This window comes from Bacillus sp. 22475, from assembly GCF_052044835.1.
In the GTDB taxonomy this organism is placed as follows: domain Bacteria; phylum Bacillota; class Bacilli; order Bacillales; family Bacillaceae_G; genus Bacillus_A; species Bacillus_A cereus.
On sequence record NZ_JBQENW010000015.1, the window covers coordinates 57,101 to 114,771 of the forward strand.

Below are 57,671 nucleotides of genomic sequence, written 5' to 3' on the forward strand. Positions count from 1 at the left end.
ATTAGTTTCGGGCTTCCGGCAGGTGTTGCTTCTATCATCGGTTTAATTATATTAACGTACCGCCGCGTAACTGTAAAACGTATCATTGCAACGAGCACAAAGGGAGATTATATTGCGCTTATTTTATTACTTATCGTAATGTTAGCAGGACTTTCTTCAACATTTTTAAATATCGATTCAAAAGGATTTGATTATCGTACAACAATTGGCCCTTGGTTCCGAAGTCTCTTTATTTTCCAACCGAAAGTTGAATATATGACGGAAGTACCAGTATGGTTTAAAATTCATATTCTTGCAGGGATGGGTTTATTCGCAGTGTGGCCATTTACAAGACTAGTACATGTATTTAGTGCCCCAATTAAATATGTAAGCCGTAGTTATGTAATTTACAGAAGACGTATTCCTAATGAGTTGAAAAAATAATACTGCTGTAAACGGATAGGAGTTAGCAGCTAAAACGAAACGAGGTCTCATATGGCAGGCCTCGTTTTTGTTTACATAGGAAATAATCGTTAATAAGTAGTTTAAATTGAAAAAAGATTAGCATCTAAATAAGATGCTAATCAATGCTACAAACAGAAGCAGAGCAATCTTCACAAGCAATTTCACATTTTAAAAATTGTAAATCGTGGATTGTAATCTTTCCTTTATGAATCGAAATTGTACCTTGCTTTTTTAATTCATTTAACATTCGATTTACACTTTCACGTGAAGTTGCACAGAAATTAGCAAGTTCTTGATTTGTTAATGGTAAATCGATGAGAATCCCATTTTCTTTTAATACACCGTAACTATTTGTCATTCGTATAAGAGTAGAGTACAGGGCACCTTTTTTGCCGTGTAATACTAAATCTCGGAACTTCGTTTGCATTCTTCTTAAATGTTCACTAATCCATTTCATAAATTCAAATACAAGTGCTGGTTTTTGGAGTAATGCTTTTTCTAACGCTTCACGTTTTATAACTCCTACTTCAACATCTTCAAGGCATTTTGAATTTAATAAGTATTTCGCATTGTCCGTGAATAATGTTAGTTCTCCAATAATGTCATATTCCGAACAAATTCGAAGTGTCAATTCTTGTCCGTCAGCACTTAATTTACTAATTTGTACTTTTCCTGAGTGGATGATATAGAGCTCTGTTGCCTCCATACCTTCTTGAAAAATAAAACTACCTTTTTTAATTTGCATTTTATATTCAACAGATGCAAGTAATTCTTTTAAATCTTGAGATAATGTCATACTGTTTGCCACAGTGATCACCTTTCTTCTTATAAGCAATACATTTCCTATTTTGAGTGTAAGTATGATGAAAATGCAAGAGCTATTTTAAAAATAAATTGAAATTTCAATGACCGTAAGGGGAAGAAATCTTCAGTTTTTAGTTTGAAAAATTCAATAGACAAAGTGGATGAGATTAAAGATGTGAACAAAATTCGAACGGATTTGTGAAGAATTTTTGAATGGGGAAAGTAATGTGAGAAAAGTCACATTGAATATGTAGCTTCTTTTTTATAATGAAGGCAAATAAAAAAATTGAAAGCTTACTAAGGATTGCAGCAGAAAAGAAGGGATATAGATGCATGAGAACATGAAAGATTCTTTAGAACGGCCACTTCAAGATTTACGTATTTCAGTTATTGATTGTTGTAATTTTAGGTGTACATACTGTATGCCTGCTGAAGTGTTCGGACCTGATTACGCTTTTTTAAAGGAAGAGCTTTTATTAACGTTCGATGAAATAGAAAGATTAGCGAGATTATTTATAAGTATGGGAGTCAATAAAATTAGGCTTACTGGCGGTGAACCTTTATTGCGTAAAGACTTACCGACGTTAATTGCAAGACTTGCAAAGCTAGAAGGCTTAAAAGATATTGGACTCACAACAAACGGTATTCATTTAGCAAAACAAGCAAAGGCGTTAAAAGAAGCGGGATTAAAACGTGTAAATATTAGTTTAGATGCGATAGAGGATTATGTCTTCAAAAAAATTAATGGACGAAATGTAAGCGCAAAACCTGTATTAAAAGGAATTGAAGAAGCGAAGAACGCAGGGTTAGAAGTAAAGGTAAATATGGTCGTAAAAAAAGGAATGAATGATAGTCAAATTCTTCATATGGCTCGTTACTTTAAAGAACAAGAAATTCAGCTCCGTTTTATAGAGTTTATGGATGTGGGCAGTACAAACGGCTGGAACTTTGAACAAGTTATTACGAAGGAACAATTAATAGAGAAGATTAATCGTGTATATCCGATTAAGCCTGTTAAACCTCGTTACTTTGGAGAGGTTGCGAAAATGTATCGATATGTAGGGAGCGATGCAGAAGTTGGATTTATTACTTCTGTTTCTGAGTCATTTTGTTCTTCTTGTACGAGAGCCCGTATTTCGGCAGACGGTAAGTTTTTTACATGTTTATTTGGAACAAAAGGAACGGATTTGCGAACGCTTCTTCGAGAAAATATTTCTGACGCCTCATTATTAAAAATTTTACAACATACATGGCGATATAGAACAGATCGATATTCAGATGAAAGAACAGTTGAAAGTACAAGTAAACGTCCAAAAGTTGAAATGTCTTACATTGGTGGATAGTGAAAGGCGGAGTTCTTATGCAAGAGCGTTATGCAAGACAAGTATTGTTTTCTAGAATTGGTGAAATGGGACTAAGAAAAATAAGAGAAAAGCATGTGCTCCTAATCGGTGCGGGTGCACTAGGAGCTGCAAATGCAGAAGCTCTTGTTAGAATGGGAATTGGGAAATTGACAATTGCTGACCGTGACTACGTCGAATGGAGTAATTTACAACGGCAACAGTTATATACAGAAGAAGATGCACAGCAGTGCAAACCGAAAGCAATTGCAGCGGCAGAGCATTTAAGAAAGATTAATTCTGAAGTGGAAATTGTACCAGTTGTATCGGATGTCACACTGCAAGAAATAAAAGAGTTAACAAAAGAAGTGGATCTCATATTAGATGCGACTGACAATTTTGATACGCGCTTACTTATAAATGACATTTCACAAAAAGAAAATATACCTTGGATATACGGTGGATGTATTGGAAGTTACGGTGTAACGTATACAATTCTTCCAGGGAAAACACCATGTTTTCGCTGCTTAATGGATCATCCTATGGGCGGTGCAACATGCGATACAGCAGGAATCATTCAACCAGCTGTACAAATGGTCGTTGCTCATCAAGTAACAGAGGCGATGAAAATATTGGTGGATGATTTCGAGGCGCTAAGAGGAACAATGTTATCATTTGATATTTGGAACAATCAATATCTCTCATTAAAAGTAAATAGACAGAAGAAAAATACATGTCCCTCTTGTGGAAATACACGCACGTACCCAAGTTTAACATTTGAAGCACAGATGAAAACGGAAGTGCTATGCGGGCGGAATACGGTTCAAATCCGTTCAGGGATAAAACGTGTTCTTCATTTAGAGGAAGTTCAAAAACGATTACAAAAAAGTGTACTTGTCCAAAAAACGCCTTACTTACTATCATTTCTAATTGATGAATATCGTTTCGTTTTATTTACAGACGGTAGGGCATTTATTCATGGAACAAATGATGTGAAAATAGCAAAACGATTATACGCAAAATATATAGGATGAACAGAAAGAGAGTTGTCCCTTATTAAAACGAGGTGAAAAAGAATGTTAGAAAAACGTATACCAATTCCAGTGGCAGAAGCAGTTGCACGTGTAATGGAATATGCTTACCAAGGTGAAATAGAAAAGGTTTCTCTTATAGAAAGCTACGGTAGAACACTTGGAGAAGATGTTATTGCAGATCATGATGTCCCGCATTTCAATCGTTCTCCATATGACGGATTTGCGATTCGAGCAGAAGACACAAAAGAAGCAAGTAGCAGTAATCCCATTCTGTTTGAAGTGATTGGTGAAATTGGAGCAGGTTTTGTTTTTACAGAAGATGTGAAAGCATTTCAAGCTGTCCGTATTATGACAGGTGCGGCAATTCCTGCGGGGTGTAATACAGTAGTTATGTTAGAGCTAACGGAAGGATTTGAAGAAAACGAAAAGACTTATATGAAATTGAAACGCTCCTTTGTTGCTGGTGATAACATTTCTTTTAAAGGAGAAGATGTAAAACAAAATAGCATCCTTGTGGAAAAAGGGACTGTTATTAATCCGGGAGTTGCAGTGCTTCTTGCTACGTTTGGTTATAGTACGGTATATGTTGTAAAACAGCCAGTCATTGGAATTGTAACGACAGGAAGTGAACTGCTCGAAGTACATGAACAATTAAAGCCAGGGAAGATTCGAAATAGTAACTCCTATATGATAGCTGCTCAAATTGAACGAGCAGGGGGGATTGTACAGTATTATGGGCAATTCGCTGACGATTTTGAGACGTGTTATAACACTGTAAAAAAAGCGATAAAAGAAGTTGATATATTAATTACAACTGGTGGCGTTTCAGTAGGAGACTATGATTATTTACCGGCTATTTATGAGAAATTACAAGCAAATGTACTTTTCAACAAAATAGCGATGCGACCAGGAAGTGTGACAACTGTAGCTGAGTTAGAGGGAAAACTATTATTTGGTCTATCTGGTAATCCTTCTGCTTGTTATGTCGGATGTGAATTGTATGTTCGGCCTGTCATTGGAACATACTTGCATAGGAAAGATCCGCACATATATCGTGCAGAGGCAATTTTACAGAAAGACATTTCGAAAGCAAATCCGTTTACTCGTTTTGTAAGAGGGAGAGTAGAAATTGTAGATGGGCAATTGCAAGTTACACCAGTCGGTTTAGATAAATCTAGCGCAATTTCTTCACTTGCAGAAGCGAATGCATTTCTCGTTCTGCCGGGAGGAACGAGAGGATTTGAAACAGGAATAACCGTTTCGGTACTGTTATTAGAATCGAACGTCGGAAGTGAGTGGCCGTGGGAAGAGCCGCTTCGATCATACAAGTAATAGAAAAAGAGATTGCTAACTTATATAAGGATCAGAGGTGCAAGATGACACATACGTATTATGAAGTAATTGATACACCTATTTCAATTGAAGAAGTTACAAACAAAGTAATTCGTCGTGAGTGTGGTGCGGTTACTACTTTTATTGGTATTGTTAGAGAATTTACGAAAGGTCGACGTACACTTTGTTTAGAGTATGTAGCTTATAAGACAATGGCGGAGAAACAGCTTGAGAGAATTGGCACTGAAGTAGGAGAGAAGTGGCCAGGGACATATGTCGCTATTACACATCGCATTGGTACATTACAAATTTCTGATCTTGCTGTTGTTGTCGCTGTTTCTACACCACACCGGAAAGCTGCATATGAGGCGAACGAATATATTATGGAGCGTATTAAACAAATTGTTCCAATTTGGAAGAAAGAGTTTTGGGAAGATGGTGAGTCATGGATAGGTGATCAGTTAGAGAAGGTAACATATGCAAATGGTGAGCCTGGAAAGGAGAGGAGTATATGATTGAAGTACTATTATTTGCACATTTACAAGAAGAAGTAAGTAAGCCAGCATTACACATAGATTGTGAAAATATTACAGTTGCGAAGCTGAAGGAAGTTCTGATTAAGGAATATAATGTAGCAATTTCAAACGAGATTATGGTCGCGATAAATGAAGAGTATGCAAATGAGGATGACATCATTCAAGTTGGCGATGTCGTAGCAATGATTCCGCCAGTAAGTGGTGGTTGATTCTTCTCAGCCTAATCATGTTAGGACGTGATTAGGCTGGAGAGAATAAATATAACTATGCATACATAGGAGGGAACAGGATGAAAAGTCCTAATTTTCAATTAAGTTTACAAACTTCTAATCTAGTTATCGGTTTTATGGTATGGGTCATTTTATCATCATTAATGCCTTATATTAAAGCGGATATTCCATTAACTGCGGGACAAATTTCTATGGTAACAGCAGTACCGGTTATTTTAGGTTCTGTTCTTCGCATTCCAATTGGTTATTGGACAAATCGTTTCGGAGCAAGAAAATTATTCTTTATTAGTTTTATTTTATTATTATTTCCTGTCTTTTATATTAGTGTTGCCAATTCTATGATGGATTTAATTATTGGTGGATTATTTGTCGGAATCGGTGGTGCTGTATTCTCTGTAGGGGTAACTTCTTTACCAAAATACTTTCCGAAAGAGAGTCACGGTTTTGTAAATGGTATTTACGGTGTAGGTAATGCCGGAACAGCAATTACTTCATTTTTAGCGCCTGTTATCGCAACTTCAGTTGGCTGGAGAGCGACAGTACAATGTTATTTGGTTTTACTTGCAGCATTTGCACTTATGAATTTTTTATTAGGCGATCGTAAAGAGAAAAAGGTGAATACACCATTAATGGAACAAATAAAAGGTGTATATAAAAATGAAAAACTTTGGTTTTTATGTATCTTTTACTTTTTAACATTCGGATCATTTGTCGCATTTACCGTATACTTACCAAACTTTTTAGTATCTCACTTCGGATTAGAGAAAGTAGATGCAGGTATGCGGACAGCTGGATTCATCGTACTCGCAACAATTATGCGCCCAATTGGTGGTTGGCTCGGTGATAAGTTTAATCCATTTAAAATATTAATCTTTGTATTTATCGGTTTAACACTTTCAGGTATTATTTTATCATTTATGCCTAGCATGAACGTGTATACATTTGGTTGCCTACTAGTCGCATTTTGTGCAGGTATAGGTAATGGTACAATCTTTAAACTCGTTCCAATGTATTTCTCAGAACAAGCTGGTATTGTAAATGGTCTCGTATCAGCTTTAGGTGGACTAGGAGGATTCTTCCCACCGCTAATTTTAACGTTACTATTCCAATTAACAGGTCATTATGCAATTGGATTTATGGCGTTATCAGAAGTCGCACTTGCTTGTTTAATCATTACAGTATGGATGTATAGCCAAGAGAAATTGTTAGTGATGTTAAAGAATCATTAATAAGGAAAAAGAACTGTCCCAAAGTATTTTGGGATGGTTCTTTTTGTAATAGGCTTCAACATGTTTTTATTGCTATCTCAACAAACGCTCGTTTTCAAAAAGAATGTGTTTTTAAAATGAAAAACAGAAGGTTTATGGAATTTTATTTTAAAATATAGAAGTCAAAAGTTATTCAATTAAAGGGTAGATTAGTGAAGGAAATCTTAAATCTATTCTAAAGATCGAACTCATTTTTAGAATGCAAATATTTAATTGAATCGGGATGTTTAGATGAAAAAAATATAAGTCCACTCAAGATAAACAAGTATCAGGTATGTTAGGTGTTTTAAGCGACAAGTATGGAATTGATGTAAGTATTCTTCGCATAGTAACTGCAGTATCAGATTTTTCTAGGGCCAGATTTTTTGGTAAGGCTAATGGATATTGTGAAAAAGAATACTTAAAATAAAAAATACCGTTTAGGTTGATAAGATAAAATTATGAATTTGTATAAACAATCCATAATTTTCTTTATGAGTTATATTTGATATGTTAAAGAAAAGAGAGGGGAGGGAAATGAAATAAGAATTTTTGATGAGCATTTTCATATTATTGATTTCAGTTTTCTGATTATTAAGAATTGAGGGTGTTTTCCGATGAATTAAATGTGGTCCATATTTAGTAAAGAGTTTAATCCAACTATAATATATTTGGAATGAGGTTTTACATGTTTGTTTTTATTATATTAGACTTGATATTACCAATATTAATATTGATGCTAATTGGTGCAATCTTACAAAGAAAGTTTCAATTTAACTTAAAGCAGCTATCTACACTTATTACTTATTGCTTGATGCCAGCGGCTGTATTTGTGAATATATATGATATTCGTATAGAAACAGGTTTGTTGCTCCAGATAATATACTATTTAATGCTTTATAGTCTGAGTCTGATCATAGTAAGTCATTTCATTTCAAAAATATTAAAGTTAGAAAAAGGAGAAAGTGCAGCTCTAAAAAATAGCATTTCGTTAATGAATTCCGGTAATTATGGGTTACCAGTAAGTCAATTGATTTTCAGTCACAATCCAGTGGGGGTTTCCATTCAAATTTTTATTGTTATTTTCCAGAATCTTTTAACTTATTCATATGGGATATATAACTTACTATCAGCAACAAAAACAATCGGAGGTATTATTCAATCATTTCTAAGACTGCCTGTATTTCATGCACTCGTATTAGGGGTTTTCTTTCAATCTTTTACAATTCAAATACCTAATTCTATCTTTATTCCTCTTAATCAGCTTGCGAATGGTTTTGTTGCAATAGCACTCATATTGCTAGGGGCACAATTATCCAACATTAAGCTTAATTTTTTCCATCGAGTCATAACATGGGCTTTAATTGGAAGGTTACTGATGGGACCATTATTAGCACTTGCTATGATATATCTACTAAACATGGATGGTATTGTTGCACAATCATTATTTATTGCAAGTTCTTTTCCTACTTCAAGAAATACATCAACCATTGCTATGGAGTATCAAATAGAACCTGAATTACATGCACAAATCGTTTTATTTTCAACACTTTTCAGCATTATTACAGTAACTGTCGTTATTTATTTGTCATATATTTTGTTTTGAATGTACGTGCAAAAACGAATAGATTTGAGGCGGTAAATGATGGACGGAAATCCCATCGATATGAGAAGAAAACAGTCTTAAATATATTGAGTGTCGTTTACAATTGTACTATGTCTGATAATCAAGTGGCTTAATTCAAAAAAAGGAAACTCATTAGGGGTTATTTCGTATGTAAATCTTTAAAGCATCTACATATAGATTTGCGAAAAAAGACATAATCTTGCTTATAATTGACGTTACATGAGCTTAGGTTGATAGTGATGGGGGAGCGTCAAGTAAGAATTTTATCTTTATTGATTCCATGTAGTTTTTCCGTATTATTGTAAATAAGGGGGATGATTCCAAGTTGAGTAAACAGAATATCAGCACAACAGTTTCAGGAGATATAATTGTTACCCATCTAGTTGGTAATATAAAAACAGATGATGTGTATGAATGGTTTAATGGTTTCGAGCAGGTTTGTCAGCAATTCATTTCCGAAGGGCGGAAATACAAATTGTTGGTGGATAGAAAAGGATACACGCCAAATCATTTTTCTGTTCAAAAAGTATGGAAAGAGAAGTTTTTCAATGAAACCATTTTGAATCACAGTAAGGCAATTGCATTTCTCCTTGAAGAGGGGGAGATAATGGATTATTTACAACAATCTAATACGAAAGAATCTGTGAGATTTTTTGATGAGTATGAATATGCGCTAATTTGGTTGAATGAATATCCAATATAAAACCTGTATTGAAGCAGTTGCTCTCAAGCAACTGTTTTTTATGTCCGTAATTGTTGTCGTTATTTTTCTTCACAGATTCTTGTCCAATTGCTTGTCTGAGCCTAAAAAACGAAACTAAAGCAAAAAGAACAAACGCCTCTAAAAACGTTTGTTCAAAGTTAATTACTATTTTAGCTGAGTGATAGATTACAATTTGCGAGTATGAGAAAGTTTTTTTATAAGTTTAGGAAGTATAGATGTTAATTCTTGCTTCATGCGCTTCGTAAACGATGGGTCCTTACCGGAAGTTGAAATAGTGACAACATATTCATCATTTCGAATGACACCAGGTGTGTGAAAAGATGATGCTGTACTACCACTTACAACGTTAACCCACTGGAAATCATGAGCGGCCTGTTTGACCATCATATTTACAGCATGTTGATTTGTAGCTGCATAAATAAGATGAGCATCTTTAATATCATCATTACTAAAAGTTTTTTGCTTCCAAGTAATATAAGAAAGTTCCTTCATTTCCTCGCAAATTTCTGGGCTGACAACAGTGACGAAAGCACCTGTATTTTTTAATCCAGACGCTTTTCGATATGCAATTTTACCTCCACCAATGATAACGACCACTTTATTTTGTAGATTAAACATAAGAGGGTACATGTTATACATATATGCATTCCTCCATTCGTTCTAATAATGTTAACTTCATGTATGTATCAAACTGAAGACAGTTACAAGTCGTAACGTGATCATATTTTTTTGTATGCAATTTAATTTTTTGAAGTAATAATCCGGTAAAGAGAAGGTACGGCATGACATATACGTGGGACGCAGTCGATGTTATAGCCTTGAGCTCGGCAGTAAAAGAGGGAGTTCCTTTCGTTAAAAAGGAACAGGATACTGGCATACCGAGTTTGCGTTCGACAGCTGCTCCGATTTGTTGTAATTCATGTATCGGTTGTGGATCACTGCTGCCTCGTCCTACGAGTAAAATACTACTATTTTGCATTGGCATAGCTTCACGTATTCTTTTCACTACAAGTTCCACCATATGTGGATGTGTACTAAAAGGAGGTACAACTGAAAATGTTATTTGTGGATATTTCTTTTGTAGTTGCTCTATTTCAAAAGGAATATCACGTTTATAGTGAGCTGCTGCAAATAATAAAACAGGTACAATCATTATTTCAGTTACTCCCTCTATTATCGTTTCTGTAACTGCATCCGAAATAGTAGGTGTCGTTAGTTCTAGAAAAGCTATTTTTTGAATTCTTTCGTTTCGCTCTTTCATAACAGATTGAATAAATTGAATGAATTGTTCATTACCTTCTTGTAGCCGGCTCCCATGTCCAACATATACAATTCCTTTCATTGTCTCACCATGTCTTTCTTCATAAGAGTTTCTTGTAATTGATGATCTACGTTATGAAACCCAACTTTATTTGCATAGTATAAAGTTGGAACGTCGGTATACGAGAATGGGAGAGTAAGAATATTGATAAAGTCAAGGCGTTTTATTTCTGCTAGAAACGTATCAATAGAAGCACGGCCTTCAAATACAATGCTATCCCATGAGAATTCAGAAAGCATACGTGAATGAATTTCATCGAAGCGATGATCAATTGTGTATTCATGAGTCATCATATAGGAACCAGCACCAATTTTTTCTTGAATAACAGCAATTCGGTTAATGTTTCGTCCTAAATAAATCGTTGAATTCGAAGAAAATTGCGCAGGTTTACTTAACAATCCATATTGCATGAGCTTTTCTTGAATAGAAAGGTTCATATACTGAAGTTCTGCCTGTAAGGAACGAATATCTTTATGATATTTACTGCATGATTGCATTAAGATGTCTACACTGTCAGCGGAACAAAATACAAGACGATCAACGCTAAAAATCATATTGATTTGTTCAGAGGTTAATGTGTATTCTTTCTTTTTGAAAGTTGGAATTTGATATATTTCTGCACCGGACTCTTGTAACATTTGCTTTATTGCGCTTTTTTTATTTGTTGCAGATGCAAATAAAACTTTCTTGCCGTGTAATGGCTTGCGTTCTTTCCAAGAGATTTGATTACGTAAGGAAACGACATCACCAACAATTGTCATAGAAGGATTAGAAATATTTTCGTTTTTGACAATAGAAACAATGGTAGACAGTGTCCCTGTGACAACGCGCTGTTTACCAGTTGTACCCCATTCAATGACTGCTACTGGCGTATCTTCTTTTTTTCCTGCTTGTAGTAAGTTTTCACAAATTGTAGGTAAGTTTTTTATACCCATGTAGTAGGCAATCGTGTCGCTATTGTAAGATGAATTATATTTTCCATGATCGGTTAAAGGACCTTTTGCATGTCCGGTTAATAAAGTGACACTATTACTGTAGTCACGGTGGGTGAGGGGAATACCTGCATAGATACTAGCGGCGATGCTAGATGTAATACCTGGTACAATTTCATATGGAATATTTGCTGATGCTAAAGTTTCTGCTTCTTCACCAACACGGCCAAAAATAGATGGATCTCCGCCTTTTAAGCGGACTATGATTTTTCCTTCTTTCGCAAATTGAAGGAGGTGTGAGTTAATCATTTCTTGACGCATAGTATGATTCTTTGGCATTTTTCCGCAATAAATAAGTTCACATGTTTCTTTTGTATAATTAAGAAAGGAAGGGTTTAATAAGCGGTCATATAAGACGATATCTGCACGATTTAAGCACTCTATCGCTTTTTTTGTAATAAGCTCTTCATCACCTGGTCCTGCACCAACTAAATATACATATCCGTTCATATTCGCACCTCGTCTATTTTTATTTAAAAGGAAGCCAGGGGAGGCTTCCTTTTTTAAATTACATGTATATATAAATATCCCCGTCAATAACTTCTACTTCATACGTTTGAATACAACCGTCATCAGGCTTTTGAACTTCACCTGTTAGTAGTGAAATTTTCCAATCATGTAATGGACAAAAGACGAATTCTCCAGATACAATACCTTCCGCTAATGGCCCGTTTTTATGAGGACAACGATTTTCTACAGCTCGAATATCGCCATTTGAAAGGCGGAATAGGGCGAAAGACATACCTTTCATTTGCACCTCTTTACCGATTTGAATAGGAAGGTCTTCTGCACGCATAACTTTTATTTTTTCTTTTGTTTGTATCATATAGGTCACAGCTCCTTATTTCACAGTTTCTACTTCATACATCGCTTTTAATGATTTCGTTTCTAGTGCTTGTCCCCATGCTTCTTTATATGTGCCACGAGCTTTTTGGAAACGTTCATTTAACTTAGTGACCATATTTGCATCTTGCAGTATTTCTTTTATGTGATTGAAGCCTAAACGTTCTGTCCAGTAGGCAGTACGCTCTCCGTAAATACCAGTTTCACGATAATATTGCATGTAAGCTGTAGCGATGCGAAGGACATCATCTTCAGTAGGGACAATCATTACAAAATCAGCTTCACGTACTTCTGTACCACCATTTCCGCCAATATAAAGTTGATATCCATTTTCGACACAAACAACGCCAAAATCTTTCGTCAGTACTTCCGCACAGTTACGCGGACAACCGGTTACACCCATTTTCATTTTATGAGGTGTATCTACCATTTCTAATGATTGTTCAAGCAACATACCAAGTCCTAATGAATCTTTCGTACCGAAACGGCAAAAACGAGAGCCAACACATGATTTTACATTACGAAGAGATTTTGAATATGCATATCCAGAAGTCATATTTAAGTCAGCCCATACGTTAGGTAAATCTTGTTTCTTGACACCGTATAAGCCAATTCGGCTTGCACCGGTAATTTTCACAAGTGGAACATCATACTTCTTCGCAACTTCAGCAATTTTCATTAAATCGTCTGCTGTTGTAACGCCTCCGTACATACGCGGAATAACAGAGAATGTACCATCGTGCTGGATGTTACCATTCATTCTTTCATTAACGAAACGGGACGATTTATCATCTTCATATTCTTCTGGAATCGCCATACGTAAATAGTAGTTTAAAGCAGGGCGGCATTTCGAACAGCCGTCTTCATGTGCAAAACCAAGAACATTTCGTACTTCTTTTGGAGATTTTAAGCCTTTCTCGTGAATGGCCGCTACGACTTCATCACGGGATAAAGGTGTACATCCACACATACCGGCAGATTGCGCTGAGGCATCAAAAGCATCTCCAAGTGTATGAGATAAAACTTGTTCCACAAGCGGACGACATTTACCACAAGACCCTGCGGCTTTCGTACAGCCTTTAACTTCTTCAAAAGTCGTTAACTCTTGTTCTAAAATGGCGTGAACGATTGTACCTTTCGTAACACCATTACATCCGCAAATCGTGTCATCAGCACTCATAGTAGCAACGTTAAGTTCACTTTCTTCACCAGCTTTGTGAAGAAGAGAAGCGGCTATATATTCTTGTATATCTTCTTCTTTCTTTAACATGCTAAAGAGGCGTGTTCCGTCAGCTGTGTCACCATATAAAACGATACCGATGACTTTATTGTCACGAATTAATACTTTTTTATAGGAACGTTTACATTCATCAAAGATTGATATTGCTTTCGTTTGAGCATCTTCATAAATTTGACCAGCAGAGAATAAATCACAACCTGCAACTTTTAATTGCGTACCGACGATACTGCCCGAATATCCATCAGTTTGTAAATTTGTTATATGTTTTGCTAATATCGCACCTTGTTCATAAAGAGGAGCAACAAGTCCATATGCGATACCGTCATGCTCTGCACATTCTCCAACTGCATAAATGGACTCATCATTTGTTAGCATATAGTCATTGACTACAATACCGCGATTTACAATTAAACCAGAATCTTTTGCTATTTGCGTATTTGGGCGTATTCCGACAGCCATTACGACTAAATCACAATCTACAACTTCACCATCTTCAAATTGAATGCCCTCAACATGGTCTGTACCAAGAATTTTTACAGTTTTCTTTTCCATTAGAAATTTCATGCCTTGCGCTTCCAAATCTTCGCGTAATAGAGAAGCTGCTTTCGTATCTAGTTGCTGCTCCATTAAGTTTGGCATTAAATGAACAACATGTACGTCCATCCCTAAGTCAATAAGACCTCTTGCGGCTTCTAAACCAAGTAACCCACCACCAATAACAACGGCCTTTTTCTTTTCTTTAGCGGTGTCTATCATAAATTGTGTATCTTCAATTGTTCGAAATCCTGTTACACCAGGAAGAGTAGAACCTTCAACAGGTAAAATAAAAGCACTAGAACCTGTTGCGATAATGAGTTTGTCATATGTAAGAGTACGATTTTTTTCTGTGATAATGATTTTTGCTTCTCGGTTAATAATTTGAACTCTTTCGTTTGTATATAAAGTTATTTCGTTTTCTTCATACCAAATGTATTCATTCATAATGATATCTTGCATATTTGTTTTGCCTTGTAAAACGTGAGAGAGCATAATGCGATTGTAGTTTGGATGCGGTTCATCTCCCAAAATAGTAATCTCATATGAATCACTATTATGTTTTAATATTTCTTCCATACAGCGTATTCCAGCCATACCATTTCCGATCATAACTAAACGTTTTTTCATTTTCGTTTCCCCTTTTTCTGTGAAATGTTGAACAAAGGATTATATTTCTATTATAGAAAATCCAAAAAAGGGGAGATGTGATATTTATCACATTTTTATAATGATTCACAAATTGTTAAAATTCGGATTTATTCGAGAGGGATGTGTATATTCTTTACCAAATGAAAAAACAGGACATAAGTATGTATACTCATGTCCTGCACTTCATTTATACTCTCGTAATTGCACGTGGAAATAAAATGTTATTTTCTAAATGAATATGCTCAAATAAATCAGACTCTAGTGCTTCAAGGCGTTGGTAAACAAGTCGATAAGTGCCGCAAGCTCCTTCTGGAGGAGTAAAGTCATTTGTAACTTTACGAAGCTCTTTAATAATGTTGCCTGCGTGGTTATGTTCATTTTCCAACTTATCTACTACTTTACGTAAATTCACATAGTTTTCTTCAATTGGATTTTGTTCAAATTCTAAAATTAATGGAAAATCTTCTGTTTCTTCTTTAATTAAATGTTGTTCTAATTCCATCTTTAATTCGTGAAATAGCTTATGAATTTGAGCTAAGTGAGGCTGACTTGCTCCGTGGACGCGTAATACTTTCGTCACATACGGACTTAACTGTGGTAATTCTTCATTTAAATAGCGATGATGCTTATTTATAACATAATCAATCAATTCACGATAAGAAGCATTTTTCCAATCAATTTCAGATTCATTTAATCGTTTCGTATTATTATAAAGTGTATTTAATTCTGTAAGTACTTCTGTTGCTGATAAATTTCTTTCATGAATTGCATCAATAAGTGGTTTATTGCCACCACAACAAAAGTCTATTCTATATGATTTAAAAAGATCACTAGCTTTCGGGAATTGTGTAACGATCTCACCGACAATAGAAGTTTCAGTAAATGCATGTTTCATATGAACGCCTCCATAAAGTTTGAATGTAATAACTAAATTAAGAATAGCGATAAATGAAAATCAATGTGGTGATTGAAATCACTTATTATGTGTCAGTTTTAAGGATAATAAAATGAATTTTATAAAAGGAAGTGGGAGGGGAATTCGTCGTAATAGTTTCTGATAATAAAAAAGAAGCTTGCTAGAAGCTTCTTTTTTATTACTATTTTTCGCATGCAATTCCATCGCCATCACGATCAAGATGAGAGCTATAACCTGGTTGCCCTTTATGTAAAGGGGCTTTCCCAGCTGCTCTAACTGCAGCACAATTTTTGTAGTATGCACTACTAGTATTTCCTGAAGCGGGTTGTGTTTGAGTTTGCTGTGCTTTTTGCTCTTCTTGTTGTTTACGAGCCTGTTCGTCAGCCTGACGTTTTTGTTCTTCTTGTTGTTTACGAGCTTGTTCATCAGCTTGTCGTTTTTGTTCTTCTTGTTGCTTACGAGTCTGTTCATCAGCTAGACGTTTCTGTTCTTCTTGTTGTTTACGAGCTTGTTCATCAGCCTGACGTTTTTCATCTTCTTGCTTACGAGCTTGTTCCTCGGCTAGACGTTTTTCATCTTCTTGTTTACGAGCTTGTTCCTCGGCTTGACGCTTCTCATCTTCTTGCTTTTGAGTTTTTTCATCCGCCTCTTTCTTTTCTAGTTCTTTTTTCTGTTCGCTATCTTTTTGTTCTTCATTGTTAGAGGCAACTTTTGTACTAGTTGCTGTCGTTTTTTCAGAAGAAGGAGCTGAAATACCTGATAGCGCAACAAAAATGACAAATAATACGGCTGTAATAATAAATTGTTTTTTCGCTACACCTGTTTTCTTAATTACAGATAAGATTGCTATAACAAGGAAGAATATAAATAGAATGAAACTTAAAGTAGAAAAAAACTCGACGACGGGGTGTTCCGATTTTGTTGTACCGGTCGTTATTAATATAATAGAAATCATAAAAAGAATAACGGTAGGACGTCCATATTGTTTTGCTTTTCCATTTTTCTTAAAGAATGAAATGATACATAAGATTAAAAGAATAAAAGCAATAAAAAATAAAGCTGCACCAATATTACTCAAAAACGCCATTTTTATACCTCCATTTGTAAGATTTTCTTTATTGATTATATAGGAACTTATTGGATATTACACGTATTATATAAATTTAGAAAATAAATATTTTTACTAGACCTATAAACATTTATTTTGTATATAAGGAAAAATAGATATATTTCCTATTACTTTTTGAAAGAGATTTCATAAATTATAGTATATCGATTGAAAGGAGGAGATTTGAATGGAATTTCAATTGTTGGTAACTTGTATATTACAAGAAGGTAATGCTTACTTTTTAGTAACGAAGGTAGACGATGTTATTACGTTAAAAGTACCAATTACTGCGGGAGTAGCAGGTTTATTTTTAGCTTTAGGTGTACCAAGATGTTCTTAATTTAAATCTCTATAGTAGAAGAGGAAGGACATGCCTTTCTTTTCTACTATTACATAATATAATTATGTAAACTTAAATGTCATATTTGTGATAGCACGTTTGAAATGGACATGCATATACTATAATGTTTCATTGGATGTTAGCGGTGAAAGGTAGTTTTAATAAGTGCATCCAGTGATGTTTTTAAGCTATGAAAATAAAAGAGGTGCTATTATATATGAAAAGAAAAACATTGGATATTCCAGTTACATTGCGAAGAGAGTGGTTTTTAATAGAGTTAGCTCATTTAACGAAAAAATATGGAATTGAAATTGCAACTAGCAAAATGGATGCTGCACCGTTTTTAAGAGATCAAGTTACGGAGTCAAAGATAGGGGAAGGGCTACAATACGATAAATATGATGATGAGTATATAATTGAAAATTAAAGGGTAACAACAAAATTAAATTAATTTATAACAAAATATAAAATAAAGCAGATTCTAAATATAGAATCTGCTTTATTATGAAATACTTGTAGTCAACTAGCCTCTTTCTAGTATTTTTCCTACATATTTCTCTTGCGTTATTCCAAAAGAGTCACGAAGAATGCGAGCATAATCTTTAGATTCTATTGGTCGTTTATTTTTGGTGCCTTTAAAGGTTTCTGTATAATTTTTATTTGTTAATGATATGTGACCATAAGTAGTTAATTTACAAGTGATAGCTCCTTTATTAAAAGGAGATTCTTTATGCTCTACAATCACTTTTTGAATATTATTCACTTTTTTCTCATCTATTGGATCTACAGTGAAAGCATAGCCTATTTTCCATTCGTTTGAAGGTTCAGATTGTAAGAAACTTGTAGATTCTCCGTTAGCTCCTTTTCTCATTTCTAAAATATGCGTACCTTTTCGAGTATTTCGCTTACGAATTCGATATTCTCCTGTTTGAGAGGAGATGACTTCTCCGTTAAAAGGTACTGGATGTAAAGGGAGATGAGATGCAAAACCTGCATCCACAACATAATCTTTATCCTCATGACTTAATATGATAATGACATGACCATCATCGGGTTTCCATTTATTATCGTACAGATCATAAACAGTACCGGCTACTTTGTATACTTGAAACCCACAATCAATTAAGAAATAATACAATAAGGAGTTTAATTCATAACAAAGTCCACCTCGTTTTTGAATAAGTAACTTTTCTATTAAGTTATCTTTTGAGATATTTTTAATAGTACCAGCCATAATATCAAGATTTTCATAGGGGAGAATCATTCCCATTTTTAAGAGAATTTCATCTAAATCATCAAATGTTATTTCTTTTGCAGGAATTTTTAAGCGTTTAAAAAACTCCTTTTGTAATTTGGTCATCATAAAGTATTCTCCTTTCTTTTTACAGAATTTTCTTCTGCTCACCGATAGGTTAGTACTTCTAAAAAGTTAATTCAAGTGCACGGAAATTATCATAATATATGTTTCTGGAAATATAACTATCTATTTGGAAATTTCAGTTTAATTTTTAATCGTAGGAAAGTCTTATAATATAAGCTCCTTTAAAATTAGTTTGTATTTAATGAAAAGAAAGTACATATCTTTATTATATTTTTAAATAACTAACTAGTGATAAAATGTTTTTTTACTAAAATTTTTTCAAGATTTGTATGCTTTATATAAACAATAATGATTAAAGAAATATCTGGGTGTAGCGAAGTTAACAATTATTGAGAAACTTTTTTGTCGTATTCTATCAAAAGGAAGAGGTAGAAACAAAGAGAATAACGAGAGTTAAGGAAGAGGGTATACAACTAGTAACCTTCTAAAAATAGGGCTAACATCTTTTTAAAATAAAAGATTAGCTATTATTAAGGAAGGGAAAATATAAAATATTATAAAGAACACCTTCTTTCAAAAAAATAGGGGGAGTAATATGCGACTGATGAGAAGATGGGTGGCCTTACTAATTGTATTTTTTATCATGGCTCCAACGATTAGCACGCATGTAAAGGCAGAAGTTGTAAAAGAGCTTGGAAAGGGGTTTCCTGACACAGAAGTATTTACACCTGGGGAATGGTTTTTAGGCCAAAAACCTGCTAATTATGATGAGAATAAACCACCAATTCTCTTTGTGCAAGGAAGAAATGGTAATGCGGATAGTTGGTATGGAAAGACAGTATATCATGATATAAATGATATGTATGATTATGCTTTGAAAGCAGGCTATCAAACAGTGTTTATACAATTATATGATGCTGCGGGGAAAGGTTCGGCTAGTCAGTGGGATAACGGAAAACTGTTAGCACAAAAACTTGAAGAAATATATAATCATTTCGGTAAAAAAGTTAATATTGTAGCACATAGTAAAGGTGGTATTGATACACAAGCCGCATTAGTTGAATATGGTGCGAATCGATTTGTTGGAAATGTTATTACACTTGCTACACCGCATCACGGCTCAAATTTAGCAGATTTATCATATAGTTGGTGGGCAGGGTGGCTTGCTTCTATATTAGGTCAAAAAGATGATGGTACGTATTCGTTACAAATAGGTGAAATGGCAAAGTTTCGTTCAACAATAGATAACAACCCAGCAGCTAAATTAAACCGTTACTATACGGCTACTGGGACTAGCTGGGGGCCAACATTTTCTGCATTATCTATGGGCGGGTTATATTTATCGTCGTACGGTTCAAATGATGGACTAGTAAATGAATGGAGTGCGAAGCTATCGTACGGTATACATTTATTTACAGATTCAAGATTTGATCATGACAATATAAGAAAAGGATCAGCTGTTTTTGCACGAATTGAACCATATTTACGTACGACAAATGTGGGGTTACCAGCTTTATTAGCATCCAGCACTAGTTCAAATGAAAATCTAGAACAATTAAATACAACTTCAAATCAAAATATTTTAGGAGGCGAATTACCACAAAATCAGTGGATAGAGCAAAGTATTTCTGTTGATAAAAAGGCTGAAGGAATAGTTTCTGTACTAACTGCTTCTTCTGATGTAGAAGTACAAATGGTATCTCCAAAAGGAAAAATCTATGCAAACAAAGATAGCGCTATAACTACTGGTGAAGGCGAATCTTTCTTTAATGGGGCGACAATTAGAACATTCAAGTTTGATAAATTGGAAGTAGGCGAATGGAAAATCAAAATGATGGCGAAGCAGTCGAAAGATGCATATTTAGTTGTAAGCGATTACAAGAATGACGCGCCATTTGTTCTTCAAATGCCTACAAAGGTTAAAGTAAATAAACCTGAGTATAAACTGAAAAAATCACCAGTGGCACCTGAAATGAAAGGGGATCTTTCCATAACAGTAAGAGTCGTTAATAAAGAAGGTAAGTTAGTCTCTGAATTTAATGAATTACAAAATGTTAATACGAATACATTTACAGGTGCTTTGAAAGATATAAAACAACCGGGAGTATATAACGTTACGATGGATATAAAAGGGATGAATAAAGAAGGAAAACCATATAATCGTACGATTGTTAAGTCGGTTTATGTAGAGAAATAAGGAAGAATAAATAAGCATAATATAAAAGTGCAGAAATCTTGTGTTAGAAAGAATTCTGCACTTTTTTTGCGTGATGAGAGATAATAAAAGTCGAAGAAAACTGTTATTCAATAAAAAAAGATGCTGAAATAGCATCTGAATGTGAAGAAATAATATTAACTTAGTTTTGTAACTATTAATTCAACTGAATTTATACCATTGTCACAAGTTACAATACTTTGACGATTAAAGCCACTATTATTTCTAAGTTGAAGAGTTGAATTAGCTGGCACTGTAACAATCGTTTCGCCAACGAGTTGAAGACATTCGTTATTTGATGAAGTATTCATTTGAATAGCGAAGTCACCTTGACTATTAGCAAGTGGATTGTTATTTAAAAATATAGTTATGACTGGGATATGTGGAAATACAGGATTTAAAGTAGTATTAATACTGGAAATGAACGAAACTCTATAATCACCAGCTTGTCTAAATTGTATAGTAGTAGGGTTTAGTAAGGAAACGCCTCCTGCTAAAGGTCCAACGTGATTAAATGGAAAAGGGTTGCCAAAAGGAACAGTTATAAATTCAGTTTGCCAAAAAGTTCCGTATGCAGGACAGCTTCGTTTATGTGAATGGTCACATCAACATTTTTTATTTGAACTGGAAGAAGATTTACATGAGCATTTTTTATACGAGTTTGAAGAATGATAGTATGAACCCAATATATTACCTCCTATTCTTAATAAATGTAAAACACATAATAGTTTATGAAAATGAATCACAATTGGCGTGTATGCTTGTACTATAAAAGGAGATAGATTTGGAATATAAAGTGCTCAAATGATGAAATATAGTATTGGGGTATTACCTGTAACACTTTTTGAAGATGATAAGGTTCATAATTTGATAGAAAAATGAATGGGATTTCTAAATGGATTAAAGTAACGAGGAAACGTTTATCCCGCTATTTTCCGAGCGGCAAGACCCCACCTCAAAATTCAGTGAAAGCAAAGAAGTTAGTTGGGGGATGAACAAAACCCCCACTGAGTAAAGTTTCACTTTATTATATTAATTTCGTCTGACAAACAGCAATATTATCTTTTGCTGTATGGATGTTATCGTTTGGTGAAGTCATGATATTTAATCGTATGTATATTAGATTATTTAGTTTATTTTTTTATTTTATTTGTGTAGCTGGGCAGGAAGAAGTCAGAAAATATAGAATAAATGTACATATGAAGCATCGTTTGTTTTTGGTGTGAATAGTAATTAAAGATACGCTAAAATATTTAAAATTGTAACGAAAGAGAGATTAAATAATAGAAGGAGCAACTTACATGGAAAATATATTAAAGGTATCTTCAAAATCAAGCCCAAATTCAGTCGCGGGTGCAATAGCGGGTGTACTAAGAACAAGTGGTAATGTGGAAATTCAAGCGATTGGGGCTGGAGCTATAAATCAAGCGATTAAAGCAATTGCGATTGCAAGAGGGTTCGTCGCTCCAAGTGGTATTGACTTAGCTTTTGTTCCAGCGTTTCAAGAGATTTCTATCAATAATGAAGAAAGAACAGCGATTAAATTAATTGTAGGCCCTAGAAAGAAAAGGTCTTAGTAGAAGAGAGTGTTACTATAAGGGGAAAAGACCAATAGACTTCCCATGTTAGATACGTTATTTTATGTAACCGATCCTTGGGTGTGGACATGGCATTATGCCGGACGCATGTCTGTTAAGTTCTCCTTAAACTTAGCGAGTGTTCTAGATACTTAAAAATAAACACCCTTAAAACTGCTCATTCTTTTCCCAAGATTCTAATAGACCACCTGTAATAGGTGGTCTATTTTTATTTATTTACAATTAATATACTTTGAAAGGAATTGTTAATTTTCATTTAGCATAGTCTCTAATTTATCTAATTCAATAAGTAGAGGGTCGTCAAAGCTTTTTACGAGGCCGGTATCAGTATAGGCTCTCACTGCGCCTTTAATTCGACGAGATTCTAATCCGTCATTAGTATAATCGTTACTTTGCAGATAATTAGCTAAACGATTTAATCGTTTTAGTAAATCTTCATAGAATGGATCTTCTTTTTCTTTTTGTTTATTTTTTGTAATTTCAATTACTATCTTGATTTGACTTAATAGTACATTTTCATTTTTAGACATATATATATTTTCCTCCTATTTACCTGGAATTTCTCTAACTTCTTTGATCCATTCTGATGGATATCCGAATGGTAATAATACTTGGTCTTCATCACCTTTAAATATTGTTCCAGACCTAGTTGTTTGTTTTTCAGCTCGTCCTATTTGTAATATTGTACCTTCCGGGGCTTGTATTACCGCTTCATATTGTCGAGTGTTTTTCCATTCAGGTAATAACGCTAAATCTATTTTTGCTTGAATTTTGTTCGGCGCAGGAACTGTAGTAACAAATGTTCCGTTTGGTTTAGCTTGTCCACCATATGCTCGGTAAAAATTGATATCTTCTGTTGTTTTTACTGTTCTATAATTACCATCTTTAAATGTTGCACCAAGAGTTCCAGGTAGGTTTTGTTTTTCAACCGCTATTACTTTATCTTCAATACGAGTGGAGTATTGTGTAGCATTTCTTAGCTTTTCAGCTTTTTTAACAGTATTAGCAGCTTCAACTGCATTTGCAGTCATTTTTACCCCTTTTCCAACTTTGGCAATTTTTCCAACTGGTGTAAGACCAGCTACAGCCATTCCTCCAGCGAAAATTCTTTCCCAAGTGGAAAGTTTTTCTCCAGTTGATGGATCAACACCATCCCAAGCACGACGCACATCATATTCGCCACTTATTTCACCAGCTAAATCTCTGGCTAATTTTTTACCATCAAATCCTTTTTCCTCTGAAGAAGGTCTGCCACACATTGCACCTTCTTCCATTGTAACATCTTGATTATCCGCATTACGGAATTTTTCAGCAATTCTTTTCAAATCCTCTTCCACTTGTATAATTGAATTGATAGATGTAAAAGCTTTTGGTCTCGCATCATTGAACATTTGAATGAACTGTTGATTAGAGGCACCAATCCATTGAAAACACAAATGATCAATTTCATTACATAAATTATTATGTATAGATTCTAATGCGATTCGGGTATTACTTGCACGATGTGCAACTTCTTCTAGCATTTCAGGTGTCACTTTGATTTGAACCATTTTTTTCCTCCCTCTCCCAATTAAGATTATAAGATAAATAGAAGAAAAATAAATATATAAAATTTAGATTATATTAAGGGGCATTTATTTATAGAAGAAATATAAAAAAGTGCTAACAAGTTTGCAAACGAACTTGCTAACACCTATAAGAAATAGACATAAAGTATCGCCGATATGTCGTCTTTGAAAATAGCTTTAATCAGTTACATCATACTTATACGAAATGCTCATAAAAACAGTCTTAATATCAAGAATAAAAACAGCCACGAATTAATAATAAGTAGTGATATCGTAGAAAAACCTTATCAAATAAAGACGTATTTAATAAGACCTATGAAACGAAATGAAACTATATAATATGAAAGTATATTTTTAGAACACAAGTTCAACAAATGGAAGGGGAATGTTTATTTATCAAGGGGATCTAATACAGTTTAATTAAAAGGTTATTATTTGCTCACATTTTGCTCACAAATAATATAAAAACATGTGAAAAAATATGAAATACCCTTTTGAAGTAGAATATAATATAACAAATAAAAAGCGTCGCAAATGCTTGTATAACAGGCATTTGCGACGCTTTTATAGTTTTTCTGAACATAAAATAAACAACCCTAAAACTGTTCATTCTTCTCCCAAGATTCAACGATATAATGTGCAATCGTCGGATTGAAGCCTTTACCAACTAAAAACATAATCGCAGCAACTTCTGTTAATGCGTGTTCGTGTGATGTATGTTTTGCTTCATTTAAACCGTAATCTACCCATGGTTTTACGAAATCTAGTACCGGTTTCTTGAAAGGTAAAAACTGTGTACCGACAACTTGTTGAATTTGTTGTTGTGTTGGTTCAGTAATTGGTCCAGGTGGTAAGATTTGTGGTTGTGTAATGTCTAGTGTTGGTCCAGGCGGTAAAATTTGTGGTTGAGTTGGATCTATTGTTGGTGGTTTAGGTGGTGAGACACGTGCGTCGTAGTTTGGTTGATACATTTGTTGTTGATATTGCGGTTGTTGTGGTTGAGTTGTGTATGGGTTTTGTGGTGCTACATATGAATTTTGTTGATATTGTTGTTCTTGGTTTTGTGGTGGTACATATGGATTTTGTTGATATTGTTGTTCTTGGTTTTGTGGTGCTGCATATGGATTTTGTTGATATTGTTGTTCTTGATTTTGTGGTGCTGCATATGGATTTTGTTGATATTGTTGTTCTTGGTTTTGTGGTATTACATATGGATTTTGAGGATATTCATAATTTGGACGTGTTTCATATGGATTTTGTTGAAATTCAGTTTCTTGATTTTGCGTTGTTGCATATGGGTTTTCGTCATATTGTGGTTCTTGCTGTTGTAACTCTTGTTCTTCGTATTGTTCTGTGTATCTCTGTTCTTGTTGTTGAGGATACAATGGTTGCCTTGGATAAGGCGGTTGATTATTATAGAACATGTTTATTCCTCCTTCATGATGATGCCTACCACCTAGTGTATGGGCGGACAAGAAAATATGTGATGAAAAAATGCGGGCGTGTTACAATAAGTAACTGGGTGAAGATAAAATGACAAAACAAGAAAAAATTCAAAAAACAATTACTTTTGTAAAACATATTTTAGAAAAAGATGCGAGTGGGCATGATTGGTATCATATTGAACGTGTACATAAAATGGCGATTTCTTTATCTGAGCAAGAAGGTGGAAATCGTTTTATAATTGAAATGGCAGCATTACTTCACGATGTGGCAGATGAAAAGCTAAATGAAAGTGAAGAAGCAGGAATGAAAAAAGTTTCTGATTGGTTAGAAGAGCTACGTGTTGAAGAAAAGGAAAGTAAACATATTCTTCATATCATCGCCAATATGTCTTATAAAGGTGGCCATGGCGGTAAAGTGGATTCACTTGAAGGGAAGCTTGTTCAAGATGCGGATCGCTTAGACGCCCTTGGAGCAATTGGAATAGCTCGTACCTTTGCATATGGCGGGGCGAAAGGGAGATTAATGTATGACCCAACTATTCCGCCGCGTGAAGAAATGACGAAAGAAGAGTATAGAAAAAATAATGATCCATCTTTAAATCATTTTTATGAAAAACTTTTGAAATTAAAAGATTTAATGAATACGAATGCAGCAAAACAAGAGGCTGAAATTCGTCATCGTTATATGGAACAGTTTATTGAACAATTTATGAAAGAGTGGAATGCACAAATATGAAAATGTTAACTGTGGAGAACTTATCAAAATCATATGGAGAAAAGCCGTTATTTGATGGATTATCATGTAGTATTACAGAAGGACAACGTGTCGGAATTATCGGTGTAAACGGAACTGGTAAATCGACATTATTAAAAATAATTGCAGGATTAGAAACTCCTGATACAGGTGATATGACGTATTCACGTGGGTATACAATTAGTTATTTATCACAGCAACCAGAGTTTGATGAAAAACTAACAGTATTAGAGCAAGTGTTCCATGGTGATACACCTTTAATTCGTCTTCTTCGTGATTATGAAAAAGCACTATTAAATATTGAAAAAGATCCAAGTAATGAAAAAGTACAGGAACAATTATTTGCAGTGCAGCAACGTATGGATGCAATGAGTGCATGGGAAGCAAATGCAAATGCGAAATCTCTTTTAACGAAATTAGGAATTACAGATTTCACTGCAATTGTTGGGAATTTATCTGGTGGACAGAAAAAACGTATCGCAATGGCACAATGTTTTATTGAAACACCTGATTTATTAATTTTAGACGAGCCTACGAACCATCTTGACCATGAGACAGTTGAATGGTTAGAAGAATATTTAGCAAGATATACAGGTGCGGTATTACTTGTAACCCATGATCGTTATTTCTTAGATCGTGTGACGAACCGTATTTTTGAATTAGATAATGGTAAATTATATAGCTACGAAGGAAACTATAGTACATTTTTAGAAGCGAAAGCACTTCGTGAAGAGCAAGAATTGGCACAAGAATCGAAACGCCAAAATTTATATCGTCGTGAACTTGCTTGGATTCGTCGTGGTGCAAAAGCCCGTTCTACGAAACAAAAGGCGCGTATTCAGCGTTTTGATGAGCTAAAGGAACTAGAAGGACCAGCTGCAAAACAGTCAGTTGATATTGCACTTAGCGGTAGCCGTCTTGGGAAAAAAGTACTTGAGTTAAAAGATGTAACGAAAAAATTTGGTGATAAAACGGTATTAAACAACTTTAATCATATCGTGAAACCAGGCGATCGCATCGGAATTATTGGAGCGAATGGAAGCGGGAAATCTTCGCTATTAAATATGCTTGCAGGTAAGTTATCTCCTGATAGTGGTGAAATTGAAGTTGGGCAAACTGTAAAAGTTGCTTATTATACGCAAGAAAATGAAGAGATGAATTTAAATCAGCGTATGATTGAATACATTAAAGAGATTGCAGAAGTTATTCATACAACAGATGGAAAAGTAATTGGTGCATCTCAAATGTTAGAACGTTTCTTATTCCCGACTCATTCACATGGTACACCGCTTGGTAAACTATCTGGTGGTGAAAGAAGACGTTTATATTTATTACGTATTTTAATGGGAGAACCAAACGTACTTTTACTTGATGAACCTACGAATGATCTAGATACACAAACATTAACAGTACTAGAAGATTATTTAGAAGATTTCCCAGGTGTCGTTTTAACTGTATCGCATGACCGTTACTTCTTAGATAAAGTAGTAGATGAACTGTTCATCTTTACTGGCGGAGGCGAAGTGCGTGAGTTCCTAGGTAGTTATACAGATTATTTAGAAATGGAAAAAACGAGAGAACTTATGGAGAAAGCGGAAGTTCAAAAAGAGAAAAAAGTAGTAGAAGAAGCTCCAAAACAACAACGTAAACGTAAACTTTCATACAATGAGCAGCGTGAATGGGAAACGATTGAAGATACAATTGCCGAACTTGAAGAAAAAATTGAGTCAATTGGAGAAGAACTTGCGAAAGTTGGATCTGACTTCACAAAGGCACAAGAATTATCTGAAGCACAGCAGAAAACAGAAGAAGAGCTAGAAAAAAAGATGGAAAGATGGAGTGAACTATCAGACATCGTTGAAGGATTAAAATAAAAACAAGCTGCATATATTGAAAAGTAAAGAGAAAAACTTTACACTATTGGTAGAACCTATTTTAGGAGGGAAAAAATGAGAACATCTAATCCAATGTTGAAAAAAGAGGCATTCCGTAAAGAGGGAGCAAGCGCTTCTGCGATGACAATTGGCGGAACAGTAGGCAAAACGTTCATTATGCTTATCTTGCTACTTGCAACGTCTGTCTATTCATACATACAGATGATGCAGGGGACGATGAAGATGCCGGTATTAATTGGTGCTTTAATCGTTGCGGCAATCATCGCATTTGCGTCTATGTTCTTCCCGCGTATTTCACCTTTTGGTGCACCAATCTATGCGGCGGTAGAAGGGGTTGTGTTAGGAAGTATTTCAGCAGTTTATACAATGAAATTTGGCGATTCTATCGTTTTAAATGCTGTATTACTAACAATCTCAATTCTATTTGCAATGTTAGTGTTATATGCAACACGCGTAGTAAAAGTAACGGATAAATTCCGTACAGGCGTTATGGCAGCAACACTCGGAATTATGGTTATGTATTTAGTCGTATTCCTACTAAATATGTTTGGTGTAACTGTTCCATACATTCACCAAGGTGGTACAATCGGTATTATTATTAGTGCAGTTGTTATTGTAGTTGCTGCATTAAACTTATTACTAGATTTCGATTTAATCGAAAATGGTGTACGTAGTCAAGCTCCGAAATATATGGAGTGGTATACTGCGATGGGACTAATGCTTACATTAGTATGGTTATACTTAGAAATTCTTCGTTTCGTTTCTTACTTTACGAAAAATGACTAATAAAAAAATCCTGCATGAAAAATGCAGGATTTTTTTATTTTCAAAGATATATTGAACGTATGGTATAATATGGATGTTATCAACTTGAATTGAAGGAGATGGAATATGATGAAAGAGAAGAAGGGGATTATGAAAAAACTATTTTCTAAAAGTTTTTTCATAGAACTAGATGAAGCTTTAACGTATCCATCATCAGAAGTTATTACTTCAGCGATTGAAGGATATGCAACTGAATGCAATGAAAGACTAAAATTTGAGAGGAAAGTTAAACCGATTACTTTCTACTTAGAAAATGTAATGTACCGTGCTGAAATAAAGATGGCTCGCGGAGGATATTACATATCTTGTACTGAAGTGTAATAAATTTTGAAACCATACATGTTTGAACTATGTATGGTTTCTTTTTTTGTTTTGTAAGGTCTAAAATAATACTTTTTACTTACGGATATATCATTTTGTGCTTTTTACCATTCATACATTTCTTCTTACAATGGAGAAAAATATGTGAGGTGGTATAACTTATGATGAATAGAGTTGTATTAATCGGTAGATTGACAAAGGAGCCAGAATTATACTACACAAAACAAGGCGTTGCTTATGCAAGAATATGTATTGCGGTGAATAGAGGATTTCGAAATAGTTTAGGTGAACAACAAGTCGATTTTATTAATTGTGTCGTTTGGCGAAAATCGGCTGAGAATGTAACTGAATATTGTAAGAAGGGATCACTTGTTGGGATTACAGGGCGTATTCAGACGAGTAATTACGATGATGAACAAGGCAAGAGAATATATAGAACTGAAGTTGTGATTGAGAGTATTACCTTTTTGGAGAGAAGGCGGGAGGGGGCATCGTAATAAAAGGTGATTTTAAGTAATAGCTACGGAAAAAATTGTGGAAAGTATTTTAATAAACTTAAAGAAGGAGTACCGCCAGCTTTTTTGGGAAAACAAGTGAAGAGTATACAAAATTTTATAACGTTTTTTGGCTAATCCAGTAACAATCGAGAACCGTAAAACCCATGCCAGGATAGGAATGTATAAAAAGAAGAATCGAGTGATAGAAAATAAAAAAGGGGTTCCTTTCTGAGAGTAAGGAATCCCTCTTTTTATTGTTTCTTGCAAGTGAATTATTTAAATTCTTGTCTATATAATTTAAACGAATAAATAGCTCCAACGAAGAATACAAAGGCTTCAAATAATATAAAGATTTGACGGAAATTCTCAATATCTTTACCAACTAAAGAAATAAATATGCAATTCATTAGAATTTGAGTAGTAAACATACAAGAAATAAGTTTAAAATGAATAGGAGTTGTTCTTTCATCTGGTTTACCAATTTTTTTGTAAATAATAATAAGTGTAATTACTGAACCCAAAAATAGAAGTGCTGTAAGTCCTACAACGATATTGAAATTTCCTGTACTTTCTAACATCCATTTATTTAATAAATCAATCATTATTATCTTCCTTTCCTACATAAGAGAATATTTCGTTCTTCTTTTTCACTATAATAAAAAAAGAAAAAGGAAAACATCGAACTTTCTTACAAATACTCGTGTATTCTTACAGTTTTGTCATTTTGCAAATGTATTCATCGCCTTGTCTTTCACTATTTTCTTTGGAAAACATAGTGAATTACGAGAAAGAGCGCTACAAGATCAACTTCCGAGAACGAAAAATATGTAAATAAGCTGTCTATATGGACAGCTTATTATATTTTTTTGCTTAGCGTGTGTTTTTTTTAATACTGGCGGTACCTCAAGAAATGGATAAAAAATAAAAAGCATCGGAAACGAAAGCTTTTAAAACCTCATTCCTAATTTGAAATGTAAAAAGAATGAAATAGTATGGCAATGGGAAGAAAGTATTGAAATTAAGCATCCGAGTAGGAGTATAGAGTGATAACATGTTACAATACAGCTAAGAACACGCAATAAAGGAGAGTTTTTTACGTGAAGATTAAAGCAATTGAACCGACGCCAAGTCCAAATACAATGAAAGTTATTTTGAATGAAGTATTACCATCAGGAGCGCGTAATAATTATACAAATGAAAATAAAGAACAAGCACCAATGCAAGTGCAAGAAATTTTGAAAATTGAAGGTATTAAAGGTGTGTATCATGTTGCTGACTTTTTAGCAGTCGAGCGAAATGCAAAGTATGACTGGAAAGTTTTATTACAACAAGTTCGTGCTGTTTTTGGCGAAGAAGTAGTGGAAGAAAGTGAAGAACAACAACTTGCTCATTTTGGAGAAGTGAAAGTGTTTGTTCAAATGTTCTTTACAATTCCAATGCAAGTAAAGTTAACAGATGGAACATCGGAAGAACGTGTTGGATTACCAGATCGTTTCAAAGAATCAATTATGAAAGTACAAATGTCTGCACCAAACGTTGTAAAAGAGCGTAAATGGGTAGAACAAAGTACACGTTACGGTAATTTTGAAGAAATCGGGAAAGAAGTAGTAGAAGAGATTGTTGCTGCTTATTCAGAAGAACGTGTAAATGAAACGGTTAAAGAATTATTAAATCAAGCAGGTGCTGTTGAAGTAACGATTCAAAAGCGTGAGCCATATAAAGTAACAGAAGAGATGATGAAAGATTCTGACTGGAAAAACCGTTTTGCAGCATTAGAACAAATGGATCCTACTGAAGAAGATATTCCAGTGTTGAAGATGGCGTTAGATGATGAAAAAGTTTCGATCCGCCGTTTAGCAACAGCTTATTTAGGTATGGTAAAAGGTGATGGAGTACTGCCATTATTATATAAAGCGTTATTAGATCGTTCAGTAAGTGTTCGCCGTACAGCAGGCGATTGCTTATCAGACGTAGGTGATCCGGCAGCGATGTTCGTTATGATTAAATCTCTGAAAGATCCAAGTAAATTAGTACGCTGGCGTGCAGCGATGTTCTTATTTGAACTTGGAGATGAAAGTGCGATTCCAGCATTAAAAGCAGCGCAAGATGATCCAGAGTTTGAAGTAGCGATGCAAGCACGTCTAGCATTAGAGCGTATTGAAGGCGGAGAAGAAGCAAAAGGTTCTGTATGGAAACAAATGACGGAGTCTCGTAAAGGGGAATAATGTATGATTGTTTTCTACGATAGTTGGTGTCCGATGTGTACGGCCGTTGCAGAACGTACGAAAAAATTAGATAAAAAGGGTAAGATGAAATTTGTTTCATTTCGAAATGAAGATGTAGTTGAGAAATATAAGCTTTCTCAAGAACTACAAAGTAAGATGGAACAAAGACTGTATATTTTTAAAAATAATAAGTGGTATGACGGCATTCAGAGCATAGATGTATTAGCAAAGGCCGTTCCATCTTATTGGTTTGCCGTTCCTTTTATAAAGCTATCCATCGTACTTGGTTTTGGAAGTAAAGTATACGATTATATCGCTAACAATAGAAAACTTGTTCCAGTGGGACATTGCCGCGGTGGGGTTTGTGAAATCCCTACAAAAAAATGAAATCATCGTTATCTTTCTTTTGCACCTATTAATAGAGCGTGATATGATGAATTTGGAATGAAAGTTGAAGGAGAGATTACAAGATGTCAAATGCTTATGAAGAATACATGCGCCAAATGGTAATCCCAATGCGCCAAGAGTTAGTGCGTTCTGGGTTTGAAGAGTTAACTACAGAAGAAGCTGTAACAGAATTTATGGAAAATACATCAGGTACAACTTTAGTAGTTGTAAACTCTGTTTGTGGTTGTGCAGCTGGTTTAGCACGTCCATCAGCAGGTCAAGCGGTTGTTCGTGCTGAAAAACAACCTGATCATCTTGTAACTGTATTCGCAGGTCAAGATAAAGATGCTACTGCAAAAATGCGTGAATACTTCGGAGAAATTCCTCCATCTTCACCATCTATGGCATTATTAAAAGGAAAAGAAGTTGTTCACTTCATTCACCGTCATGAAATTGAAGGTGCAACTATGGACGAAATTATTACGAACTTAGAGCAAGCTTTCGAAAAGAATTGCTAAAGAAGGGGGAGAGTAAATCTCCCTCTTTTCTTTATATAGAGGTGAAACAATGATCGTAACAACAGCTGGAAGAACAAACAAAGAAATGACAGATTATGCAAACAAGGTAGCAGCAGAATTAAATGCTTCTTTCGTTAAACGTAATGACATACCAGTACATAAGCTGCATGAGCAGTATGAACAAGATGTGCTTGTCGTAGGGAAGAACCGATTAGCTATTTATCCAAAAGGTACGGAAGAACCGTTTTTCTTTCATCCGAACTCAGCGATGTTTCGTGTGAAAAGGTTAATGCGTGGAGAACACGATCCGTTTGTACAAGCCACGCAATTAGAGAGAGGAATGACAGTGTTAGATTGTACGCTCGGGATGGCATCAGATAGTATTGTAGCTAGTTATGTTGTTGGTGAAAGCGGAAAAGTAACAGGACTTGAAGGCAATGAATATATGGCTTATATTATGGAAAATGGTTTGAAAACATGGTCTTCATCCGTTTCTGAAATTGATGAAGCAATGCAAAGAATCCAAGTAAAGCAAACGGAGCATTTTTCATTTTTAGCGCAATGTGAAGACAATAGTTACGATGTCGTTTACCTTGATCCGATGTTTGAAGAAACTGTCATAGAATCCGATGGAATTAAAGGATTAAAACACTTCGCTTTGTATCATGATATTACTGACGAAACAATTGCGGAGGCAAAACGAGTGGCGAGAAAACGTGTCGTTTTAAAAGATCATTTTCGTAGTTCTAGATTTGAAAAACACAATTTTCACGTATACAAAAGAAAAAGTGCTAAGTTTCACTTTGGTTTAATTGACCCTTGCTAATTGTTTGAAAAGATGTATAATAAGCAATAATTAATTAAATATACTGTCTGTGATGAAGAGAGTAGTCTTTTTTAGAAGGAAAGCGAGCTAGGGATGGTGTGAGCCTAGTACGGAAGAAAAAGATGAAGCGCACTTCGGAGATGCTTCTTGAACGAATAGTAGAGAAAGCCGAGGCCCCCTGTCCTCGTTATAAACGGGAAAGTGGTTCGTAACGAACAACAAGGGTGGTACCACGGGTTAAAACTCGTCTCTTTTTTAGAGACGAGTTTTTTGTGTTAAAAAAATAAGGAGGTTGTATCATGGATTATAAAATGCAGTTTGCGAAAAGTTTATCGAATATTTTTGTAAATGAATTAACGCAAAATCAAATTTTAGATTTAATCGAAACACCGAAACAAGATGAATTTGGAGATGCAGCGTTCCCATGTTTTTCATTAGCGAAGCAATATAAAAAAGCGCCAGCTATTATCGCAAAGGAAGTGGCGGAGAAGTTAAATGATCCGTTCTTTACAAAAGTAGAAGCCGTTGGTCCTTATGTAAATGTATTTTATAATCGTGAAACTGTAAGTGATGAAGTATTAAAGAAAATTTTAGCTGAGAAAGAAGAGTACGGTCAAAATCACTTTGGATGTGAAAAAACAGTAGTTATCGATTATTCTTCTCCTAATATCGCGAAACCTTTTTCAATGGGGCATTTACGTTCTACAATGATTGGAAATTCACTGAAACATATCGCTGAAAAATGTGGCTATGAAGTTGTAGGAATTAATTATATAGGGGATTGGGGAACACAGTTTGGAAAGTTAATTACGGCTTATAAAAAATGGGGAAATGAAGCAGTGGTGAAAGAGGATCCAATACGTGAGCTATTTAAGTTATATGTTCAGTTTCATGTAGAAGTAAAAGAGAATGATGAATTAGAAGAAGAAGGACGTGCTTGGTTTAAGAAATTAGAAGAAGGTGATGAAGAAGCGGTAGAGCTTTGGAATTGGTTCCGTCACGAATCATTAAAAGAATTTTCTCGTATTTATGAACTCCTCGGTGTGGAATTTACTAATTTTCAAGGCGAAGCTTTCTATAATGATAAAATGGAAGACTTTATTGGGATTTTAGAAGAGCACGACTTACTGGAAGAATCAGAAGGCGCATTAGTTGTTAATTTAGAAGAAGAAGGTATGCCGCCATGCTTAATTAGAAAGTCAGATGGTGCGACGATTTATGCAACGCGTGACTTAACAGCTGCTTTATATCGTCAAAACACTTATGGGTTTGATAAAGCGCTATATGTTGTTGGTCCAGAACAAAGCTTACATTTCAATCAATTTTTCACTGTATTAAAAAAACTTGGCTATACTTGGGTTGATGGTATGGAACACGTACCGTTTGGCTTCATTTTAAAAGATGGTAAGAAAATGTCGACACGTAAAGGAAGAGTTATTTTACTTGAAGAAGTACTTGAGGAAGCAATCGAACTTGCAAAACAAAATATTGAAGAGAAAAATCCAAACTTAAAACAAAAAGAAGTAGTAGCAAAGCAAGTCGGTGTAGGGGCAGTTATTTTCCACGATTTAAAAAATGAGCGTATGCATAATATTGAATTCTCATTAGAAAACATGCTGAAATTTGAAGGAGAAACAGGCCCTTACGTACAGTACACACATGCACGTGCTTGCTCTATTTTAAGAAAAGAAAGTGTAGAATTTGAAACATGTACGTTTGCTTTAAAAGACGATCATAGCTGGAGTGTCGTAAAATTACTAAACAAATTCCCACAAGTAATTGAAGCAGCTTTCAATAAAAATGAGCCATCGATTATTTCGAAATATGTATTAGATGTAGCACAATCGTTTAATAAATATTACGGTAATGTTCGTATATTAGAAGAGAGTGAAGAAAAAGACAGCAGACTCGCATTGGTTTATGCTGTGACGGTTGTGTTAAAAGAAGGATTACGTTTACTTGGGGTGGAGGCTCCTGAGGAGATGTAGCATAAAAGGTGTATGTATCATTACAGATATGTATGCCTTTTTATTTGGTATAGGAGTCATGTAAGCAGTAATCTCACCTTATTAAAACCAATTTCTGGGGGAATTATTAAAAATGTAGGAATGTTTTTGTTAAATGGAGAATTGTAAGGGGTGTATATAAAAGGAGGCGTTAGAGGTTGGAAACATACGATTGGAACAGTAAACTAGCGTATTTAAAAAATACGAGAGATTTATATTACAATAGCGATTATGTAAGTTTTCTAGTGAATTCAGTTTGGAAGATTTCTGAGCCAGTCCATGTTGTTGATTATGGTTGTGGATATGGTTATTTAGGCTTATTATTAATGCCTTTACTTCCAGAAGGATCAAAGTATACAGGCATTGATAGTGGAGAAACATTATTAGCTGAAGCGAGAGAGTTGTTTCGTTTACTTCCGTACGAGTCAGAATTTCTGGAGGGAGATGCTATAGAAATTGAATTGAACGATACATACGATATAGCAATTTGTCATGCCTTCTTATTACATATGAGTTCACCAAAAACGATGCTACAAAAAATGATTCATTCAGTTAAAAGTGGCGGGAAAATAATCTGTTTTGAACCACATTGGATATCAAATATGTCTTCATACACTTTGGATGGAGAGAACCAATCGGAAATTATCCAGCTAGGCATTTTGCAGAATTTATTTGAAAGTGACACGCAGAGGAGTGGAAAAGATGGAAATATTGGTATGAAAATACCGATGTATTTAAGTGAATTAGGTGTGAAAAATATTGAGTGTAGAGTAAGTGATAAAGTGAACTTTTTAGATTCTAATATGCACCATAATGATAAACAAAGTTTGTATCATTCATTAAAAGCAGAGGGGATTGCAGGCAATCCGGGTGATAAGCCGCAATTTATAGAACGTTTAATGGCCAGAGGATTAACATATGATAATGCGCTAGCTCAATATGAAGCTGAACTACGATTTTTTAAAATATTTCATGTGCATTCTTCTTTAGTGTACGCTCCGAATATGAAAATTACATTTGGTGATATAGTATGTTAAAAGATATGATATATAAGGATTGTCATTTAATGTCGATAAGTCGATATTCGACATATAATCGCTGATATATTTGAATTATCGCCGATATAATTTTATGTACTGATTTCAGCTTCTACAAGATAAAAAACCGCATGTTACGTTATTCCATATAATTAAACAAAATACGGAGAAAAACAATCATTTTTACTATATTTTGTTATAAATTTGAATAATATTAATTAATACCATCCATTATAAGAGATTTTAGTTGAATACATACTATATGGTGTGTAAAATCTAAGCAAGTAGCAGTTTAAATATAAATTCGAGGTGAATGCATGCTAGATTTTAAGCAGTTAGAAGCGTGTTTGAAAGATAAGAGATTTGTAGACGGATTACAGGAAATAAATAATGAAATTGCATATATAAAAGAAACGAATACTTTATCCTATGTGAAGAATTGGCTTGCTAATATTCCTTCGCATAAGGAGTTTGACATATTAATTCGCCTTACTGATGAAGGGCTTATGCACCAATACAGTTCATTCCTCATTCGCTACGCTTATAAAAAATTCCCAAATATGAGAACGCTCTCTTTATATTGTGATGAGCTAATTGATGAGCGGAAAATTCTTGAAGCAGAGCAGCTGTTAAAAGAAACTTTAGAAGAGAGTAATAAAGAAGAAATAGATGCAGATTTTTTAGCGAAAACATATTTTACGTTAGTACGATGTCTTTTAGAAATGAAAAGAAATGAAGAAGCGCTAATGTATATGCAAAAGGCAGAGGAGTACAGTACGCGCGTAGGGTTTGATAAATGGGGCTACGTTTATATGCATACAGGCGAATGGGAGAAAGCGGAAGAACAATTTATTGCTGGCATGCAGCATGAAGATTGTGAAGAGTTATCTACCTATTTATTATCACAATTGTATGCAAATAAAGGAGAACAAAAACGTGCGATACAGTTAATTGATGATGCGATTGTAAAGTTCCCACAAGTACCATATTTTCATTTTGAGAAGGTAAAGTATTTATTAGATTTAGAGCAATATGAAGAGATGTTAGCGGTAATAGATAACATAAATACTCAGCTGCCATATAATGCTTATAACACTTACTTTGTACATTTACGTGCAGAAGCGCTGTACAAAATGAATAAATTTGCAGATTTACAAAAGCTATTAAAAGAAGAAAAGAGTTTAAAAGAATCTTTATATCATAATTTAGAAAAAAATCCGGATGGAAAAAAGGTTCACTTGCCGATAGTTCCTATTGTACAAAAGGATAATTATTGTGTTCCGACAAGTTTAGAGATGATGTTGCGTATATGGGGAGAGACACGTACACAAGATGAAATAGCAGAGTTTATTTTTGATATGACAGGATCGAAGTTTTCAGATACTGTTTCTTATTTAGAAGAATTAGGTTATGAATATCGTTATTTTAAAGGGAATGAAGAGAATTATAAGAGACTGATTGACGAAGGAATTCCTGTTTTATTAAGTATAGATATTGAGCATGCTTCACACGTACAAGTTCTATCTGGATATGATGATACATTGCAAGCTTTCTATGTTCAAGATCCAAACTTTATAGAACCAGTTCTTGTAGAATATAGTAAATTACAAGAAAAATATCGTTATACAGGCTGTTTAGCAATCACGTTTGTTCCGAAAGAAAAGAAGGCGCAACTAGCGTTTCTAAGTGAGGAAGAAAATCGTTATTTTAAATCTATTTTTTCTCTTACGGATCATTTAGATGAACATGACAAAGAGGGAATTAGTAACTTAGTACAATTTTTAAAAGAAACGAGCGATAATCCAAATACGTGGCTATATACGATAAAGCACTTAGATGTTGAAGTAGATAAAGAATTTATTTTATATTGTATCGATAAGTTAATGGAAAAGTTTCCGAACTCGGACTTTGTTAAATTGCATGGTGCTCAGTGTTTTATTCGTCTTCAGGAAGTAGAGAAAGCGGAGCAAATGCTGACAAGCGTTGAGAAGAAAAATAATCGTGCATTATATCATTTGATAAATGGAAGATATGCTTTTGAGCAGGAAAGTTATATAGAAGCGATTTCAAGCTTTCGTTCATCGTTACAATTAGACGCAGATCAGCCTATTGCTTGGAGTTTTCTCGCTTTATCCTATATGTATATTGATCAATCTGAAAAAGCATTGCAATACTCTCAAGTTGCGTTAGAGCGTAGCCCTGAAAGGTTCACTTTAACGAATCACGGTTTAATATTAATAGATTTAGAAAGATATGAAGAAGCGTATGAAATCTTTAATGACTTGTTAAAAGAGTATAAATATGAAGCACATGTATGGTATGAACGAGCGAGATGTGCACATCAACTAGGAAAATTATATTTAGCAATAAAAGGGCTTAAAGTAGCGATTCATTTGGATAGTAATGCATCTTACATTTATACGAAACTTTCGGAAATATACGAATCTGATTTGAAGGATGAGGAAAGTACGAAAGAAATTTTATTAAACGGTATTGAGAATTGTGATGATAAAGCACCTCTTTACGTAAAATTAGGTGACTATCATTTTCAAAATGATAGCTTGGAAGAAGCAGAAGTATTGTATAAGCGTGCTTTAGAAGAAAACGATGAGGATGTTTATTCTCACTTCGGACTTACACAAGTGTATATGGCAAGAGAACAATACAAGGAAGCAAAAGAATATATTCTTGGTCTTGAGAAGCAAATTGAAAAGAGCCAAGATTTCCTCATGAATGCAGGAATGGTTTTATGGGATGCTGAAATTGAACTTGGTGGAAATGAAGAAGGGTTTAAAGTAGCGCTATCTAAGTTAGAAAATGGTATAAAGAAAAGTGATTATAATATAGCAAGTGCGTTAGATGAATATGTGAATCGAATTAAAGGAACGGAATTTGTACAACGAGGTATAGCGTTTTTAAGAACGTTACACAAAGAAAGAAATGAAGTAAGTGAGTACGGTTGTTATGCAGGTATTTTATATGAATCTATTGGACAGTATGGCCAAGCGATGAAAAGATATAATAAGGCGATAGAACAAAAGGAAACGGCATTACCGTATTACCGAATTGGTGAAACACTTATGGCATTAGGGCAATTGACGGAAGCAAAACAAGCGTATGAAACATGTTTAGAGCTTGATGGGAATTTCTTAGGTGTACATTTACAGCTTGCGGAAATATACGAAAAAGAAGAAAACCGTTCTAAAGAACAAAGTCATATGGTTCAGGCGATGAAGGAAGAGCCGTTGCATATTAATATGGAATATTTGGCACAGCTTTCAGTAGATATGAATCTTCAGGAAGAATTGCTGACTGAACTAGAACAATTAGAGGAAGAAGTACCTGAAATATGGCGTTTAGATGCGATTGCATATGTGTACGGAGCGATGAATGAAATAGATAAAGAACAAGCACAGATTGAATACGCGCTACAATTAGATGGTGAGCATATAGAAGTTCTATATCATTATGCAAAAGTATTAGTGAAAAAAAGAAATGTAAAAGCAATTGAAGTTGCAATGAAAGTAATACAAAAAGATTTTGATAATGAACGTATATTTGATGTTTATGTAAAAGCAGTAGAGCAACATAAAAAATTGTCTAACATACGAGATTTTCTTCATACGTTAAAGGTGAAAAAAGCAGAAAGAAGTACAGCATTCATGTATGCTGCAGCTGCGGTTACGGAAATATGGATTGAACGCCAGCTGCATGAACAGCCGAAACGATCTATCATTACGAGAGCTTTTTATCGTATGAAAAATCGTGCGAAAGAAATTTCAATGGTTACTATGATAATTGATTTATATGAAATCTCTTTAAAGTTAAATCCGAAAAATAGTATGGCAGCACAGCGATTTGCGCTATTTTATGAGAATGTAGAGATGAATAAAGAAGCGATAGAGATTCTGCACACGTCACTAGAAAATAAATGGGATTATGAAGTAGCGAAGCAACTTGTAAATCTTTTCGTTGAGTGCGAGGAAGAAGATATGTCAAGAGATGCTTTGGAATTAACGAAGCAAATGGTTCGAGAACTACCAGATGATTATGATACTCATCTTCTGCAAGCACAAGTATTCTTTAAAGCAGGGGAAGAAAGAAAAGCAGAAAAGATTACCTTACAATTAACGGAGCAAACACCGTTCGTAAGTAGAGCATTTCTTACTTTAGGAGAAATGTACCAAAGTCAAGAAAGGTTTGAAGAGGCAATTCAAGTATTAGAAAATGCTTCTATACATCATCCAAATGAAACAGTAATTCTTCTTTCTTTAGCGTCTTCATATCATGGGGCCGGCCAAACACTAAAGGCAGAAAAAATAGCAAATGAAGTATTAACAATGGATGCAAGTGATTTGTTAGCAAGATATGATCGTGCTTGTTATTTAGCACAGTTAAATAGAAATGAAGAGGCGAAGGAAGAGCTTGAAATTGTCCTTCGTGAGGATGAATCGGGATTCTTTGCTGAACTTATTGAGGATGATGAAAATTTAGCAGCATTGCGAGAATTTGAAAAGTAATTGTATAAGAATAGGGGAAAAGATAAGGATATATTTTGAATTAGTTGACAATTAGTTGTCAAATGGCATAAAATAACTTTTAACAAAGTATACAAATCTGAAGACGAGAAAGAGTAAAATAGTGAACTGTTCTCCAGAGAGCCGGTATATTGCTGAAAGCCGGTGGGCAGACGTTATTTGAAAATCATCTCCGAGGAGCCGAGGCTGAAAGTAAGTAAGTAAGTAAGTAAGTAAGTAAGCCCGGACGGATGTCTACCGTTACAAAGAACACGTATGATAGTACGTTGCTAAGCGCTATTAGTGAAAAAGCTAATAGAATTAGGGTGGTAACGCGGGTAAACCCGTCCCTACTTCATAGGGACGGGTTTTTTGTGTGCTTTTAAAACATTCAAAGGAGTGATTGTAGATGAAGAAAGTAGATGTAAAAGAGTCAGCTGTAGGGAGAGAAACACGTATTCGTAAGCAGTGGAACGAACAAAGCATTTTTGAACAATCAATTCAGAATCGAGAAGGCGCGCAATCGTTTGTGTTTTATGAAGGACCACCAACGGCGAATGGTTTACCACACGTCGGCCATGCACTTGGTCGGGCAATTAAAGATTTAGTAGCAAGATATAAAACAATGGCTGGTTATAAAGTAGTAAGAAAAGCAGGATGGGATACACACGGTTTACCTGTAGAACTAGGTGTTGAGAAGCAACTTGGTATTTCCGGTAAACATGAGATTGAAGAATATGGTATTGAACCATTTATTCAAAAGTGTAAAGAGAGTGTTTTCACATATGAGAAGCAGTGGCGTGAATTCACTGAAAGTATTGGTTATTGGGTAGATATGGATGATCCATATGTAACTTTAAAGAATCCATATATCGAAAGTGTATGGCATATTTTGGGGACGATCCATGAAAAAGGATTGTTATATAAAGGACATAGAGTTTCACCATACTGCCCAAGCTGCCAAACCTCATTGAGCTCACATGAGGTTGCACAAGGGTATAAAACAGTAAAAGATTTAAGCGCAACTGTGAAGTTTAAAGTGAAAGATAGTGAAAATGAGTATTTCTTAGGCTGGACAACAACGCCTTGGACACTTCCAGCAAACGTAGCGCTTGCTGTCCATCCAAATATGGAATACGTTAAAGCAAAACAAGAAAGTCATGTATACATTGTTGCGAAAGAACGTGTACAAGAAGTATTAAAAGAGAACTATGAAGTATTATCTGTTCATAAAGGCGAAGAATTATTAAACACATCTTATGCAGCCCCATTTCCGATGAAAGAAGTTACAAATGGTTACCGCGTTATCGCAGCAGATTTTGTAACAGCAGATAGTGGTACAGGACTTGTTCATATTGCTCCAGCATATGGAGAAGACGATTATAGAATCGTTCAAAGTGAAGGACTGTCATTCTTGCACGTTGTAGATGAAAAAGGTGAGTATACAGAAGCAGTACCATTTTTAAAAGGGAAATTTGTAAAAGATTGTGATGTGGATATCGTTCGTTATTTAGCGAAGGAAGGTTTACTGTATCATAAAGAAAAATATGAACATAGCTATCCGCATTGCTGGCGTTGTGATTCACCACTACTTTATTATGCAGGAGAAAGTTGGTTAATCCGAACAACTGCAATTAAAGATACATTTTTACAAAATAATGATTCTGTTACTTGGTATCCGGATCATATGAAACATGGACGTTTTGGTAAGTTTTTAGAAAATATGGTGGACTGGAATATTAGCCGAAATAGATATTGGGGAACACCATTAAACGTGTGGGAATGTGAAAGTTGTAATCATCAGTTCGCACCGAAGAGCATTGCCGAATTAAGAAAGCATAGTACGAAAGAAACACCGGAAGATTTGGAATTGCATAAGCCGTATGTAGATGAAGTGCAAGTCTGCTGCGGGAAATGCGGAGGCACAATGAATCGTACACCAGAAGTGATTGATGTTTGGTTTGATAGTGGTTCTATGCCATTTGCACAATATCATTACCCATTTGAAAATAAAGAGTTATTTGAAGAGCAGTTTCCAGCGGATGTTATTGCTGAAGGAATTGATCAAACACGCGGCTGGTTTTATAGTTTATTAGCAGTATCAGCACTATATACAGGAAAAGTACCGTATAAACGAGTGTTATCACTAGGGCATGTTTTAGATGAAGAAGGGCAGAAAATGTCTAAAAGTAAAGGGAATGCACTAGACCCAGTTGATTTAGTAGATAAGTTTGGTGCAGATGCGCTAAGATGGGCTTTACTTGTTGATAGTGCCCCGTGGAATGCGAAGCGTTTTTCTGAAAGAACAGTACTGGAAGCGAAATCTAAATTTGTAGATACATTAGTCAATGTGTATAGCTTCTACGTTTTATATGCAAATTTAGATGAGTATAATCCGAAGGAAACGTATGATGTAAAGCTTACAAAATTAGACGAATGGGTATTATCAAGATTGCATAGTACAACGAAAAAAGTGAGAACTGCACTTGATGATTATCAATTTACGAATGCAGCTCGTGAAATTGCAGTACTTGTAGATGAAGTGAGTAACTGGTATGTAAGACGCTCACGTAATCGTTTCTGGGAATCTGGTATGAACGCTGAGAAAGCAGCTGCATATGAGACACTTCATGAAGTACTTGTAACAATTAGTAAATTAATTGCACCATTTACACCGTTTGTCGCGGAAGACATTCATCTAAATTTAGAAGGAAGCAGCGTTCATTTAGCCGATTATCCGGTTGTAAATGAATCACTACTTCAACCGAAATTAGAAGCGGAAATGGATGCTGTTTTACAAGTTGTTGAACTTGGAAGAAGTAACCGTAATCAGCATTCATTAAAAGTAAAACAGCCGCTAGCAGAACTTGTATTACTTGAGCATAACGAGAATGATATGGATTGGGAATCTTATCGTGATATTGTTATGGATGAGTTAAATGTAAAAGCGTTCCATGTTGAACTCGATGAAACAAAATACACATCATATCAATTGAAGCTCAATTTTAAAACAGCGGGGCCGAAGTTCGGTAAGAATGTGAATGCAGTAAATGGTTGGCTAAAAAAATTATCACAAGAAGAAGTACAAAACTTTGTATCAACAGAAAGAGCAGTTTACGAAGCAACACCAGGAGAAGAAGTAGTTGTAACTGCTGAAGATGTGTTAGTTGAGAAAGTGGCAAAATCAGGATTCTCTAATACGACTAACGGACAATATACGGTTATGTTAGATACGAATGTAACGGAAGAATTGTTACAAGAAGGAGTAGCGCGTGAATTCATTCGTGCGGTTCAAGAATATCGTAAACAGTTGAATTTACCAGTTAATTTACGAGTCGATGTTATTCTCGATACAGAAGTAGAGCTACAGCGAACGTTAACGAACCATAAAGATTTATTGGAAGAAAACTTACTCGTTAAACAATTTACATTTGGTCACTTAACGAACGAAGACGATGAACTTTCTTTAGGTGAAACAAAACTTAGAATTAAATTAAGTGCAGCTAATTAAAGAAAAAAGGAAGTTGGAATCATTCCAACTTCCTTTTTCTTATGGAGGGAAATTAACTAGCTAATTTCCTCATAATCCATTCGATAGGTCCTCTAGAAAATTTCTTTCTCCATAATACGCTAAACAAAATACTGAAAATAAAAAATATAGTAGCAAATAATAAAACGAAAAGTAGTGTTTGATGTTCCATTCTATTGAATAGAATTAATGCTCCAATACCGATAAATACATGACTTACATAATGAGTTAATGTTAATTGACCTGTTTGTATAATGGAAGTAACAAACCAATTATTTTCATATTTTTCAGTGATATAGAGGCAAAGTATTAATATAGCAATAGCGGATCCTGTAGCAGATAAAATATATAATATATTTGGTAAAATGGGTCCTGTATTAAACAAAAATGTAGCAGCTTCTTTGCCAATGTGTGGAATGAAGTAATATGTGAGCCCCTTTGATAAAAGTTCTATCAGTATGGTGAATGTAATACCGAGCAAGAGCAACCTATCTCTAACCTTTTTATTATGAAGATCTAATCTGCCAATTATCATACCGATTAAGAAGAACGAAAACCAAGGGAAAAAAGGGTGATAACCATTAAAGAATAGATTGCGAAGAAAACCGTTTACTGTCCAGAAGTCTACATAGTTTATAAATGGAGTAGGGCCTCCCCAACCTTCGAAAGTATTGAAAGTAAGCTGAAGAGATTGTGCCAAGAGTAGGATAATAATAGATAACGAGAGTAATGCTTTTTTTCGGACTGTAATGAGTAATGCAGCAACGAAAAGGTAAACACCGTAGTAGTGTAATATATCCCCAGTCCACTCCATTACGTATAAAAATAATCCTAAAATAAATAAGAATAGTGCCCGTTTCCAGATGATTTTTCGGCTATTAGAAATTTTTATTTTTTCATTGCTAGCAACAGATGATCTAGTCATTAAAGATATGCCAATGCCAGCAAGTATAACAAACAAGGCAGAAGCTCTACCTTCAAAAAGTGACATGAAAGTTATTAAAAATGGGGGACCATTTCCTACTGCACTTGTTATCACCATAAAATTAACAAGCAGCATACCAAACATCGCCAAGGCCCTAGCAAAGTCTAAGCCGATAATTCGTTTTTTAGTATTCAATTCAATCCCTTCTTTCAAAAATACTGTTTACAGCTTCCATCCATATTTGTCTATAATCTATATCCACATGTAACATCATAAAATTCCCGACATTATCAAGCACTAATGCTAACATATGAGCTTTTGAAACTAGATTTTTATTTTCAATCAATTGCAGCTCATTTGCTTTTGTAAGGAGTGATTCAAATCCTTGTAAATATTCTGTTTGCACAGTTAGTAATCGATCTTTGTACATATCATTTCTTGAAGATAGTAATACATATTCCTGCAACACACGATTAAAATAAGGATCGTTCTGCTGTTCATCAATTATTTTGAATCCAATTTCAATGCATTTCTCAATAAAATTTTCTTTCGTAAACTCTTCTTTATGGAAGAAGGAAGAAAACTGCATCGCAGCACATAATTCTGTGAAAATACATTCGATTAATGCATCTTTAGATTTAAAGTAATAATAAATGGACGGTTTAGCAATTCCGACTTCTTCAGCAATCATTGAATAAGTCGTTTTGGTAATACCATGTCCGGCAAACAGTCGATAGCTTGCTTCCATAATTGAAGAGAGTGTTTCTTCACTTTTGCTCATAATAAAGCCTCCTAAAAAAAGGTTATATAAATCGTATCATTCATTAATATTTTTTTCAACCTACCGTTAGGTAAAAAGTAGCCTATTTTTTACAAAGTCATTTAAAAAGTTTAAGAGTTAAGGAATTGCTTTAGAAATATATTTCTAAAGTATTGTGTTCACTTTACACATAAATATTGAGAAAATTTCACTTACCCTAAATGAAAAGGTAATAGAAGTGTTTATAGAGAATTACTCGTAGATTCAATTTTTATCCCCCCATTTTGTGGGGAATGATTGCCTAGTGGTAATGGGATAAGGTTGAGCTACTTTATTAGGGGGAGTGGTTCTATGTTTAATAAAAAAATGGTGGCGATGGCAATGACTGTGCCGTTAGTAATGGGGACAATTTCTACGGTTTCGGCATTGGAAAAACAACAGCAAGTAAAGTTAGAAGCTTATTCGCCACAGAAAAAAGCAACTGAATATTTAAAAGAAAATGCTGCGCAGTATGGATTGAAAACAGACCTTTCAGACTTGCAATATATTTCTACAACAGAAACGTCAGTAGCTTCATATGTTAGGTTCCAACAAGTTGTTAACGGTGCGCCTGTATTTTCAAAACAAATTACAGTTACTCTTAACGGAGAGGGAAAGGGAGTACTCGCTGTTTCTGATTATCAGCCTGTTACAGGTGTGAAGGAAGTAACGACAAAAATTAGTGAAAAAGATGCAATACAAAAATCAATGGCGTATGTTGGAGAAGCAAGTGAGCAAAACTTATGGGCTCCTACAGAGAAAGAATTCGGATATATTGTTGAAGAAGGAATGGCTCGTCCAGTATATAAAGTTGTAGTTCATTCTAATAATCCATTTGGTGCATGGGAAACATTTATTGATGCAGAAAATGGAAAGTTAATTAAAAAGGTTGATATAAACCGAAAAGCTGAAGGGTCAGGAAAAGTATTTTTACCTAACCCAGTCGTATCTAGCGGTAGTAAAGTAGGCTTAAAAGATAATAACGATGCAGATTCAACAGCTCTAACGAACCAACTGAAAACTGTTACGTTAAAAGGTTTAGATGGAACAGGATTTTTAATTGGAGAATATGTAACGATTTCTTCAAAAGCGAAAACAAAATCTACGAATTTACAATTTAACTATACACGCGCAAATGATAGCTTTGAAGATGTTATGTCGTATTATCATATCGATACATTACAGCGTTACATTCAAAGTCTAGGTTTTAAAAATATTAATAACCGTTCGATAAAAGTGAATGTTAATGGTACAACTGATGATAACTCATTCTATTCTCCATCAACAAAAGCTTTAACTTTCGGTACTGGCGGTGTTGATGATGCAGAAGATGCTGGTATTATCGCACATGAGTATGGGCATTCGATTCAAGATAACCAAGTTCCTGGCTTTGGTAGTTCAGCAGAAGGCGGAGCGATGGGAGAAGGATTTGGCGACTTCTTAGGTGCTACATATGAAGATGCAGTATCGACTACTGGATATGGTAAAGCATGTGTTGGAGAATGGGATGCGACAGCTTATTCTAGTTCAGATCCAACATGCTTACGCCGATTAGATACGAATAAAGTATATCCGAAAGATATAACGAATGAAGTGCATGATGATGGTGAAATTTGGGCTCAAGGTCAATACGAAATGGCAAACGCTTTTGGCCGTGATGTAGCAACAAAAATCATTTTACAATCACACTGGTCATTAACACCAAACTCTAAATTCAGTGATGGAGCAAAAGCGATTAAGCAAGCGGATGCTCTTTTATATGGCGGACAACATGCTGCTGATATCGATCGCATTTGGGCAGCGAGAGGCATTAGTACGAATTAATATAAAAAGTCGTGGCATTTATAAGCCACGACTTTTTAATTTGCTTACGAACTGGTACTAGTAAATAAAGCTATATCAATGATAGTGTGAATATATCCGTATCCCATTTACTTTTTAGCTTCTTTAAAAACAAAATGCTCTTTAAATTTTCTAGATTCAACTTTTTGACCATTTCGCATCGATCTGAATGGGTGCTCTTGCCATGTAATAATAACATCAACTTCATCTGCTTTTGTAGCAACGGGTAAATTAGCGTGTTCAAATCCAGTTTTTCCACTTGCCAAACGACTTTCCTTTAGGGAAAAGAGTTCATATTTCGTTTTCTTATTTGGTTCATTGCGGAATACTTCGACGTTTACGTTATATACCTCACTATTCCCGACATTCTTTACTGAAAAATGATATGTTTGAAATTCATCTTTTTTAGCTTGAAGCATATTCTTGTTTGTTTTTTTCGGTTTATCAATATTCACTTGCCATTGATCAGAGTTTTGAGAGATTGGTAAAGATTTTGGTGAATAGGCGTATGTTTCGTTTACTACAATTAGGCAAAACAATAGGAGAAAGAAACTAATTGCTTTTTGCATATACACACCTCGCTATAAAATTTTTTATTAATATGCGTAAATGAATTGGGTTTTATGTAAAAAATGGAAAAAGGTGACGATTTGATTCAACTACAATTAAATAAATTGGAAGAGATAGTAAATGGTGAAGGATTACAAGAATCATTTCATTATATAGAGATGCAAGGCGTCTGTATTGACTCTAAAAAAATTACGAAAGAGAATTTGTTTGTTCCGATTATTAGGGTGAAAGATGGACACGATTATGTAAAAGAAGCGATGGAAAAAGGTGCGGCTGCTTCTTTATGGAAAAAGTCTTACGGTGATCCTCCAAAAGGAATACCGATTATTTTTGTAGATGACACATTACTTGCACTGCAAAAAATAGCGCGATATTACCGAAAGACAAGTAATGTGAAAGTTATCGGAATTACTGGTAGTAATGGAAAGACAATGGTAAAAGATATAATAAGCACGATATTAAGTACAACTTATCGTGTGCATAAAACGAAGGGAAATTTAAATAGTCAAATTGGTTTACCACTAACGATTTTAGAAATGAAACAGGATACAGAGTTTTTAATACTTGAAATGGGAATGAGCGAAACGGGACAAATTCGAAACTTAGCACAAATAGCACAGCCAGATGTAGCGATCATTACAATGATTGGACAGTCACACTTAGAAACGCTTGGATCAAGAGAAGAGATTGCGGAGGCTAAATTTGAAATTGTAGACGGATTAAATGACGGTGGACTGTTCTTATATAATGGTGATGAGCCATTACTTTCTCAAAATATTAATATGCTAGGTATAGAAAGTAAGTCGTTTGGTGGAAAGTATACAAATGATTTGTTTCCAACGAACGTACAATTAGATGAATATGGTGTTCATTTTAAATTAAATCATTCAAAAATACAGTACGATGTTCCCTTACATGGAAAACATAATATTTTTAATACGATTGTCGGAATCGCTGTAGGTCAATTTTACAAAGTCCCTATAGAAAAAATACAAGAAGCATTGCAGCAAATAAACATTACACAAATGCGCTTTCAGTTTTTAACCGCTAAAACAGGTTTTACAATTATTAACGATGCATGGAATGCCAGTCCTTCCTCCATGAAGGCTGCAATTGAAACGTTGCAGAAATTAAATGCCTATAAGAAAAAAATTATAGTGATTGGGGATATGTTGGAGTTAGGCAAGAAAGCTGAAACATATCATAGAGAAATTGGTAAAATGTTAAATGAGGAGAGCATTCAATATGTATTTACGTATGGAGAGTTAGCCAAAATTGTAGCGGAAGAAGCAAGAAAGAACTATCATACAGGAAAAATAAAGTCATTTGATAATAAAGCCAAAATAGCAGAGGAAGTATTGAAAGTTATAACGAAAAAAGATGTTGTTTTACTGAAAGGTTCACGTGGCATGGCTTTAGAGGAGATTGTACAAAAGTGGATGTGAAAAATCAGAATATATTTTAAAAAGGCTTGCATTCTATAAAAAGAAGAGTTAGAATACTCTGTAAATATAAAAAGTGATGATCAGGAAAAGTACATGGTGCAAAGGTCTACAGAGAGCAGCCGGTTGCTGGGAAGGTTGCGATACCGCATGATGGAAAGACACCTGTGAGTGTTGCTTTGAACGTGATTATTAGTAAAAGCAAACGGTACCTACCGTTATCAGGGCTAAGATGGTCAGTATGACAATTTGGGTGGTACCGCGGAAAAAAATCCGTCCCTATTTATAGGGGCGGATTTTTGTATTCTTTGAAAGGGGGTGAGTGACCGTGGATGATGACGATGACAACAATAACGTAAATAAATATAAAATTACTGGAGGGAAAAATAATGGATTCAATAATGAAGCGTTCACTCACAAAAGAATGTACAAAGCAAAGTGGAAAGGTTGTATTACTTCAAGGATGGGTAAAAAAAATTCGGCACCTTGGAAATGTTAGTTTTTTATTATTACGGGACAGAACAGGAGTAATTCAATGTGTATTAGAAAATGAATTGGCCGGATATAAAGTTGATGTAGAAAGTGTTGTCCATGTAATCGGTGAGATAGTCGAGACATCGAAAACAGAATTGGGTGTTGAAGTACTTGCTCATGAAGTGAAAGTAATAAACGGTGCAGAGCCACTTCCATTTGAAATAAATAAAAAGAAGTTACAAGTTGGCTTAGATCAACTACTTAATGAGCGAGTAATATCATTAAGGCATGAGCGAACTGCAGCGATTTTTAAAGTGAAATCTACACTCGTTCAGAGCTTTAGTGAATTTCTAATAGAGAACGATTTCACACGTATATTTACTCCGAAAATTGTTTCACAAGGGGCAGAAGGAGGAGCAAATGTTTTTAAGCTTCCATACTTCCAAAAAGAAGCTTATTTAGCACAATCACCACAGTTCTATAAGCAAATGATGGTAGCGGGTGGGTTAGAACGAGTTTTTGAAATTGCACCTGTATATAGAGCGGAACATCATAATTCTTCCCGTCATTTGAATGAATATATATCGTTAGACGTAGAGCTTGGTTTTATTCATGATTTTTATGAAGTGATGCAACTAGAAACGGATGTTTTACGATATATGTTTCAACAAGTAGCGAAAAAATGTGAAATAGAACTACAACTATTACAAATAGAAGTACCTGTTATTACTGAAATACCTAAAATTACATTGTTAGAAGCACAAGAAATTTTGAAAAGTAAGTATCGTAAAGAATCTCCTGTAGGGGATTTAGATACAGAAGGTGAAAAGTTACTAGGGAAATATGTAAAGGAAACATATAATAGTGAATTTGTTTTCATTACACATTATCCGAAAGAAGCGAGACCGATGTATACGATGCAAAATAAAGAGAATCCAGCTATTACTGATTCATTCGACTTATTATATAAAGGGCTAGAAATAACGTCAGGGGCACAGCGAATTCATAATTATGAATTGTTACTCGCTTCGTTTAAAGAAAAAGGATTACATCCAGAGAAATTTCAATCTTATTTAAATACATTCCGATACGGTTGTCCACCGCATGGAGGTTTCGGAATTGGGTTAGAAAGGATTGTATATAAACTATTAGAATTAACAAATGTACGAGAGGCGAGTGCTTTTCCGAGAGATTGTACTCGTCTTATACCATAATATTAAAACCCTTCTATGAATATAGAAGGGTTTTGTATATTTAAACACAAGTTAAAGAGAAGAAAAATATCTTTTTGTGTGAAAATATGTAAATTATATCGAGAACATTTTATAATAAATTGAGAAAAAGAAAATTCATAAGTTATAATGAAATGTGAATATAAAAAAAGTTCATATAATAATGTATGGAAGGGTATGAAACATGTTATATCAAACTCAAGCAACACAACAAACACCAGCTTATATAATCTATCTTCTTGATGTAAGCGCATCAATGAATCAAATGATGGATGTAGAGGGAGAAGAAAAAAGGAGAATTGACATTGTAACGGATGCTCTTTCTTTAGCGATTCGCCAAATGGTATTTCGTTCGACAAAAGGTAGTCGATTGCTTCCAAGATATAAGGTATCTATTTTAGCTTATAGCGATCAAGTTTTTGATCTTTTGGGTGGGGTGAAAACAATAGATGAAGTAGCAAGACTACGTCCACTAGAAAAAATTCAAACGCATCGCTTAACTGATACAGCAAAGGCTTTCTCTGTAGTGGAGAAGTTATTGCAAAAGGAATTACCGAATTTACAAGACGGGCCAGCTCCTGTTGTTTGTCATATGACAGATGGTGCTTCAACTGGCGAAGATCCAGAATTAATTGTGCGAAGAATTATGAATATGTCTGTACCTGATGGAAATGTACTAATTGAAAATATCTTTATTTCGGATGAAATTATGCAAGAACAAATTACTAGTATAAAGAAGTGGGAAGGGATTATGCCACATACAGAAATTACGGATGAATATGGTGCAAAGTTGCAACGACTTTCCTCTCCTATCCCTCAAAGTTATCGTGAGATGATGACTGAGTATGGTTTTCATATTGGGGATGGTGCAGTGATGATGTTTCCAGGTACAAATGCAGATTTAGTATCACTTGGATTTCAAATGTCTGCTGCAACGCCGGTTCGATAGGAGGGAGAAAAATAGTGAAGTATATCCTGTCGCAAGAAAAAGAAACAGTATTACAAGAGAAGAAAGGTGAAAATTTTACATATCGATATAGTTACGTAAGAGCTAAAGAAACGCAAGACTTAAATGAGAGTGGACAAGATTTTCTTATATTTCAAGATAATGGGACTAGTATTACCTTTGCATTATGTGATGGTGTAGGAATGTCTTTTCATGGTGAAATCGCTGCGAAATTTCTTGGTATGAAATTATTAAATTTATTTGAAACATTGCAGGAAAAGAATATTTCTATTCTATTAAATGAAGAGTTGGAAAAGTGGAAAGAAGAAGCAGCAGAGGAAGTGAGGATATTTCAATTGCCAGAAGAAACACCATGGCTACTTCTCGATGTATTGGAAGAAAAGAGGAGAAAAGGTAGTGAAGCTATGTTCATTGCTGGGAAAATAGAGCTCATTCCAAATCAAGACGAAGTAAATGTAACAATAGTTACACATGGCGATTCTTTTGTACAATTGTTCCAAAATCAGAAAAAGTGCTTAAATGAATTGAATTTTGAGAGAAGTGTAGGGAAAAGATGGTCTACACATCATGGTATTATTGGTGGTGAATTGGATATTTTTTCAAAGAAGTTATCTAGAGAAGAAGTAAATAGAATTGTAATTCATTCAGATGGACTGATGTCGCTTATGCAGTATAACTTTGAGGAAGTCTTACAAAAAATCGAGAGGGCACAGTGCTCACCGACGAGCGATGATATTTCGTTTTTAGATATTTCTTGGTAAGAATACAACGGAAAGGTGAATATACGTGGAAGAGATTATTGTGACGTACATAAAACAATCAAATGAAGAAATAGATATTGCGATCCCAAATGATGTGAAAGTAATACAAATTATTGAAGCAATTTTACATCACGAAAAAATAGATGAAACATTAAGTGAAATTTACGAAATTAGAGTGACAAAGGATAAAGAAGAGTGGCATTCTATTCGAAATGACGAGACTTTGAGAGATAATGATGTTTGGGATGGACAATATGTAATGCTAAATAAAAAAGGGGCGATTATCCCTTCTTTTGAAATGTTACCGGCAGAAGAAGTTAATAATGAACCTGTTAAACAAGGTATATCTTCTAGTGAAGAAGATTATGTATGGAAAATCATTGAGTAATAGTTTTGAATGGGGAAGGAGAAATGCTTTGTGCAAAAATCACCATATTTTCAGCGCTCTCCGCGTGTGAAAGTAGATATACCAACAGGGGATGTTATTATTCATGATCCGCCAAATATACCAGAAGAACCTAAATTTTCTATTGAAACAATGTTATTACCAGCGATGATGACAATTTTAACATTGATATTGTATTTTGTGATGATGAAATTTATGAAGATGAATGCAAGTTATATGCCACTTATGATGGTTTCGAGTATCCCAATGTTAGGATCGTATGCAATTACAACGATGGGGCATTTCCGTAAAAAGAAAGAACATAGGCAAATGGTGGAGCAGTTACAACAAAGATATTTGGAGCAAATTCAAAAGCATCGAGTGGAGTTAGATACGTTAAAGGTTGAACAAGCGAAATATTTAATAACACAAAATCCAAGTCCACTAAAGAGTGTACAAAGAATTGAAAATCGAGAAAGTAATTTATGGGAGCGAACACCTGAAAGCCCAGACTTTTTAGATATCCGTATTGGAACAGGTGAGAGACCATTTTATGTTGAATTGAAAGTGCCTGAACAGCAAGGTTATGAGGAAAATCCATTAATCACAGAAGCACAAAATGTGAAAAGAGATTTTAATACAATCCCTAATGGGCATATTTCAATATCATTGAAAAAAAATGATGTAATTGGTGTGGTTGGCAATAAAGAAGATCGATTGAACTTCACTCGAATTGTAACGACGCAAATTATGACACATCACGCTCCAAATGAAGTGAAAATAGCAGCCTTCTATCATGAGAAGGAGAAGAAAGAATGGGATTGGATGAGGTGGATTCCTCATGTGTGGGATGAGCAGAGAAGCATGCGTTTTTTATCTGAGAATCAACAAGAAGCGCAGAAATTAGCTGAAACGTTGTTCACACCACTTAATATGCGTAGAATTTATAATTCCTCTGCACAGGTAGATGCGAAAATACCTTTAATCCCAATGTATGTTTTTTTCTTATCCGCGAGAGAATTTTTAGAAGATGATCCTATACTTCCAATGTTACTTAGAGAAGGGGAAAGTGTCGGAGCATCTACATTTATATTTGCAGAACAGAGAGAACGATTGCCGATGGAATGTGATCTTGTTATTAGCTTAAACGGAGAAAATGGTGAGTTAGTAGAAACATTTTCAAGCTCAGCTGAAAATAGCGGGACAACGCGTGCTAGTTTTAAAGTAGACCGACTTTCATTTGAACGATGCGAATCAGGTGCGCGAAGTATTGCTCCTATTCGAATGAAAAGTTCTACAGCGGCTAACATACCGAAAGTATTAACTTTTTTAGATTTGTTCCAAGTGAAAAAAATGGAAGAGTTACAGGTGCTAGAGAGATGGAATAAAAATCGATATCCGACTTCATTGCCGGTTCCAATAGGTGTAAGAGAAGGAAGTAAACCTGTGTTTCTAAATATTCACGATAAAATTGAGAAGAAAGGACATGGTCCGCATGGTTTAATGGCTGGTACAACAGGTTCAGGGAAAAGTGAAGTGATCCAGTCTATTATAGCAGCGTTAGCGGCTACCTATCATCCTCATGAGATGGCATTTATGCTTATCGATTATAAGGGTGGCGGAATGTCAAACACGTTTGCAGGATTACCACATATTATCGCATCTATTACAAACTTAGAAGATCCGAACTTAATCGAGCGTGCAAGAATATCATTAAAGGCGGAATTAGAGAGAAGACAAAAATTGTTTATTCAGGCTGGAAATGTTCAACATTTAGATGAATATTATGAAACAAGCTGGCGTGAAAAAGAACCTTTGCCACATTTATTTATTGTCATTGATGAGTTTGCTCAAATGAAAAAGGAACAACCAGAATTTATGGACGAACTAATTAGTGTTGCTGCAATAGGAAGGACATTAGGAGTTCACTTATTATTAGCTACACAAAAACCTTCAGGGGTTGTAAATGATAAGATTTGGAGTAACTCACGTTTTCGAATTTGTTTACGTGTACAAGATGACGCCGATAGTCGTGAAATGTTAAAAATTCCAGATGCCTCTAAAATTAATGTACCGGGAAGAGGTTATTTACAGGTTGGAAGTAATGAAATATTGGAATTGTTCCAATCTGCATGGAGTGGAGCACCTTATAATCCAGATGAAGAGAAAGTTCTTGCTGTTGTTGATTTTACAGAAGTTAAGCTTTCGGGTGAAAGAATAAAAGTGAAAAAGCGCCCAAAACCAATGACAAATAGTCCAAAGCAATTACAAGCGTTTATTCACTATATACAGAACGTATCGGAGAAAGAAAATATTAAAGCATTGCCAGGGCCGTGGTTGGCACCTTTACCAGAAAAATTATTATTAAAAGAGTTTTATGAAATGGAAAATTGGACTGCTGATGTATGGAATAAGGAGAAAGAAAATTTACAAATTACAGTTGGATTAATTGATGATGTCGGAAATCAAGCGCAGTATCCTTTAAAGCTCGATTTACAAGAAGGCCATTTAAATATATATGGTATGCCAGGAACAGGAAAAACAACGATGTTACAAACGATCATTATGTCCCTAGCAGTATCTCATACACCAGCTGAAGTGAATTTTTATATTATTGATTTTGGACGTATGTTTTTAGATTTTAGAGATTTACCTCATGTAGGTGGGATTGTACAAGAGGACGAATATGAAAAAATGAAACGTTTATTTGGTTTTTTGAAGAAAGAAATTACAGAAAGAAAAGAGAGTTTTTCTAACATCGGTGCAAAGTCATTTTCTATGTATAATCGAATGGTCGGAAAGAAAGTTCCTGCTATTGTTGTAATGGTAGATGGTTATATAAGATTTAAAAATGAATTCGAAAAAGAGAATGAAATATTAGAAATGTTATTACGAGAATCAAGCACATACGGCGTGTACTTCTATTTCTCGCTTAATCAAACTATTGATATGTTTGATCGTGTTCGTAATAATATACCGATGGCAATTACATTTGAATTGCAAGATAGAACTGAATATCATAGTTTAGTTGGTAGACCTAATTTCCCATTAATCGAAGTTCCTGCTGGTCGTGGGTTAATGAAAGGACAACCGCCTGAATTGTTCCAAGCAGCATTGCCGTTTATTGGTGAAAGTGAATTAGAATATTCACAGCAGTTAAAAACGATTATTCAAACAATGAGCAGTGAATGGAATGGTGAAAAAGCAAGAGAGATTCCAATGGTTCCTAAAGAAATATTTGTAGAAGATTTAGTTGAGCGATTAAAACCAGCTCAAATTTCTGCAGGAGTTGAAACAGACGATATTCGTTTACAAAGTTTTTCATTGGACGAAATGAATCATATATTTATCGGCGGAAGAATAGAAGGTGGGAAAACATCATTATTACAAACACTTCTGTTCTCTACTGCTTATCAATATTCTCCGGATGAAGTCGAATTATACTTAGTAGATTTTGGTGAAAGACCTACAGGTATTTTAGCTCTTGGAGATTTGCCTCATGTAGAGAAGAGGTTTACAGATGGTAT

The 57,671-nt window shown here is 34.7% G+C and carries 49 protein-coding genes, 2 pseudogenes and 3 other annotated features (2 of these 54 running past the window's edge); of the genes and pseudogenes, 34 read left to right on the top strand and 17 right to left on the bottom strand.

Annotation, left to right across the window (positions count from 1 at the left end):
* Positions 1-423, top strand: partial view of a respiratory nitrate reductase subunit gamma gene (gene narI, locus ACTJJY_RS21195; protein ID WP_000981851.1) — the 3' portion only. 267 nt of this gene lie to the left of the window's left edge; only the last 423 of its 690 coding nucleotides appear in the window; its start codon lies off the left edge, out of view; it ends in the stop codon at positions 421-423.
* 136 nt (positions 424-559) lie between these two features.
* Here narI and ACTJJY_RS21200 read toward each other — a convergent pair whose 3' ends face one another.
* Positions 560-1,252, bottom strand: coding sequence for a Crp/Fnr family transcriptional regulator (locus ACTJJY_RS21200; protein WP_000013866.1), 693 nt, complete (start codon positions 1,250-1,252; stop codon positions 560-562).
* A gap of 325 nt (positions 1,253-1,577) precedes the next feature.
* Here ACTJJY_RS21200 and moaA point away from each other — a divergent pair, with 325 nt between their 5' ends.
* The 8 genes from moaA to ACTJJY_RS21240 all read left to right on the top strand — a co-directional run bounded on the left by moaA (position 1,578) and on the right by ACTJJY_RS21240 (position 9,297).
* A complete protein-coding gene (gene moaA / locus ACTJJY_RS21205) occupies positions 1,578-2,591 on the top strand; it encodes a GTP 3',8-cyclase MoaA (protein ID WP_440606456.1) in 1,014 nt (337 codons plus the stop codon).
* Positions 2,592-2,608: 17 nt separating this feature from the next.
* Positions 2,609-3,622, top strand: a complete 1,014-nt coding sequence (locus tag ACTJJY_RS21210) for a molybdopterin-synthase adenylyltransferase MoeB (RefSeq protein WP_440606457.1) — start codon at positions 2,609-2,611, stop codon at positions 3,620-3,622.
* 42 nt (positions 3,623-3,664) lie between these two features.
* Positions 3,665-4,954: a molybdopterin molybdotransferase MoeA gene (locus tag ACTJJY_RS21215; protein ID WP_440606458.1), complete on the top strand. Its 1,290-nt coding sequence runs from the start codon at positions 3,665-3,667 to the stop codon at positions 4,952-4,954.
* A gap of 44 nt (positions 4,955-4,998) precedes the next feature.
* The gene (locus ACTJJY_RS21220; protein WP_440606459.1) at positions 4,999-5,469 is read left to right on the top strand and encodes a molybdenum cofactor biosynthesis protein MoaE; all 471 of its coding nucleotides are present in this window, start codon (positions 4,999-5,001) and stop codon (positions 5,467-5,469) included.
* Positions 5,466-5,699, top strand: coding sequence for a molybdopterin converting factor subunit 1 (gene moaD / locus ACTJJY_RS21225; RefSeq protein ID WP_000573676.1), 234 nt, complete (start codon positions 5,466-5,468; stop codon positions 5,697-5,699). The genes ACTJJY_RS21220 and moaD overlap by 4 nt, the downstream gene beginning before the upstream one ends.
* 80 nt (positions 5,700-5,779) lie before the next feature.
* Positions 5,780-6,949: a nitrate transporter NarK gene (gene narK / locus ACTJJY_RS21230; RefSeq protein ID WP_000841863.1), complete on the top strand. Its 1,170-nt coding sequence runs from the start codon at positions 5,780-5,782 to the stop codon at positions 6,947-6,949.
* Positions 6,950-7,655: 706 nt separating this feature from the next.
* On the top strand, positions 7,656-8,573 hold the full coding sequence (locus ACTJJY_RS21235) for an AEC family transporter (protein ID WP_440606460.1): 918 nt from the start codon (positions 7,656-7,658) through the stop codon (positions 8,571-8,573).
* A 316-nt stretch (positions 8,574-8,889) separates the two neighbouring features.
* Positions 8,890-9,297, top strand: coding sequence for an STAS/SEC14 domain-containing protein (locus ACTJJY_RS21240; protein WP_232357456.1), 408 nt, complete (start codon positions 8,890-8,892; stop codon positions 9,295-9,297).
* Positions 9,298-9,483: 186 nt separating this feature from the next.
* Here ACTJJY_RS21240 and ACTJJY_RS21245 read toward each other — a convergent pair whose 3' ends face one another.
* From ACTJJY_RS21245 to ACTJJY_RS21275, 7 genes are all read right to left on the bottom strand, one after another.
* On the bottom strand, positions 9,484-9,957 hold the full coding sequence (locus ACTJJY_RS21245) for a precorrin-2 dehydrogenase (RefSeq protein WP_000282601.1): 474 nt from the start codon (positions 9,955-9,957) through the stop codon (positions 9,484-9,486).
* Entirely contained in the window at positions 9,950-10,660 is a 711-nt protein-coding gene (locus ACTJJY_RS21250) for a sirohydrochlorin chelatase (protein WP_377901073.1), read from the bottom strand. The genes ACTJJY_RS21245 and ACTJJY_RS21250 overlap by 8 nt, the downstream gene beginning before the upstream one ends.
* Positions 10,657-12,081, bottom strand: a complete 1,425-nt coding sequence (locus ACTJJY_RS21255) for a uroporphyrin-III C-methyltransferase (RefSeq protein WP_440606461.1) — start codon at positions 12,079-12,081, stop codon at positions 10,657-10,659. The genes ACTJJY_RS21250 and ACTJJY_RS21255 overlap by 4 nt, the downstream gene beginning before the upstream one ends.
* A gap of 58 nt (positions 12,082-12,139) precedes the next feature.
* Positions 12,140-12,457: a nitrite reductase small subunit NirD gene (nirD, locus tag ACTJJY_RS21260; protein WP_000616683.1), complete on the bottom strand. Its 318-nt coding sequence runs from the start codon at positions 12,455-12,457 to the stop codon at positions 12,140-12,142.
* Positions 12,458-12,472: 15 nt separating this feature from the next.
* Positions 12,473-14,878 carry an NADPH-nitrite reductase large subunit gene (gene nirB, locus ACTJJY_RS21265; protein WP_440606462.1) on the bottom strand — a complete coding sequence of 802 codons (2,406 nt, stop codon included), beginning with the start codon at positions 14,876-14,878 and terminating at the stop codon, positions 12,473-12,475.
* A gap of 208 nt (positions 14,879-15,086) precedes the next feature.
* Positions 15,087-15,794 carry an iron-sulfur cluster repair di-iron protein gene (gene ric / locus ACTJJY_RS21270; RefSeq protein WP_000679631.1) on the bottom strand — a complete coding sequence of 236 codons (708 nt, stop codon included), beginning with the start codon at positions 15,792-15,794 and terminating at the stop codon, positions 15,087-15,089.
* Between the two features lie 202 nt (positions 15,795-15,996).
* A complete protein-coding gene (locus tag ACTJJY_RS21275; protein ID WP_440606463.1) occupies positions 15,997-16,902 on the bottom strand; it encodes an excalibur calcium-binding domain-containing protein in 906 nt (301 codons plus the stop codon).
* A 208-nt stretch (positions 16,903-17,110) separates the two neighbouring features.
* Between ACTJJY_RS21275 and exsG the strand changes: the two genes are divergently transcribed.
* Together exsG and ACTJJY_RS21285 are read left to right on the top strand one after the other, a co-directional pair.
* Positions 17,111-17,263, top strand: coding sequence for an exosporium protein ExsG (exsG, locus tag ACTJJY_RS21280; protein WP_000395679.1), 153 nt, complete (start codon positions 17,111-17,113; stop codon positions 17,261-17,263).
* Positions 17,264-17,480: 217 nt separating this feature from the next.
* Positions 17,481-17,690, top strand: coding sequence for a hypothetical protein (locus ACTJJY_RS21285; protein ID WP_000824206.1), 210 nt, complete (start codon positions 17,481-17,483; stop codon positions 17,688-17,690).
* Positions 17,691-17,786: 96 nt separating this feature from the next.
* Here the strand turns inward: ACTJJY_RS21285 and ACTJJY_RS21290 are convergent, their stop codons facing one another.
* Positions 17,787-18,626, bottom strand: a complete 840-nt coding sequence (locus tag ACTJJY_RS21290) for an arylamine N-acetyltransferase family protein (RefSeq protein ID WP_440606464.1) — start codon at positions 18,624-18,626, stop codon at positions 17,787-17,789.
* Between the two features lie 553 nt (positions 18,627-19,179).
* Between ACTJJY_RS21290 and ACTJJY_RS21295 the strand changes: the two genes are divergently transcribed.
* Positions 19,180-20,781 carry an esterase/lipase family protein gene (locus ACTJJY_RS21295; protein ID WP_440606465.1) on the top strand — a complete coding sequence of 534 codons (1,602 nt, stop codon included), beginning with the start codon at positions 19,180-19,182 and terminating at the stop codon, positions 20,779-20,781.
* Positions 20,782-20,936: 155 nt separating this feature from the next.
* Here ACTJJY_RS21295 and ACTJJY_RS21300 read toward each other — a convergent pair.
* Positions 20,937-21,485: pseudogene (locus ACTJJY_RS21300) on the bottom strand (preprotein translocase).
* 615 nt (positions 21,486-22,100) lie between these two features.
* Here ACTJJY_RS21300 and ACTJJY_RS21305 point away from each other — a divergent pair.
* Complete coding sequence (locus tag ACTJJY_RS21305) at positions 22,101-22,376, top strand: stage V sporulation protein S (RefSeq protein WP_000427801.1); 276 nt, start codon at positions 22,101-22,103, stop codon at positions 22,374-22,376.
* 266 nt (positions 22,377-22,642) lie between these two features.
* Here ACTJJY_RS21305 and ACTJJY_RS21310 read toward each other — a convergent pair whose 3' ends face one another.
* The 3 genes from ACTJJY_RS21310 to ACTJJY_RS21320 all read right to left on the bottom strand — a co-directional run bounded on the left by ACTJJY_RS21310 (position 22,643) and on the right by ACTJJY_RS21320 (position 25,389).
* A complete protein-coding gene (locus tag ACTJJY_RS21310; protein ID WP_440606466.1) occupies positions 22,643-22,927 on the bottom strand; it encodes a hypothetical protein in 285 nt (94 codons plus the stop codon).
* A 15-nt stretch (positions 22,928-22,942) separates the two neighbouring features.
* Positions 22,943-23,947 (bottom strand): WXG100 family type VII secretion target, encoded by a 1,005-nt coding sequence (locus ACTJJY_RS21315; protein ID WP_440606467.1) that lies wholly within the window; start codon positions 23,945-23,947, stop codon positions 22,943-22,945.
* A 614-nt stretch (positions 23,948-24,561) separates the two neighbouring features.
* Complete coding sequence (locus ACTJJY_RS21320) at positions 24,562-25,389, bottom strand: hypothetical protein (protein WP_440606468.1); 828 nt, start codon at positions 25,387-25,389, stop codon at positions 24,562-24,564.
* A gap of 109 nt (positions 25,390-25,498) precedes the next feature.
* On the opposite strand from ACTJJY_RS21320, the gene ACTJJY_RS21325 reads away from it, so the two are divergent.
* The 5 genes from ACTJJY_RS21325 to ACTJJY_RS21345 all read left to right on the top strand — a co-directional run bounded on the left by ACTJJY_RS21325 (position 25,499) and on the right by ACTJJY_RS21345 (position 29,702).
* Positions 25,499-26,146: an HD domain-containing protein gene (locus ACTJJY_RS21325; RefSeq protein WP_000165969.1), complete on the top strand. Its 648-nt coding sequence runs from the start codon at positions 25,499-25,501 to the stop codon at positions 26,144-26,146.
* The gene (locus ACTJJY_RS21330) at positions 26,143-28,038 is read left to right on the top strand and encodes an ABC-F family ATP-binding cassette domain-containing protein (protein ID WP_440606469.1); all 1,896 of its coding nucleotides are present in this window, start codon (positions 26,143-26,145) and stop codon (positions 28,036-28,038) included. The genes ACTJJY_RS21325 and ACTJJY_RS21330 overlap by 4 nt, the downstream gene beginning before the upstream one ends.
* A gap of 75 nt (positions 28,039-28,113) precedes the next feature.
* Positions 28,114-28,845 (top strand): Bax inhibitor-1/YccA family protein, encoded by a 732-nt coding sequence (locus ACTJJY_RS21335; RefSeq protein ID WP_001260655.1) that lies wholly within the window; start codon positions 28,114-28,116, stop codon positions 28,843-28,845.
* A gap of 105 nt (positions 28,846-28,950) precedes the next feature.
* Positions 28,951-29,205, top strand: coding sequence for a DUF4318 domain-containing protein (locus tag ACTJJY_RS21340; protein WP_440606470.1), 255 nt, complete (start codon positions 28,951-28,953; stop codon positions 29,203-29,205).
* A gap of 161 nt (positions 29,206-29,366) precedes the next feature.
* Positions 29,367-29,702: a single-stranded DNA-binding protein gene (locus ACTJJY_RS21345; RefSeq protein WP_000982013.1), complete on the top strand. Its 336-nt coding sequence runs from the start codon at positions 29,367-29,369 to the stop codon at positions 29,700-29,702.
* A 272-nt stretch (positions 29,703-29,974) separates the two neighbouring features.
* Here ACTJJY_RS21345 and ACTJJY_RS21350 read toward each other — a convergent pair whose 3' ends face one another.
* On the bottom strand, positions 29,975-30,304 hold the full coding sequence (locus tag ACTJJY_RS21350) for a 6-aminohexanoate hydrolase (protein ID WP_440606471.1): 330 nt from the start codon (positions 30,302-30,304) through the stop codon (positions 29,975-29,977).
* A gap of 139 nt (positions 30,305-30,443) precedes the next feature.
* Between ACTJJY_RS21350 and ACTJJY_RS21355 the strand changes: the two are divergent.
* From ACTJJY_RS21355 to ileS, 9 genes and pseudogenes are all read left to right on the top strand, one after another.
* Positions 30,444-30,518 (top strand): annotated as a pseudogene (locus ACTJJY_RS21355) (transposase); the annotation flags it as partial.
* A gap of 281 nt (positions 30,519-30,799) precedes the next feature.
* A complete protein-coding gene (locus ACTJJY_RS21360) occupies positions 30,800-31,927 on the top strand; it encodes a conserved virulence factor C family protein (RefSeq protein WP_440606472.1) in 1,128 nt (375 codons plus the stop codon).
* A 3-nt stretch (positions 31,928-31,930) separates the two neighbouring features.
* On the top strand, positions 31,931-32,314 hold the full coding sequence (locus ACTJJY_RS21365) for a thiol-disulfide oxidoreductase DCC family protein (RefSeq protein ID WP_000634891.1): 384 nt from the start codon (positions 31,931-31,933) through the stop codon (positions 32,312-32,314).
* Between the two features lie 83 nt (positions 32,315-32,397).
* Positions 32,398-32,832 (top strand): BrxA/BrxB family bacilliredoxin, encoded by a 435-nt coding sequence (locus ACTJJY_RS21370; RefSeq protein ID WP_000063706.1) that lies wholly within the window; start codon positions 32,398-32,400, stop codon positions 32,830-32,832.
* Between the two features lie 49 nt (positions 32,833-32,881).
* Positions 32,882-33,658: a class I SAM-dependent methyltransferase gene (locus ACTJJY_RS21375; RefSeq protein ID WP_440606473.1), complete on the top strand. Its 777-nt coding sequence runs from the start codon at positions 32,882-32,884 to the stop codon at positions 33,656-33,658.
* A gap of 40 nt (positions 33,659-33,698) precedes the next feature.
* Positions 33,699-33,913: a binding site (T-box leader), on the top strand.
* Between the two features lie 44 nt (positions 33,914-33,957).
* Positions 33,958-35,646 (top strand): arginine--tRNA ligase, encoded by a 1,689-nt coding sequence (gene argS, locus ACTJJY_RS21380; RefSeq protein WP_440606474.1) that lies wholly within the window; start codon positions 33,958-33,960, stop codon positions 35,644-35,646.
* A gap of 176 nt (positions 35,647-35,822) precedes the next feature.
* Entirely contained in the window at positions 35,823-36,701 is an 879-nt protein-coding gene (locus ACTJJY_RS21385; RefSeq protein ID WP_440606475.1) for a class I SAM-dependent methyltransferase, read from the top strand.
* 317 nt (positions 36,702-37,018) lie between these two features.
* Positions 37,019-41,221, top strand: a complete 4,203-nt coding sequence (locus ACTJJY_RS21390) for a tetratricopeptide repeat protein (protein WP_440606476.1) — start codon at positions 37,019-37,021, stop codon at positions 41,219-41,221.
* 91 nt (positions 41,222-41,312) lie between these two features.
* Positions 41,313-41,573, top strand: a binding site (T-box leader).
* Between the two features lie 54 nt (positions 41,574-41,627).
* On the top strand, positions 41,628-44,729 hold the full coding sequence (gene ileS, locus ACTJJY_RS21395) for an isoleucine--tRNA ligase (protein WP_440606477.1): 3,102 nt from the start codon (positions 41,628-41,630) through the stop codon (positions 44,727-44,729).
* A 52-nt stretch (positions 44,730-44,781) separates the two neighbouring features.
* On the opposite strand, the gene ACTJJY_RS21400 is transcribed toward ileS, so the two are convergent.
* Both ACTJJY_RS21400 and ACTJJY_RS21405 read right to left on the bottom strand, forming a co-directional pair.
* Complete coding sequence (locus ACTJJY_RS21400) at positions 44,782-45,867, bottom strand: DUF418 domain-containing protein (RefSeq protein WP_440606478.1); 1,086 nt, start codon at positions 45,865-45,867, stop codon at positions 44,782-44,784.
* Position 45,868: 1 nt separating this feature from the next.
* Positions 45,869-46,453, bottom strand: coding sequence for a TetR/AcrR family transcriptional regulator (locus ACTJJY_RS21405; protein WP_440606479.1), 585 nt, complete (start codon positions 46,451-46,453; stop codon positions 45,869-45,871).
* A 330-nt stretch (positions 46,454-46,783) separates the two neighbouring features.
* Here ACTJJY_RS21405 and ACTJJY_RS21410 point away from each other — a divergent pair, with 330 nt between their 5' ends.
* Entirely contained in the window at positions 46,784-48,295 is a 1,512-nt protein-coding gene (locus ACTJJY_RS21410) for a M36 family metallopeptidase (protein ID WP_440606480.1), read from the top strand.
* 107 nt (positions 48,296-48,402) lie between these two features.
* On the opposite strand, the gene ACTJJY_RS21415 is transcribed toward ACTJJY_RS21410, so the two are convergent.
* Positions 48,403-48,882, bottom strand: coding sequence for a hypothetical protein (locus ACTJJY_RS21415; protein WP_001167912.1), 480 nt, complete (start codon positions 48,880-48,882; stop codon positions 48,403-48,405).
* Between the two features lie 63 nt (positions 48,883-48,945).
* On the opposite strand from ACTJJY_RS21415, the gene ACTJJY_RS21420 reads away from it, so the two are divergent.
* The 6 genes from ACTJJY_RS21420 to essC form a co-directional block, all read left to right on the top strand.
* Positions 48,946-50,328, top strand: coding sequence for a UDP-N-acetylmuramoyl-tripeptide--D-alanyl-D-alanine ligase (locus ACTJJY_RS21420; protein WP_440606481.1), 1,383 nt, complete (start codon positions 48,946-48,948; stop codon positions 50,326-50,328).
* 67 nt (positions 50,329-50,395) lie between these two features.
* Positions 50,396-50,609 (top strand) — a binding site (T-box leader).
* A gap of 105 nt (positions 50,610-50,714) precedes the next feature.
* Positions 50,715-52,013, top strand: a complete 1,299-nt coding sequence (aspS, locus tag ACTJJY_RS21425; RefSeq protein ID WP_000377346.1) for an aspartate--tRNA(Asn) ligase — start codon at positions 50,715-50,717, stop codon at positions 52,011-52,013.
* Positions 52,014-52,215: 202 nt separating this feature from the next.
* Positions 52,216-52,980, top strand: a complete 765-nt coding sequence (locus ACTJJY_RS21430; RefSeq protein WP_440606482.1) for a vWA domain-containing protein — start codon at positions 52,216-52,218, stop codon at positions 52,978-52,980.
* A gap of 11 nt (positions 52,981-52,991) precedes the next feature.
* Positions 52,992-53,759, top strand: coding sequence for a hypothetical protein (locus tag ACTJJY_RS21435; protein WP_440606489.1), 768 nt, complete (start codon positions 52,992-52,994; stop codon positions 53,757-53,759).
* 25 nt (positions 53,760-53,784) lie between these two features.
* Entirely contained in the window at positions 53,785-54,147 is a 363-nt protein-coding gene (locus tag ACTJJY_RS21440; protein WP_000391135.1) for a hypothetical protein, read from the top strand.
* 30 nt (positions 54,148-54,177) lie between these two features.
* Positions 54,178-57,671 carry the 5' portion of a type VII secretion protein EssC gene (gene essC / locus ACTJJY_RS21445; protein WP_440606483.1) on the top strand. The gene runs 514 nt beyond the window's last position, so only the first 3,494 of its 4,008 coding nucleotides appear in the window; its start codon is at positions 54,178-54,180; its stop codon lies off the right edge, out of view.

Excerpts from the sequence above, each read along its gene's own strand:
- moaA (WP_440606456.1), top strand. The coding sequence starts at position 1,578 with ATGCATGAGAACATGAAAGATTCTTTAGAACGGCCACTTCAAGATTTA.
- ACTJJY_RS21210 (WP_440606457.1), top strand. The coding sequence starts at position 2,609 with ATGCAAGAGCGTTATGCAAGACAAGTATTGTTTTCTAGAATTGGTGAA.
- ACTJJY_RS21215 (WP_440606458.1), top strand. The coding sequence starts at position 3,665 with ATGTTAGAAAAACGTATACCAATTCCAGTGGCAGAAGCAGTTGCACGT.
- ACTJJY_RS21220 (WP_440606459.1), top strand. The coding sequence starts at position 4,999 with ATGACACATACGTATTATGAAGTAATTGATACACCTATTTCAATTGAA.
- moaD (WP_000573676.1), top strand. The coding sequence starts at position 5,466 with ATGATTGAAGTACTATTATTTGCACATTTACAAGAAGAAGTAAGTAAG.
- narK (WP_000841863.1), top strand. The coding sequence starts at position 5,780 with ATGAAAAGTCCTAATTTTCAATTAAGTTTACAAACTTCTAATCTAGTT.
- ACTJJY_RS21235 (WP_440606460.1), top strand. The coding sequence starts at position 7,656 with ATGTTTGTTTTTATTATATTAGACTTGATATTACCAATATTAATATTG.
- ACTJJY_RS21245 (WP_000282601.1), bottom strand. The coding sequence starts at position 9,957 with ATGTATAACATGTACCCTCTTATGTTTAATCTACAAAATAAAGTGGTC.
- ACTJJY_RS21250 (WP_377901073.1), bottom strand. The coding sequence starts at position 10,660 with ATGAAAGGAATTGTATATGTTGGACATGGGAGCCGGCTACAAGAAGGT.
- ACTJJY_RS21255 (WP_440606461.1), bottom strand. The coding sequence starts at position 12,081 with ATGAACGGATATGTATATTTAGTTGGTGCAGGACCAGGTGATGAAGAG.
- nirD (WP_000616683.1), bottom strand. The coding sequence starts at position 12,457 with ATGATACAAACAAAAGAAAAAATAAAAGTTATGCGTGCAGAAGACCTT.
- nirB (WP_440606462.1), bottom strand. The coding sequence starts at position 14,878 with ATGAAAAAACGTTTAGTTATGATCGGAAATGGTATGGCTGGAATACGC.
- ric (WP_000679631.1), bottom strand. The coding sequence starts at position 15,794 with ATGAAACATGCATTTACTGAAACTTCTATTGTCGGTGAGATCGTTACA.
- ACTJJY_RS21275 (WP_440606463.1), bottom strand. The coding sequence starts at position 16,902 with ATGGCGTTTTTGAGTAATATTGGTGCAGCTTTATTTTTTATTGCTTTT.
- exsG (WP_000395679.1), top strand. The coding sequence starts at position 17,111 with ATGGAATTTCAATTGTTGGTAACTTGTATATTACAAGAAGGTAATGCT.
- ACTJJY_RS21285 (WP_000824206.1), top strand. The coding sequence starts at position 17,481 with ATGAAAAGAAAAACATTGGATATTCCAGTTACATTGCGAAGAGAGTGG.
- ACTJJY_RS21290 (WP_440606464.1), bottom strand. The coding sequence starts at position 18,626 with ATGATGACCAAATTACAAAAGGAGTTTTTTAAACGCTTAAAAATTCCT.
- ACTJJY_RS21295 (WP_440606465.1), top strand. The coding sequence starts at position 19,180 with ATGCGACTGATGAGAAGATGGGTGGCCTTACTAATTGTATTTTTTATC.
- ACTJJY_RS21305 (WP_000427801.1), top strand. The coding sequence starts at position 22,101 with ATGGAAAATATATTAAAGGTATCTTCAAAATCAAGCCCAAATTCAGTC.
- ACTJJY_RS21310 (WP_440606466.1), bottom strand. The coding sequence starts at position 22,927 with ATGTCTAAAAATGAAAATGTACTATTAAGTCAAATCAAGATAGTAATT.
- ACTJJY_RS21315 (WP_440606467.1), bottom strand. The coding sequence starts at position 23,947 with ATGGTTCAAATCAAAGTGACACCTGAAATGCTAGAAGAAGTTGCACAT.
- ACTJJY_RS21320 (WP_440606468.1), bottom strand. The coding sequence starts at position 25,389 with ATGTTCTATAATAATCAACCGCCTTATCCAAGGCAACCATTGTATCCT.
- ACTJJY_RS21325 (WP_000165969.1), top strand. The coding sequence starts at position 25,499 with ATGACAAAACAAGAAAAAATTCAAAAAACAATTACTTTTGTAAAACAT.
- ACTJJY_RS21330 (WP_440606469.1), top strand. The coding sequence starts at position 26,143 with ATGAAAATGTTAACTGTGGAGAACTTATCAAAATCATATGGAGAAAAG.
- ACTJJY_RS21335 (WP_001260655.1), top strand. The coding sequence starts at position 28,114 with ATGAGAACATCTAATCCAATGTTGAAAAAAGAGGCATTCCGTAAAGAG.
- ACTJJY_RS21340 (WP_440606470.1), top strand. The coding sequence starts at position 28,951 with ATGATGAAAGAGAAGAAGGGGATTATGAAAAAACTATTTTCTAAAAGT.
- ACTJJY_RS21345 (WP_000982013.1), top strand. The coding sequence starts at position 29,367 with ATGATGAATAGAGTTGTATTAATCGGTAGATTGACAAAGGAGCCAGAA.
- ACTJJY_RS21350 (WP_440606471.1), bottom strand. The coding sequence starts at position 30,304 with ATGATTGATTTATTAAATAAATGGATGTTAGAAAGTACAGGAAATTTC.
- ACTJJY_RS21365 (WP_000634891.1), top strand. The coding sequence starts at position 31,931 with ATGATTGTTTTCTACGATAGTTGGTGTCCGATGTGTACGGCCGTTGCA.
- ACTJJY_RS21370 (WP_000063706.1), top strand. The coding sequence starts at position 32,398 with ATGTCAAATGCTTATGAAGAATACATGCGCCAAATGGTAATCCCAATG.
- ACTJJY_RS21375 (WP_440606473.1), top strand. The coding sequence starts at position 32,882 with ATGATCGTAACAACAGCTGGAAGAACAAACAAAGAAATGACAGATTAT.
- argS (WP_440606474.1), top strand. The coding sequence starts at position 33,958 with ATGGATTATAAAATGCAGTTTGCGAAAAGTTTATCGAATATTTTTGTA.
- ACTJJY_RS21390 (WP_440606476.1), top strand. The coding sequence starts at position 37,019 with ATGCTAGATTTTAAGCAGTTAGAAGCGTGTTTGAAAGATAAGAGATTT.
- ileS (WP_440606477.1), top strand. The coding sequence starts at position 41,628 with ATGAAGAAAGTAGATGTAAAAGAGTCAGCTGTAGGGAGAGAAACACGT.
- ACTJJY_RS21405 (WP_440606479.1), bottom strand. The coding sequence starts at position 46,453 with ATGAGCAAAAGTGAAGAAACACTCTCTTCAATTATGGAAGCAAGCTAT.
- ACTJJY_RS21410 (WP_440606480.1), top strand. The coding sequence starts at position 46,784 with ATGTTTAATAAAAAAATGGTGGCGATGGCAATGACTGTGCCGTTAGTA.
- ACTJJY_RS21415 (WP_001167912.1), bottom strand. The coding sequence starts at position 48,882 with ATGCAAAAAGCAATTAGTTTCTTTCTCCTATTGTTTTGCCTAATTGTA.
- ACTJJY_RS21420 (WP_440606481.1), top strand. The coding sequence starts at position 48,946 with ATGGAAAAAGGTGACGATTTGATTCAACTACAATTAAATAAATTGGAA.
- aspS (WP_000377346.1), top strand. The coding sequence starts at position 50,715 with ATGGATTCAATAATGAAGCGTTCACTCACAAAAGAATGTACAAAGCAA.
- ACTJJY_RS21430 (WP_440606482.1), top strand. The coding sequence starts at position 52,216 with ATGTTATATCAAACTCAAGCAACACAACAAACACCAGCTTATATAATC.